Annotated in this window: 22 protein-coding genes; 14 read left to right on the top strand and 8 right to left on the bottom strand. The window is 40.0% G+C overall.

The genetic code is table 11. The features are described 5' to 3' along the window. Positions 1–547 precede the first annotated feature (547 nt). Complete coding sequence (locus K2X50_07080; protein ID MBX9587006.1) at positions 548–1,069, bottom strand: hypothetical protein; 522 nt, start codon at positions 1,067–1,069, stop codon at positions 548–550. An 801-nt stretch (positions 1,070–1,870) separates the two neighbouring features. Between K2X50_07080 and ispG the strand changes: the two genes are divergently transcribed. The 3 genes from ispG to K2X50_07095 all read left to right on the top strand — a co-directional run bounded on the left by ispG (position 1,871) and on the right by K2X50_07095 (position 9,995). Continuing rightward, positions 1,871–3,091 (top strand): flavodoxin-dependent (E)-4-hydroxy-3-methylbut-2-enyl-diphosphate synthase, encoded by a 1,221-nt coding sequence (gene ispG, locus K2X50_07085; GenBank protein ID MBX9587007.1) that lies wholly within the window; start codon positions 1,871–1,873, stop codon positions 3,089–3,091. A 27-nt stretch (positions 3,092–3,118) separates the two neighbouring features. Beyond that, a complete protein-coding gene (locus K2X50_07090; GenBank protein ID MBX9587008.1) occupies positions 3,119–4,543 on the top strand; it encodes a bifunctional 2-methylcitrate dehydratase/aconitate hydratase in 1,425 nt (474 codons plus the stop codon). A gap of 88 nt (positions 4,544–4,631) precedes the next feature. Next, a complete protein-coding gene (locus K2X50_07095; GenBank protein MBX9587009.1) occupies positions 4,632–9,995 on the top strand; it encodes an FG-GAP-like repeat-containing protein in 5,364 nt (1,787 codons plus the stop codon). Here the strand turns inward: K2X50_07095 and tsaD are convergent. The 3 genes from tsaD to K2X50_07110 all read right to left on the bottom strand — a co-directional run bounded on the left by tsaD (position 9,984) and on the right by K2X50_07110 (position 13,915). Next, positions 9,984–11,003: a tRNA (adenosine(37)-N6)-threonylcarbamoyltransferase complex transferase subunit TsaD gene (gene tsaD, locus K2X50_07100; protein MBX9587010.1), complete on the bottom strand. Its 1,020-nt coding sequence runs from the start codon at positions 11,001–11,003 to the stop codon at positions 9,984–9,986. The genes K2X50_07095 and tsaD overlap by 12 nt on opposite strands. A 69-nt stretch (positions 11,004–11,072) precedes the next feature. Further along, positions 11,073–13,022, bottom strand: coding sequence for an acetoacetate--CoA ligase (locus tag K2X50_07105; protein MBX9587011.1), 1,950 nt, complete (start codon positions 13,020–13,022; stop codon positions 11,073–11,075). Then, a complete protein-coding gene (locus K2X50_07110; GenBank protein ID MBX9587012.1) occupies positions 13,022–13,915 on the bottom strand; it encodes a hydroxymethylglutaryl-CoA lyase in 894 nt (297 codons plus the stop codon). The genes K2X50_07105 and K2X50_07110 overlap by 1 nt, the downstream gene beginning before the upstream one ends. A gap of 77 nt (positions 13,916–13,992) precedes the next feature. Here K2X50_07110 and K2X50_07115 point away from each other — a divergent pair, with 77 nt between their 5' ends. Beyond that, positions 13,993–16,959 carry a hypothetical protein gene (locus K2X50_07115; protein ID MBX9587013.1) on the top strand — a complete coding sequence of 989 codons (2,967 nt, stop codon included), beginning with the start codon at positions 13,993–13,995 and terminating at the stop codon, positions 16,957–16,959. A gap of 96 nt (positions 16,960–17,055) precedes the next feature. On the opposite strand, the gene K2X50_07120 is transcribed toward K2X50_07115, so the two are convergent. The 3 genes from K2X50_07120 to K2X50_07130 all read right to left on the bottom strand — a co-directional run bounded on the left by K2X50_07120 (position 17,056) and on the right by K2X50_07130 (position 24,350). Next, positions 17,056–18,702 carry a hypothetical protein gene (locus K2X50_07120; protein ID MBX9587014.1) on the bottom strand — a complete coding sequence of 549 codons (1,647 nt, stop codon included), beginning with the start codon at positions 18,700–18,702 and terminating at the stop codon, positions 17,056–17,058. Between the two features lie 92 nt (positions 18,703–18,794). Then, positions 18,795–20,120, bottom strand: a complete 1,326-nt coding sequence (locus K2X50_07125; GenBank protein ID MBX9587015.1) for a TRZ/ATZ family hydrolase — start codon at positions 20,118–20,120, stop codon at positions 18,795–18,797. A gap of 78 nt (positions 20,121–20,198) precedes the next feature. Next, the gene (locus K2X50_07130; GenBank protein ID MBX9587016.1) at positions 20,199–24,350 is read right to left on the bottom strand and encodes a hypothetical protein; all 4,152 of its coding nucleotides are present in this window, start codon (positions 24,348–24,350) and stop codon (positions 20,199–20,201) included. Positions 24,351–24,651: 301 nt separating this feature from the next. On the opposite strand from K2X50_07130, the gene gyrA reads away from it, so the two are divergent. The 7 genes from gyrA to lapB all read left to right on the top strand — a co-directional run bounded on the left by gyrA (position 24,652) and on the right by lapB (position 35,894). After that, positions 24,652–27,216 carry a DNA gyrase subunit A gene (gene gyrA / locus K2X50_07135; protein ID MBX9587017.1) on the top strand — a complete coding sequence of 855 codons (2,565 nt, stop codon included), beginning with the start codon at positions 24,652–24,654 and terminating at the stop codon, positions 27,214–27,216. A 15-nt stretch (positions 27,217–27,231) separates the two neighbouring features. Beyond that, complete coding sequence (gene serC / locus K2X50_07140; GenBank protein MBX9587018.1) at positions 27,232–28,311, top strand: 3-phosphoserine/phosphohydroxythreonine transaminase; 1,080 nt, start codon at positions 27,232–27,234, stop codon at positions 28,309–28,311. Positions 28,312–28,446: 135 nt separating this feature from the next. Continuing rightward, on the top strand, positions 28,447–31,734 hold the full coding sequence (locus K2X50_07145; GenBank protein MBX9587019.1) for a hypothetical protein: 3,288 nt from the start codon (positions 28,447–28,449) through the stop codon (positions 31,732–31,734). A 75-nt stretch (positions 31,735–31,809) separates the two neighbouring features. Next, the gene (gene cmk / locus K2X50_07150; protein ID MBX9587020.1) at positions 31,810–32,511 is read left to right on the top strand and encodes a (d)CMP kinase; all 702 of its coding nucleotides are present in this window, start codon (positions 31,810–31,812) and stop codon (positions 32,509–32,511) included. Between the two features lie 74 nt (positions 32,512–32,585). Then, complete coding sequence (rpsA, locus tag K2X50_07155; GenBank protein MBX9587021.1) at positions 32,586–34,259, top strand: 30S ribosomal protein S1; 1,674 nt, start codon at positions 32,586–32,588, stop codon at positions 34,257–34,259. 163 nt (positions 34,260–34,422) lie between these two features. After that, on the top strand, positions 34,423–34,713 hold the full coding sequence (locus tag K2X50_07160) for a LapA family protein (protein ID MBX9587022.1): 291 nt from the start codon (positions 34,423–34,425) through the stop codon (positions 34,711–34,713). Positions 34,714–34,724: 11 nt separating this feature from the next. Next, entirely contained in the window at positions 34,725–35,894 is a 1,170-nt protein-coding gene (lapB, locus tag K2X50_07165; protein MBX9587023.1) for a lipopolysaccharide assembly protein LapB, read from the top strand. A 499-nt stretch (positions 35,895–36,393) separates the two neighbouring features. Here the strand turns inward: lapB and K2X50_07170 are convergent, their stop codons facing one another. Continuing rightward, on the bottom strand, positions 36,394–38,082 hold the full coding sequence (locus tag K2X50_07170; GenBank protein ID MBX9587024.1) for a hypothetical protein: 1,689 nt from the start codon (positions 38,080–38,082) through the stop codon (positions 36,394–36,396). 154 nt (positions 38,083–38,236) lie between these two features. On the opposite strand from K2X50_07170, the gene galU reads away from it, so the two are divergent. The 3 genes from galU to ccmB form a co-directional block, all read left to right on the top strand. Then, positions 38,237–39,130 carry a UTP--glucose-1-phosphate uridylyltransferase GalU gene (galU, locus tag K2X50_07175; protein ID MBX9587025.1) on the top strand — a complete coding sequence of 298 codons (894 nt, stop codon included), beginning with the start codon at positions 38,237–38,239 and terminating at the stop codon, positions 39,128–39,130. A gap of 3 nt (positions 39,131–39,133) precedes the next feature. Then, positions 39,134–39,781 carry a cytochrome c biogenesis heme-transporting ATPase CcmA gene (ccmA, locus tag K2X50_07180; GenBank protein ID MBX9587026.1) on the top strand — a complete coding sequence of 216 codons (648 nt, stop codon included), beginning with the start codon at positions 39,134–39,136 and terminating at the stop codon, positions 39,779–39,781. A 38-nt stretch (positions 39,782–39,819) separates the two neighbouring features. Then, positions 39,820–40,473, top strand: a 654-nt coding sequence (gene ccmB, locus K2X50_07185) for a heme exporter protein CcmB (protein MBX9587027.1), incomplete at its 3' end; no start/stop codon positions are given.

Consider the following 40,473-nt stretch of genomic DNA (forward strand, 5'->3'; position numbering starts at 1 on the left):
ATTGCAGAAACCATTATTAAACTTGCGATTAACTTACTCATATCAATACTCCTTTTGATTTGATTAATTACCGTAAACTCATCTCAGTCAAATGACCTAAGATGTTATTTACATATCCCTTTAGCACTTATTAATCGTAGTAGAGCATCAGAAATCTGTCAAAATGGGGTACGGATAGGCTCAAGCTCAGTGTTTCAGCGTATAGCAGGCTAGTGGAGGAGCTTAAGCGGCTTTAGCCAGTGGCTTTATGTGAAGTTTATTGCCGTGTTGCTGGACAGTCCAAATGTCGTAATCACGTTGTAGATTCAGCCAAAACTGGATATCAGTATTGAGCAATAATTTCGATAAAAGTTTTCTCTTACTAAGCTCGTTTGCACAGTGGGTCAAATGACAAACAGGGATAATCTGACGGTGACTAACATAGCTGACAATACCGTACTGGGAAAAATAATTGGCTGGAAGGATTAAGTAAAAGCCAACTGGAATTTTGGAGAGGAGAAGGGATCAAGTCTATGATTTTTGCTCCCTTCCTCTTGATCATTCTTTTCTAATCATTCATGGCTTGAGCAGGTAATGCGGGTAATACGTTTTGAGAAAAATAGCCAGGTGCAATCATATTGCCTGGCGGGCTATATTCGCAAACTAAGTATTGACCAGGTGTGCCGCGCGATCCGTTACACGGAACTAAAGCACAACCTACTTTTGTGGTGGATTTCCAAACGAGCTGTGTGAAGTGGCCAGTGGTCATCGAAAAATGAGGATTGTTGTAAGAAAAATATTGTTGCTCGTTGTACCACGCAGTTATAGCGTCTTCTGGAGAAGCGTAACCCGCCGCTAAATTTTCACCGTGAGGTCCGTGAGTATGCACAAAGTTGCACTGACTTGCGTGACGATATGCATAATTAGCGAGTTCATTGTCCCACTGCAAAGCAGGTGCGTGATGTTTTGCTCGGAATTCATTATGAGTTTCGAGGATTTCTTGTTTGAAATCTTCTGAGAAATCAAATGCAAAACTTACAATCGGAAGCAGGGAAAAACTGATGACAGAAATAATGAGACTTTTTTTCATGTTAAATTTCCTTAAGTATTTTAATTTATATTCCGCATCAAACTAACATTCTAAATTAACCGGGTCAAGCGTGAAATTCGATATTAAAAACGGTGCAATATTCCGGCTGACTTTCCGCCGAAGAAAAAAACGCGGATTTTAAGAAATCGCTAGGAGTTGGACTGGGCAAGACGACCTTTTCAAGATCGCCGCATACGAATAGATTTTTTCACGCTCTCAAAGTCGGCGTTACAATCCGACTGTCTTTCCGGGAATGGCTCGCTCGGGTCCCCCTCGCTGCGCTTTATTTCCCTCCAAGAAAGTCGGATTCTTCGCCTACGCGACTCAGGGTAATTTAATTTTATTGCCACGCGCTAAACCGATGTACTCTGTTCGCTTTTTTAAGGAAACTTTCCAGAGTCAGCGAAATAAGAATTTAGCACGGATTTGAGAAGACTGGGCAAGATCTACCTTTTCAAGATCGTTGAGGACATGGATGTCCGAACGAAGACTACATGGATGTATTTACGGCGGTCTTGAAAAGGTTGTCTTGCACAGTCCAACACCTAAGTTTTCTTTTTGATTACAGTCGGATTGTAACGCCGATTTTGAGAGCTCGAAAAAGATTATTCGTGTGCGGCGGTCTTGAAAAGGTCGTCTTGCCCAGTCACACTCATGAGGATTTCTTGAAAATCCCTGTTTTATATTAGGCGAAAAGACAATTGGATTCTCGCGACGACGACAGCGGAGAATCCGCGTAATTTGACCCTCTTAACGTGAATCTGGTAAGCTCAAACATCTTAAATTACTGAGTAGAACATCATGATCAAACGACGCCCAACAATCCCTGTAAAAATTGCACATATCACCGTTGGCGGTGATGCACCGGTAGTCGTTCAGTCCATGACAGATACTGACACCGCTGATCGAGCTCGTACAGTCACACAGATCAAAGCACTCGCCGATACAGGATCAGAACTAGTACGAATTACCGTGAATAACGAAGAAGCTGCTGCTCAAGTCCCTTATATTTGTGAAGAACTTGAAGCTGCTGGATACCATGTACCCATCATCGGCGATTTCCACTACAACGGTCATACCTTACTCACTCAATACCCTGATTGTGCAAAAGCTCTCGCAAAATATCGCATAAATCCCGGCAACGTTGGTTTTGGTGCGAAAAAAGACAAGCAATTTGCACAGATGATCGAAGTGGCATTAATCAACGACAAACCCGTTCGCATTGGCGTCAATTGGGGAAGCTTAGACAAAGCCATTTTAGCAAAATTGATGGACGAAAACGGAAAATCTGCTGAACCGAAATCAGCTCAAGAAGTCATGCATGAAGCCATTGTCCAATCTGCTGTTGGCAGCGCGCAAATGGCAGAAGAATTAGGATTACCTGCCAATAAAATCGTTTTATCGACTAAAGTTAGCCAAGTGCAAGATTTAATCGCTGTTTATCGCATGCTAGCGGACCGATGCTCGTACGCTTTACATTTAGGCTTAACTGAGGCCGGAATGGGTAGCAAAAGTATCGTTGCCTCAAGCATTGGAATGGGGGTATTACTTCAAGAAGGAATCGGAGACACGATCCGAACCTCACTAACTCCAGAACCTGGTGCAGAACGTACGAGAGAAGTCCGCGTCAGTCAAGAAATCCTCCAAACCATGGGCATTCGAAGCTTTATGCCAATGGTAACCGCTTGTCCAGGCTGTGGACGAACAACGAGTGCCTATTTCCGAGAGCTGGCTCAAGATATACAAAACCATTTATGCGCTAAAATGCCTTACTGGAAGCAACTTTATCCTGGCGTCGAAACGATGTCGGTGGCCGTGATGGGATGTATTGTAAATGGTCCAGGCGAAAGTAAACATGCGAATATTGGAATTAGTTTGCCAGGCACTGGAGAAGAACCCGTCGCTCCCGTTTTTGTTGATGGTGAAAAAGCAGCTACATTAAGAGGATCAAATATCGCTGCGGAATTCACCCAAATGGTTGATAATTATGTTATGAATCATTACGGAAAGCAGCAAGCGTAATTTTACATTTTTCATGCTGGAGCAATTATGAAATTGGAATTCGACGCATTAATTATGCAGATCGCTGAATACGTAGCAAATACTGTTATTAAATCTAAAGAAGCATACAGTACCGCGCGACTCAGTTTATATGATGCCTTAGCATGTGCTTGTCAGGCCACAATTTTTCCAGAATGCCAACGTATCATGGGGCCTGTTGTGGGCAGTGAATTTATGGATGATGGTGTTCGTGTTCCTGCAACAAAATTTGAATTAAATCCTGTAGAAGCGGCGTTTAATATTGGTCTTTTAATTCGTTGGTTGGATTTTAATGACACCTGGTTAGCAAAAGAATGGGGGCATCCTTCCGATAATTTAGGCGCAATATTATCTGTCGGTGACTATGTTAGCCGAGTACGTCGAGATAAAGGTCAGCCCGAATTATTAATGGTCGATATTCTCACTGCGATGATAAAAGCCTACGAAATCCAGGGTATTTTAGCGCTGGAAAATAGTTTTAATAGTGTGGGTCTCGATCACGTTATCTTAGTTAAAATTGCATCCACTGCAGTAGTGACAGCCATGGCGGGCGGTAATAAAGAGACTATTGCCAATGCAATTTCTCATGCTTTTGTGGATGGTCAAGCGCTTCGAACTTACAGACATGGTCACAATACAACCAGTCGGAAATCATGGGCGGCTGGTGATGCAACAAGTCGTGCTGTGTGGTTAGCACAATTAGCATTACGCGGAGAAGTGGGAATTCCAACTGTGCTTACAGCAGAGCGCTGGGGATTTTATGATGTTTATTTTGATGGAAAGCCTCTCGTAGTTAATCGCGAATTTTCCAGCTACGTGATTGAAAATATTTTATTCAAAGTACAATTTCCTGCTGAATTTCACGCGCAAACTGCGATCGAAGCCGCATTAAAATTATTCGAAAAAGTGAAACTTAAATGGGATACCATTGAACGAATTGAAATTCGTACTCAAGAACCTGCCGTGAGAATTATCAGTAAAACAGAAGAATTGCACAGTCGTTCAGATCGAGATCATTGTTTACAATATATGATTGCTGTTGCTTTAGTGTTTGGTGAAGTCAGTGCTGAACATTATGATGACCATTTTGCGTGCGATCCACGTATCGACGCCCTTCGTAAAAAAATGCAAGTCACTGAAGATAAAAACTTTACAAAAGATTATTACGATCCTGAAAAACGATCTATAGCAAATGGGGTCAAAATTATTTTTAATGATGGCACAACAACCGATGAAGTTGTCGTAGAATATCCACTAGGACATCCACGTCGACGAAAAGAATGTTTGCCATTACTAGAATCTAAATATCATCGACAATTTATGACGCATTTTACTCCAGAACAATATACTCAGTTGATTGCTTTATATGAAGATCAACAAGCGTTGGAGTCAACCCCAGTATCTGAGTTTATGTCTTTGTTGGTTAAACCCTAGCCCATTTGGGGTGGCTGCCAGGCAGATTCCCCCTTTATGAGCTATACTATCTATATAGAGAAGTAGTTTAGCGCGGGGGAGGGGTAGTATGAATTTGCTTTATGTCATACGTAACCATGGAGAAGGAGGGCCAAAGGCAGAGCTAGAGCCTGTCTTGCCGGGTGAGAGCATAGTGGTTAAACCGGGCGATGGAATACAATGTGATGTTCCTTTCACGGAGGTTTCTTCGGTTTCGCGAATAGATGAAGATTTACAGCTTATTGTCAGCGGTTCTTTACCCATAACATTCAAACACTATTTCAGTACCACATCAAATCAAAATAGCTCAATTATTCAGTTTCAAGATCAACAATTTCAAGTCAACGAATTACAAAAAATGATGACCATTCAATTTTCGGTGACGGATCAAAATAATACTGAACATTCACTCTTTTTAACACCAGGTAGTTCGGTCATTGTTTCTGCTGGAGAGGTTTTTCATTTAAATGCTCAAGATTTTGAAGTGAAAGATTTGCATCGTCATGGTGAAGATTTAATGATTCAATCACACGATAAAGATGAAAATCTAATAGCAGTGTTGAGCGGGTTTTTTAAAGCAACAGAAGAGAGTTCTTTAACACCACAATTAAAGATTACTGATCTAAAATCAGATGCAACCAAAGATATTATTGTGCATCCACACTCTGCAATATTTCAATGGGAAGGAGAACCTTTGCCAATCGCAGTGGTGGGAAGTTTATATGGATATTATTTCCAACTTAAAGGGCCAGATAGGGATAATTTTATCCTGACTGCTAAAACACTCGAAGGATCATTACCCGCATGGTTAACATTTTCACATTTGGCTGGTGGAAGTTATTTCTTATCGGGTACACCAACTTCAGCAAACGTTGGCATACATGAAATTTTTATCATAGCGCACGGCACTCAACATGAAATTGGATTACATACTGAACAATCATTTGAATTACACATTCGAAACAGGGACGAAGTTAGTACTCGTTCTGCTGTAGATGATGTAGCTGCCGCCGAATTTCGAAAAGCAGGAGAAATGATCAATGCGGATTTATTCGCTGGTAGTATATTATCAGTCGAACAAATGAGTTATTTGACGATGCCTGAAATTGCGGTAATGACTGCCTTAGCTTCGATTAACACTCAATCGATGGGGCAGCAATTCAGTAGTTTTTCTACACCGTACGAGTTAGTTGAAAACAAAGGATCCATTGATCAGTTGATTTTTAATGCAACGTCAAAAATAGAATTGGAAGAATCAAAAACACCTATAGAAACAGGCGTAGAAAATAACATTACTAACCCTGAACTCAATCAATTATTCAAAGTTGAACCCATTATTCTGAATCAAGAAACCACTCAGGAAACGACAACGACTGCACAAACACCAGAAGGTCAAACAGCGAATATTGAAACAACACCGAGCACAAGTGAATTTAAGATAATGCAAAACGACATTATTGCGCCTACAAATGATAATACGGTGCAGCATAATTTACTTACGTTGAATTTAGCACCAACACTACCACCAGCAACATTTCCGCTCTTCGTAGGCGTTGTTGATTTGCCAATTTATATGGACGGTATTCATGGATTTGCGCTATCCAATACAGGTAATTTTAATGCGCTCAATGCAACGATAGTTCCAAATAGTGATGGGTATGATAGCTTACTGATTGCAAACGACGGCGCCCTCAGCCCTTATAGCAGAGGATTTTTGATTTCGGGTCAAGCCTTATTTCCTGCTGATGTACCTTTTACAGATCCTTCTCAAACGATGACCAGTTTTAACAACAACACAATTTCATCTCCAGTAAGCGCTTCGGGTTCAGCTGTTCATGCAGTCAGTGATTTGAATGGCGACAGCATTAACGATTTTTTGATTACATCGGTTAATGGTTCTCCAACTTATGTTGTTTACGGTGATGCTGGTGGTTTCCCGACTAATGTGAGCCTTGCTTCATTGGGTTATGGATCTCCAAATACAGCGCTTAAAATTTTCGGCGCTAATTTCGTTAATGCCGCCGGCTTGGGTGATGTGAACGGTGATCATTTAGGTGATGTCATTCTTAGCGATCCGAATGGTGGATTAGCTTATGTGATTTTCAGCAACGTGGTTTTTCCTAATGGATTTGCAAATTTTGATATTAATTATCTCAATACTTTCCCATTTTTAAAAGGTGGTTTTACAATAACGGGACTGGGAGCGGGAAATGATGCTTATCAAAATGTCACAGGTGTTAATTTCACAGGTGATGGGGTGAACGATATTTTCGTCGGTTACTATGATTCTTCAACACAAATTTCGAGCATCGGAGTTATTTTAGGTAGCACGCCTAGTTTCGCTACTACTGTCAATGTTTCATCTTCAGGGATAGTCGGAGCCAATGGATTTCTCATCACAAATTCAGCCGCTTCCGCAGGTGATGTGTTAATTAATCCTACAGCTATTGGCAATTTTATTGGGAACGGTTTTGATGATGTTGCTTTATCTTCAAATAACACAGTGTATGTTATTTTTGGTAGTAGCTCATTTTTATTAGCAACCTCTTTCGATGTGGTTTCTCTTAATGGCTCTAATGGTTTTGCTTTAATATCACCTAATCCCTCCAATATTACGAGCATTTCGTACGTCGCTGATGTAAATGGTGATGGGTTGGGGGATTTTGCTTTTGTTGATAGTCTAGCTTATGGAGGGCAAGGTGCTGTCTATGTTATTTTTGGCAGTATATCTTCGTTTGCTCCCACAATTGATTATACGCAACTAACGTCTTCAGAAGGATTTGTCATCCAAGCTGCAAGTGGAATTTTATCAACATCGGTGGTGGGTGGTGGCGGTGATTTAAACGGTGATGGTTTAGGAGATATAGTCATTACGAGCGGTGGAAAAGAATACATCGTTTTTGGTTCTGACTTTTTCAATACAATTACAATTTTAGGAACTCAAGGCAACGATATTATAACAGGAACCACAGATGATATTATTTACGGTGGTGCAGGTAGTGATAATATTACGGCGCTTAATGGTAATAATTTCATCGATGGTGGACTCGGTGCCAATACAATACTCACTGGTGCAGGTAATGATACGATTGTCTATCGTGTTTCGGATATTTCAGTCGATGCGGGTACCGGAAATGATACACTTTGGTTCAAAAACGATAATACTCATGCTGATTTACGCGGTACAACGGTTTTTCGAGAAATTGACACTATCGATTTAAGACCGATGCTCACGCTCACAGGCAATACTGTTATGTTAGATGCGGCAACAATATTGTTAATGACTGATGCGAATAGTTTGATCGTCAATGGTGATGGGCATGATAAAGTGACAATATTTGCTGTGGAGAATTGGAATCCTACCAATGTTATCTTAGGTTACACAACATACACTTCTCATACTGGATCAGTAATCAACGTTGAAAATAATGTCGAAGTATTTATTCAGCCTCGTCATCTCAGTGATTATATTGATGGTGTTCATGGATTTGCGTTAGATAGTGCTCCAATTAATGCCAACTTCTTAGGTCGAGGAGTCACCATTGCTTCTGATATTAATGGCGATGGTTATGACGATTTACTGGTAGCAGTGCAAAATGTTCATTCATACATGGCAACCCCAGTTGCAGAAGCTGCATTATTATTAGGTCAAACTACATTTCCAAGCGCGCATTTTGAAATTACAGATTCGGGTGTTATGGGTACGCAATTTTTCCCGATTACTGGTGATGGTTTCTTAGGACGATTTGTTTCTGGTGTTGGCGATTTTAATGGGGATGGCTATCATGATATGTTAATTGCACCGTATTATAACAAACATGCATATATTGTTTTTGGTGATCCCGGTGGATTAGCCTCATCGGTAAGTTTACCTGCTCTTGGAAGTGCTGGCCTTGATATTTTTACTTCTGGACCCTCATTTTCAACAGGAACAGCAGTAGGTGATGTTAATGGTGATGGACTTGGCGATGTTCTCGTAGCAAATGGTAACACCGGATTTGGATACGTAGTACTAGGGAGTTTGTCACCACCCACATCAATTGATGTGAGTACATTAAATGGTACGAATGGATTTAAAACAATGACGACAGGTTGGTCTGGTGTAGCTAATCAACTAGTATTTACAGGAGTCGATATTAATGGTGATGGGTACTCCGATATTATTTCTAAGACAAATTCAAGTATTTTAGGGAAAGCTTATGTTTCAGTTATTTTAGGACATGCAACACCGTTTACTGCTACTGTAGATACGTCGACGTTGGTTCCAGGAACCGGTTTTCACATTTATAATTCTTCAGTATCTGGATATAATAGTACAGGTAAACAAATGGCAAGCATCGGCGATATTAATGGTGATGGTTATGATGATCTTGCGATTTCAGGCAAAGCTTCTTTTGGACAAGCAACAAATATTAACAACGCTGCACTTTATGTGATTTTTGGTGATCCAGCCTTTTCGGTCAGTGGTAATTTAGATGTTACTTCGCTGAATGGTGGGAATGGTTTTGGTTTGATTGCACCAACACAAAATTTCGCCTACATCTCCTCTATTTCATTTGCGGGTGATGTTAATGGAGATGGAATAGCTGATTTTGCCTTTATAGATTCGCAAGCATTTGGAACAGGAGCAGTCTTTGTAATCTTCGGAACTCAAGATCCTTTTACCCAAGTTGTTGATTATCTTCATTTGACACCCTCTGAAGGATTCGCTTTACAATTTGGGAATGGAATAGGTGGAAATTTCTTGGGAGACGGCGGCGATCTCAATGGTGATGGTTTGAGTGATATTGTGCTGGGTAATCCGGGCAATTCTATTGGCGGTCAAAGTCAGGCTGGCTCAGCATACGTTGTCTTTGGTGATAATTCTTTTACAAATTCCATTTCTATCTTTGGCACACAGGGTGATGATACCCTTATTGCGAATACCAATAATGAAGTCATTTACGGTGGTGCAGGTAATGACACAATCACAACATTTGGCGGAACTAATTTTATCAGTGGAGGAGCGGGTGCAGATATTATCAATGGAGGAACGGGTAATGATAGAATCGTCTACGATAGTCACGATTTATCAGTCAATGGTGGCACGGGCACTGATACGTTGTGGTTAAGAGATGATTCAACGCTTGCTGATTTACGCGGAACAACTATTTTCACAGGTATAGATGCAATAGATCTTAGACCATTAAGATCATTGACAGGTAATGAAGCGGAGCTCGACCCTTCTACGGTCAATACAATGTCGGATGCAAATTCATTAATCGTGAGTGGTGGGGCGCATGATAGTTTGATATTACATAATGATGGTGCTGATATTTGGAGTGCAGGTCCTGTGGTATTAATCAGTGGAAATTTATATACCACCTATACGTCTGCACTGACAAGCTCAGTTGTTTATGGGGAAAATACTTTACACCAAGTCTCAATCGTTTGATAAGGGAATTGCAGATAATCGCCATTGTGGATTGATAGTAATTTTCAAATCTGATTTCTTTTCATATTTAAACTGTTGAAGTCCTGCATAGGCTACCATCGCACCATTATCTGTGCAAAATTCTAAGCGAGGGAAATGCAATTGAATATTAAGTTCGTGAGCCATGAGTGCGAGTTCTTCTCGAAGCAATTGATTGGCGCTGACGCCACCAGAAACGACTAGCGCTGATAATCCTGTCTGTTGAATTGCGCGACGTGATTTAATGACGAGTGTGTCGATGATCGCTTTTTGAAAACTGGCGGCAATATCAGGAAAAGTCGAAGGGTTAGTGCCTTCTTGATGAATTAAATTCGCAGCAAAAGTTTTAATTCCGCTAAAACTAAAATCTAATCCAGGTCTATCTGTCATAGGACGTGGAAAACGATAGCGTTGAGGATCTCCTGTTAAAGCGAGTGCTGCAATTTTTGGGCCACCAGGATAGGGCATACCGAGAATCCTTGCTGTTTTATCGAAAGCTTCGCCAACGGCATCATCTTGAGTTTCGCCTATAATAGAATATTTGCCCAGTTTTTCGACATGAATTAATGCACAATGACCACCAGAAACTAAAAGCGCTAAGTGAGGAAAAGTAGGGGGATTTTCTTCAAGCATTGGCGCTAATAGATGAGCTTCTAAATGATTCACTGGAATAGCAGGAATATTTAATGCATATGCTAAGCTGCGACCTACACAAGCGCCTACCATCAGTGCTCCTGCTAATCCAGGTCCAGCCGTATAAGCAATTCCTGACAGATCTGATAAGGCAATTTCTTCATCGCTTAGAAGTTGAAGAATTAATGGCAATAATTTTTGGATTTGATCGCGGGAAGCCAGTTCAGGCACTACACCGCCAAATTCTTCATGCAATGCAATTTGACTGTAAATTCGGTGTGCGATGAGCCCCGCAGCTTCGCTATACAGCGCTACGCCCGTTTCGTCACACGATGTTTCAATGCCTAAGATAATCATAATCAAATAGTACACTATTTCTCAAAAATTTAAGAGATTTTGCGTCACAATCGGTCGACTAAGTCATATTCAGTCTTGGAGTTCCCGGCGATCACGGAAATAGTCTAATGCTTCCGGATTAGCCAGGGCGTCGATATTTTTCACGGCTTTACCAGCTACCACATTCTGAACCGCCAGTTCAACAATTTTGCCGCTGACGGTGCGAGGGATATCGGGAACACTGAGAATCTTCGCGGGTACATGATGAGGTGAGAGTTGCAGTTTGATTGTTTGACGAATATTTGCGATCAGATCTTCAGTTAAGAGACAATTCTCGCGCATTTTTACAAATAAAATGATGCGAACGTCATTTTTGTAGGGTTGTCCAATCGCGATACTTTCCATAATTTCGGGAAATTGTTCAACCTCTCTGTAGATCTCTGCCGTACCGATGCGAATTCCACCGGGTTTCAACAAAGTATCAGAGCGACCGTAAATAATTAATCCTCCGTGTTTAGTGATTTGAGCATAATCCCCATGCGTCCACACGTTGGGAAATTGTTCAAAATAAGCCCGATGAAATAATTGCCCGTCCTTATCATTCCAAAAATAAATGGGCATTGCAGGAAAAGGTTTTGTGCAAACAAGTTCACCTTTTTGATCGATAAGAGAATGACCGTCATCGTCAAATATTTCTACAGCCAAACCTAATCCTATACATTGAAGTTCGCCGTGGTAAACAGGTAAATTGGGATTTCCGAGTGCAAAGCAGGAGATAATATCAGTGCCGCCAGAAATAGAAGACAAACGCACATCGGATTTAATTTTTTCATAAACAAAATCATAATTGGATGAAACTAAAGGGGATCCGGTAGACAAAATAGTGCGCAGTGAAGTCAGCGAATGAGAGAGGTGAGGTTGTAGTCCGACTTTTTCTACAGAAGTTAAAAATTTTGCACTCGTGCCAAAGATGCTAATTTTTTCTGCATCAATCAAATCAAATAATCGAGAGGGTCTTGGGTGTAACGGTGAACCATCGTAAAGCACAACGGTTGCTCCTACCGCCAAACTAGAGACTAACCAATTCCACATCATCCAGCCGCAGGTGGTGTAGTAGGTAATAGTATCTTCTTCGCGTAAATCTGTGTGTAAAATGAGTTCTTTGAGATGTTGAAGCAGCGTTCCTCCAGCGCCATGCGTAATACATTTTGGTACACCTGTGGTACCTGATGAAAATAAAATATAAAGGGGATGATCAAAAGGCAATTCTTCAAAAGAGTCTATTTCATACGATGTATTCACTAAGTTTTCAAATAATACTGACTTTTTTATGTTGCTAATGTCGGGATCAGTGTTAAGGCTTGGCACAATAATAATGTGTTCAAGTGAGGGTAAATTTTCTTGAAGTGCGATAATATTTGAAAGCGTAGAGTGTTGTTTACCATTATACAATTGACCATCGCAGGCAAACAATATTTTAGGTGTTATTTGTTGAAATCGATCATAAACGCCGTGGTATCCAAAATCTGGCGAGCAAGAAGACCAAATCGCACCTAAACTCGTTGTCGCAAGCATGGCAATAATGGTTTCAGGTCGGTTGGGTAAATAGCCCGCTACACGATCGCCGATTTTCACTCCCCTTTTTTTTAATTGATAGGCTAAGCGACGAACGTGTTGATTTAATTCAGCATAAGTGAGTGTTGTGCGTACACTCTTTTCATTTTGAAAAATGAGTGCTGTTTTATTTGATTGATGTCGTAATAAATGACGCGCAAAATTAAGTCGTGCACCCTCAAACCATTTTGCACCTGGCATTCGTTCAGAATTAATTAAAACGTGTGTCCACGGTGTGGAAAATTCAACTCCGGTAAATTTAACGAGTTCAACCCAGAAATCTTGAGAATGTGTGATCGACCACTGATGCAAAGATTGATAATCAGAAAAATGCTGCCCACAATTTCTGTTCACCTGTGACATAAAAGCCGTCATTTGAGACTGTGCGATGGTCTCAGCGGAAGGTCTCCAAATCGGGTCAGTCATCATTCACCCATAGCCTGAGCCACCTTGGAACGAGGTAAGCGATTAAGCAACGCTGCGACACTGTGGCTGATGCGCACGAGTGCCTTTAAATCAGTCCCATGTTCGATGTTTAAGCCATCCAGCAAATACACCACATCTTCAGTAGCCACATTCCCCGAAGCGCCAGGAGCATAGGGACAACCTCCTAGCCCACCGATGGAACTATCGATGGTACTGATACCTAATGATAAACACGCATAAATATTTGCCAACGCTTGTCCGTAGGTATCATGAAAATGAACTGCTAAATGTTCGAGTGGTAGGTTTTCAGCGACAGTACTCACCAGTTGCTTGGCTTTTTCGGGTGTTCCCACCCCAATAGTATCCCCCAAAGAAACCTCATAACAGCCCATTTGATAAAGAGCTGTTGCAACGCGAGTGACTGCTGAAGGGGCAATTTCACCCTCAAAAGGACAGCCTAGAACACAGGAAACATAGCCTCGAACGCGTATTTTTGAGCTTAAAGCCCCTTTGATAACGCTTTCATAGCGTTCCAAGCTCTCAGCGATGGTGCAGTTGATATTTTTTTGAGAGAAAGTTTCGGAAGCGGCGGCAAAGACCGCGATATCTTGGCAACCCGCTTCAAGTGCCTCCTCTAGGCCACGTAGATTGGGTACCAAAACGGGAAAGTGGTGAGACCCAGTTTTATCAAGAGATTGCAATACCTCGCCGGAGTTGGCCATTTGGGGCACCCACTTCGGTGAGACAAAGCTACCAGCCTCAATGTTCCGTAGCCCAGCTTGGGCCAAATCCCGTATTAATTGAATTTTCTGGGCGGCAGTCAGCACGGTAGGCTCGTTTTGCAGGCCATCCCGGGGTCCTACTTCTATTATGGTCACCTGTTTAGGGAACATCCGTTTATCCTTTCTTAAGAATCTGTTAAGATCATGATGATAACATGATAATTTATGCAACGAATGAGGAAAAGTCCATGGCTTTAGAGAAAATTAAACATCACCCAGATTATAAAGATTCAGAACAAGTAATCAATTTTCTACTCAAAGAACTAGAGGGCCTTTTAGGGTCACCTGATGTTTTAATAGAGGGGCAAAAACCTCAGCCCTATGCCGAAATGTTTTTAGATGCATTTCAGGCCAATATCACGTACCCAGCTCAAGTTGCCCGATTACTCGTTCGTTTGAGGTCAGTGCATTCCCAATACGCTGATGAAGAATTCGTGACAGCAGCAGCAATTTTGGGAAAAGCAGATGATGGTTTAACAAGTTCTGACCATAAGATTTATACTATGCCTTTAGTTTTTATTAGAGATCATGTGTACTCATGCCAAACACTCATCAATAAGTTTGGTTTTTGTTCCTTTGTTGGGATCTCAGAAATTGCTGCGATGGATAAGAAAGCATTTGAAGGCTTCGAACAAACATTGACTAAAAATAAAGGGCTTCAGGAAAATGTCAAAGCTTGTTTACAACTCAATAAAGACCCCAATACTAATCTTAATCAATTGCGCCGTTTTTTCCAATTACCAACACTTTTGCCTAAAGATATTCTCTATCCTGGTACAGATTCTGTTGAAAATCTCTCTCCCGAAGATTTCTATACGCCTCAACAAGACGACATATATTTAGGGCTGCAACTACTTCATGAGAACGCAAGCTTTAAAGGTAGCTGGAATTTTGAAAGAAATGGCATTCTATACTGTTTGTTGCCTACGGTATTTACAGTTACTTTTAGGGATAATGAACCTGATTTTACTGAGCAATTTGTTGCTATGGGAAAAACACTGTGTTCTTTACTTAAAGATCAATCGTGTGGAGATAAAGTACGACCATTAATAGCGGGAATGTTGTTAGTTGATAATAATCATTGCATTAACTTCTTCTTATCACCTAATCACAAGAAAGGCACTGTCGATGTATTTCTCCTTGATCCCAGTGCAGAAAATAAACAGGGTACAAAAAATCAGAAAGAGTTATTTTATTCTCGAGTCTTTCTACATTTACTCAGTGGTCTATATAAAGAGAATCAGATACTACGACATTCGTGTTTAGTGAGCCAACAACTACAAGAGCGAGATTGTGTATTTTTGAGTCTACAAAATTTAGAAGATGTTTCTCAAAGACCGGGAATATTTTTTATCGATGACCATGAGAATTTGAGATTTAATGCTTCGAAATTAACGGTTAATGGAAATGCAAGCCAAGGTTGTGACCAAAATAATGATTGCTACTATGCCTCATCTCTTAAATCAGATACCCATAGAGTAAGGGAAGAGTGGGCGACACGGTTTCGTGATAAAGCAGAAGTCACTATTTACGAATTAAATGGAGAACCAACATTACAGAAATTGGTGATAGATTCTTTCAAGCAAAATCCATATAGCTATGTTCGTAATATACAAGAATTTTACAAAGAATATTTCCAACAGAAACTACGAGATGCATTATATATAGCCATTAGCAACTTAAGCATTGGTAACTATATGGAAAAATGTGCATCAGCATTTTCAGATAGCTTACAAGTACCGACCCTCGAGAGTTTTAGAGAATCTTCAAATCACTTAAGGGCCCCAGTATTGTTAGGCAATACAACTTTTACAAACAGAAATCTTACACTTGCTCAGATCGAAAAAGAAATGGGAAGACCGCTAGAAGACTTGGTTTGTGACTTTGTTACAGATGCATTAAATGTAGAATGTCTTGAGGCCATAGCCACACATTTTCTAGTTTTTAAAGCCAACTATGAATGGCCTGCTGATGCAGAGACTCATGAGCGAATCTATGAAGATTTTCTAAATCAAAAACTTTCGGCCTTTTTTGCGTTACCAGGCGCTAAGCCAAGAAAAGAAGTGCTCGCTGATCTTAAGAGTCGATTTGATAAACAAGCCAAAGAAGATCTCCTAAATAACTTTAAGGGCTTAGACGCGATATTAGCCAATATAAGTCAATCTAAATCATTAGATGAGTTACTATTATGGTTAGATAATCCTCATCTGCTAATTCAAGCTCCTCATAATGGAAAATTAATAGCATCTTTATTGAAAAATCTATTAGAAAAGGCCACGTTAAGGCAAATTAATATTTTAGTAAGGGATGCGCTAAATCTAACATTCGACAATTTGAGTCAAAAGAGGTCATTAAGGGATTTTATAGAGTTTGGGCCAAATCAGTGGCGAGCAGCAGTATTAAGTGCAGAGGCATTAAGGGTGGTGCGTAAAATTGTCCCAGAAGATAAACTCTTGGCTAAGGTCGATGTTTTTTATAATGCACGAGTTGAACGTTTAATGTGCGATGCAGTTGATGATTTGGTTCACACTGAGAAATTTAATTTAGCCAGGTTTCACAAAGTAAATAATAAGTCCACGACTAGAATTTTAGCTCTTTTTGACTCAGCAGTATTAAAATTAAAGAAAGGTGAAAAATCGAATTATGACGAACAATATTTTCAGAAATTCATGAGTAAATTTCATGAGAAATTAAATGTTCCTTGCAGATTGTTTGAAGATGTTAGCGTAGATTTTACAGAGTTATTTGAATTTGTTAATTTTTTGAGAACAAAAGTGGGCTCCGAATCTCAGTCTGTTAACTGCTTTATGGATCAATTAAGGCAACATGGCGAGCATATCGATTTGTTGCGAAAAAAATCTACCTTCAAGCTAGATGATTTTGTAAGTAAATTCTCTGGTTCTCGAGCTTTGGCTATTGAAGAGTTCAAGATGATGTTAATAGGTTTGAAACTAACCTTCAATAAAGGAAGTCAAGCTTTTCAAGATTTAATGAGAGAGCTAGTTTTAAGCGATGAGTTCAAGCGATTCAATAAAGATGGAAAATCAAAGTTGCAATTGAAAGAAATCATAGAGAAAACACTTGGTAACGTTGCTGAAGCGGGCCAAAAAGACCATAAGGATCCTGAAGAATCTTCTGGCTGTGTAATATTCTAATCTGCAAAGTAAAGGGGTCGAATCTGACCCCTTTCCCTATTCAATTTCTCCAAACTAAGCTGATAAGTTATTAAACGAGCAAAACATCTAAAATCCTTAAGCGGGAGATGATGAGCTTGCGCGAGGGCCGGGTTTGTTATTTCTAATTTCCACGAGTTTTTGATGCACCTCAGGATTTTCTCGAATTATTTTTAGGCATCTTCTAATTTGAGACTTATGATAACTTTTCATTGGTGATTTTGAGAGACAATCTTGAATCCTCTCTATTGAAATTATAAGCTTTCGAGTTGCTTTATCAGGTTTTTCAGGTGCTGAGGTATTTGGCTTTAACCTACGTTCATAGGTATAAAATTGTTTCACTTTTGAATACATATCGTTATATAGATCGTTTTTTCTAAATTCAGCAACCGCGTTTTCAAGTTCTTGGCTTTGTATCAAATCTTTAACTTGATCCTCTTTTTTAAATTCTGTAGCGATAGTCAGTATATCACGAGATTGATTAGTAGCAACGTGAGTTGCAGCTGAATCAGCCTTTTTAAATCTATCTTTTAATCGTTTTTTTGTGACCTTGACTTTTTCAGGTTCGGGTCTAGTCAAGGGTTTTCTATTAAATGTATTATCTAGTTGTTTCAATAAAGTTTCAGCGTGTTCGTATCCTGGTCGGCTAACAAACACTTTTTTATTTTCAGGATTTTTTTCCCAGTCCGCTAAAGTCTGTTTAATAAGGCTGGCTAAATGTTTCCAATCTTCCTCTGGGATACCTTGAATTCGAGATTCTTTAATGTGGGCAAGTAATAATTCTAATGAATACTCAGGTTTCACACTCAAGGATCCTTTTTTATAAGCATTTTCTAGTGCTTCTTTATATTTTGAACACAGTATCAAGAGTGGCTCAATGTAAAGTTGGGTGGCGTCACTGGGTTTAAGGCTTGCATCTAAATTTTTTATAAAATTTTCAAAGAAATTTTCCATCAAGATATATTCTTTATAGACTTCGTTAAGCTTAAACGCTTCAAGAGCGAGTTCATGTTCACTTAAACCGGTGTTGTTAATAAATCCTGGAGTTTGTATTGTGGTTTTAGGTATATCCTCTGATTTGACTTCTGTAATTGGTTTTTTAATAGGTGACCTAACGTCTGCTTTTTTAAAAATACTGACTTTCTTTTGAGGTTTTGCGTTCATTTTTTCAATGGCTTCAGCTTCTTTCACTGCAGCATCAAAGGCTTCTAACACTAGAGAGGTATCAATTTTTTCCTGAATAGTGGAGTCAACATAATCACTGACTCTGATTATCACTTCATTGCCCTTCGTAATTTCTTTAAATTCTTTTAAGGATTTCATTAACAATGCCAATTTATTGACAGGGGTATCATGTTCTAAATTCCACAGAATTTCCCCACCAATTTTACTTCTCATTTTTGAAAGATCTTGGAATAAGGCATGATATTTTTCATCGTCTGGTAATTCATCTCTTAGGGTTTCTATGTTGTCTAAGTAGACTGCTAAGACAGCAATTAAATGTTGGAAATTTTTGGGTAGAGTCGATTGATTAGATTTTTCATGGCTCTGTATTTGGCTAAGCTCTTTATCTTCTGTCACGCTCTGTTTTTGTTGGGTCTGTTCAAATATTGCGCTTGCAGTATCTTTTGGCTTTTGCTTGACCTGAATCTGGATTGGTTTTATTAATTCTTTAATGTTGAATTTTTTTCCCAGATCAGTGAAAAATTGATTTAACCGTTTCATGATTCGCTCCTATCTACCATACCTACTTACAATTATAGTCTATTCTTGCGGGTCTATACGGGAGCGATCATCTAATTTGGAACTAGTACTGACTAAGGCTGTTTGTGTATTTGCAGTCTTGACTGCCAAGAATGAGCAATACCAAGGCATTCAGCTTGGCTCAGGGTTTGGAGCTGCTGGCTTTTGAGGAGTTGTTGGCCTGCAACCCAAACATCCGTCACTTGGTTGCTGTGGCAAGCATAGACGAGCTGAGAGATGGGGTTATAGAGGGGCTGGGTATTGATATGGTTAAGGTCGACTGCGATAAAATCGGCTGATTTCCCGGCTTCTAGAGAGCCTATTTCTTGGTCCAAGTGAAGGGCTTTAGCTCCCCCCAAAGTAGCCATTTCCAGGACATCTGCGGCGCTAGAGGCTGTAGGATCATTAGCAACAATTTTTCCTAAAAATGCGGCTGTTCGCATTTCTCCAAACATATCAAGATCGTTATTGCTGGCGGCTCCGTCGGTTCCAAGGGCAAGATTTATTCCAGCTTCTCGCAATTTTTGAACGGGACAATATCCACTGGCGAGTTTCAGATTGCTTTCGGGGCAGTGAATCACATGCGCGCCCGTTTGCTGCAGGAGTTTAATCTCCTCATCATTCGTTTGAGTCATGTGCACGGCTTGCATTAAAGGAGACAATAAACCGAGATCAGCTAATCGTTGCAAGGGGCGTTTACCGAATTCTTGCAGTCCCATATTGATTTCACTGGCCGTCTCATGGACGTGCATATGAATAGGCAGGTTCATCTCATCCGATAATGCTTTGATTTTTAATAATATTTTGTCATCGGTGGCGTATGGTGAATGAGGACCAAGGCTAAACTGAATCAGAGAATTCGGTGCTCCTAAACCTAAACATTGTTCAGCTTTTTGAAAGGCTTCTTCAGAGGTTTGAGAGTACGGAGTAGGGACTGACATAATGAGCATTCCGACGCGGGCCCGCATCCCAACTTCAGCAATCGACTTAGCTATAATTTCAGGGTAAAAATAGTGCTCATTAAAACAGGTTGTTCCGCCTAACAGCATTTCTGCCATCGCAAGTTTCATGCCGTCACGAATATAATCGGCATTTATACAAGCTTTTTCTGCCGGCCAAATATGATTTTCTAGCCAATCCATCAGTTTTAAATCGTCGGCTAATCCCCTGAAGAGTGTCATTGGGCTATGCGTGTGAGCATTAACGAATCCAGGCAAAACAACGTGGTCAAGCAGTTCGTGAATTTTGTCGGCATGATATTGTTTTTTTGCTTCATATGTTGGCAAGATCGCAACTATTTGGCCCTTATCAACCGCAATGCTGTAATTTTCATGATAACGATTTTTAGGTACTACAGGAACTACCCAACGAGCATGAATAAGCATTTCTACGGTCTGCATAACGATGTCCTTGGTTGAATGTACTCTGCAAACAATATCAGAAGAAAAGAATCTAGGTAAGTAGGTAAGGGGTCAGATCTAAGTTTTGTTGTGTACAATAGAGAGCATTTCGTCATTAACGTTGTATTCAAATGGCGGTTCATCAGGTGTGTCGCTATTCTTTAGAGCCTGTGCGACATCCCTCAGAGCGTTATAAATTTCAGTATTATAATCACGTTGGTTAAGCGGTCTAATCTTGAAGAAACTACCAGAAAAAGAACTATTATAGAGTGTATTGAAAGTCTCTTGCATCTTTTTAAAGGCGCTAATAATGATGGCGTCTTCTGGCAAGGTACCAATGCGAGCAAAATAGTCGTTGAGTAGGGCTAATATTTCTTTATGTGTGTTGCTATCTTTTGGATTGTATTTGAGATTATGTTTTTTCGCGAAACTTGAGAAGTTAAGTATCGCTGATTTAACCTTATCCAATACTTGATCTAAATTGAACCAACTTGACCGAGAATTGGCTTCAATATACTTTGAAGACAATACAACTAACACATTAATTAAAGTAAAATGCATAACCATTGAGGGCCCTAATAAGCGAGCGAGTGAATTACAGCTAGCTCGTCTCCTGTCATCGGTGAGAGAGGTGTATGCCCAAATAGAGTAAAGAGTCCAAAGATGATCTTGGGGAAAAGTGTAGCTCCATTTAGAGTAGCAAGCCCAATTGTGGACATTTTTGGAAACTTTTATTGTGTCACTGTTTTTTTTGAGTAATGATAGTAGTACTAAAAACAGATCGCGTTTAACGGCGGTTAATAAAAGTTCTATAGTTACAGTAAAATTAATGTTTTTTATCAGAAATAGAATATAGGGTGTATTGCTTTTCTCAATAGCAGTAATAAGTGAACGTTCTTTGACTGCCACTCCAACTAAAGGGCCATTTAACAACATTATGCTCAGTTCTTCATCGCGGGTAGCCACTGCGTATTCAAAAGCTTGAAAATAAGCGTGAGAGGATAACGCAATGCCGAGTTTATAGAGTGATTTAACGACTGGATCAGGAGTATGAGACTGTGATTTTGGAGAGATTCTTTTTGAAAATTCATCCTCGGTAACTGATCTCCACTTACAAGAATGAAAACCTTTTGTTGATTCATGACGACGAATAATGCTGTCGACAGTATTAACATTATCACTGGTAAGATATTTCACAATGGTACTATAAATTGTTATTCTTACTTGCTGTTGCGAGTCATCTGAGTAATCACAATCTAATAAGTTAAGTGATGAGGTAAGTAATTCGGATTTTAAATCCGACATTATTATTTCAAATAATAGTGTTAAAGTTTTGAGGATTTCTTTAAGGGAAAGCGATTTAAGGGAATCGAGAATGTGATTTTTAATGATATCTAGTCCATCAACAACACGACGGTTTTCTTTACTCATCAAATTGTAGGCATGGCAATATCTCAGTAAACGCAGTTCTCCTACTTGCTTATTTCCTACAGAAAAAGCTTCGAGTACATGAGCGCATATGCTTTTAATAATATTTGATGTGTCAATTAATGCAGCTTGAACATTATTTTGTTCTAATAAGTTAATGGTTTTTCGGTTGCTGCGCACATAAGCAAGATCTAGGGCTAGTCTCAATCTTGTTTGAGTACGATCGTCCGGATTACTTTTTTCAAGCTCAATTAGCTGTGGGAGGAGTTCATGATAATTGTAGTTAACTGCGTGCAGTAGCGGCGACACAAGCGGGTGGTCGTCGTCTGTCTTCCAATTTCCCCAGGTTGCTTTAGCGCCCGCCTGCAATAATAATTTAGCTAACTTTGGTAGTTGATGTTCAAGAGCTTTGAGCAATGCGTAACCATAGCCGAGTGTATCTTCAGTATCCGTTGGGTATCGCGTGAAGAATTCTACTATGCTCCATTTTTCAGATTTAACCTGTTTGTGGAGTTCACGTCGGACATCTTCTGCGGTCATCGTCAACTTAAATAATAAATTTGCTTCACGATATCGTTTTTCAATAACTGCGTGTCTAAATGAAGTATTTTCAGTAGGCAGAAATAAAAACCCTTCGAATTCATCATCATGGTCACAAGATTTTCTAGGCTTCGGCTGCATAATTATTTCAGTCAGAATAACTGCAACTTCTGTGACTACAATCGCAGATAGGTGCGCTTGTAGAATTTCTAGCCCATCTAAAATGTTAGTGTTATTTTCTGGCAGTAAATTGTATTGGTGACAATATCGTATTAATCGGAATTCTGCGATTTCTCTATTTCCAACAATTAAGGCCTCATTTATTAGTTTGCAGATACTGACCTCGATGTTTTTAGGGTCTAATGAGACCGGGCTGCAAATTTTCTCGAGTAATGCTATTGCTGTATTGTTTTTTCTACAGTACGCAAGATCCAGTGCTAGCCAAAGTCGAGCCTGATAAAATTCATTTTGACACTCTTTTTCATGTTCTATCAGATCAGGAAGTAATTCGTTTAAATCAAAGTTCACCGCATAATATAAAGTTGATAAAAGCTGATGGTTGATATCAGTCTGCTGATTGCGCCAGGTTGATTTGGCGCCGGCTTGTAAGAAAAATGTGGCCAGTTTTAGCTGCTGATCTTCAAGGGCCTTGAACAATAAATAACCGTTGCCGTATGTATCGAGTGATTCAGAAGTCTCCTTGAGATGGCCGAATTCTTTTATGCAAAGTGCAATTGAAATCCATGAGCGATTTTTGGCTGCATGCACTAACATCTGATTAAGGTTCATATATTGGAGATGGCGAGGGTTTCCATTACTTACTAAATGATCGATTAATAATTTACCATCGAATTTTAATTCGGTTTTTAGAGAATTTGTTGCGTTGATGATTTTGTCTGCAATATCAAAAGATTCGGCCATAATGAGTTTAGCTATGATAGGATCATTCTGTGCGATCATGCCTTCAGCTAAGAGCGAATCAAATACTCTATCGCGCAGGTTGGCTTGAGTTGAGGTTCGCATTACGCGCATTAACATGCGCACTTTACCACTTCTCATCATGGCAAGTGCTAGTGGGGCATTATCAATGCGCTCTAACAATATCTCAGGAGTAATTACCTCTAATCCTAGTAGAAATTCATAATCATAGTTTCGATAACATTCTATTCGACGGTTTTCATTGTTGTAAATTCTTGCAGCCTCAGCCCGATCTTCTTGAAGCATAGCGGGAGTGTAGAATTTCAATGCATGACCATGGGGTTCTCGGTAGCCTCTAGTTTCATGTGATTTTTTTGGCACGTAAAAAATAATAGGTAATTTGAAACGAGGATTCAATATCATACCGTGGCTCTTTGCATAAACCACAAAGTGATGCAACAATTCTTGCGCAAAATCCTGTGCTAATAACCGAGCCTCTAAAGTATCTGTACAAATTGTGACGACGGATCGATAAGGATTAAAGCGCAACCTAGCTAAGACTTCATTGGTGCCACCTTTATTTTGTCTAATTCCTAAATTTTTATTTTTAAAAGAGTTGAATTGAGTAGGAGGGAAAATAAAGCCATTTGAATAATTTTTATAGCTACTACTTGATTTTGCAGTTTCAGTGCATGAGAAATCGAATATTCTAGTAACAGTCCCAGAATCGCTGAGGAGCAGACGACTAATTAATATATCATCAATATGGGTCATTAAGCCAAATAGTTTGCTATGCCTATCTTTACCAAAACCAAACGCATTACTTAGCGTTTCCTCATCGATGTGAGTACATGACTGATTTTGTGAAAACCCCTCTTTTTCTTTGGTAGTGTACGTGGGTTGTTTTTCAAGTCTAGCTGCGATTTTGCCTTCTGGAGTAATCGTGACAGGTTGCCGATTTCTTGGGCGCAAATTTTGATGGCGTCTCGTATTATTCTCACCCGGAATGATGCCTAATATAAATGCATGGCTAAAATCAAATTCATCAGTGCGCAGAGTTTTCAGAAAACAATCGCCTAAATACGCTGAAGTGAGTTTTCCTTTTTCGGCCATTATGCAACGCTGGTAGAAAAAATATTGCTCTTGGGTTAACAGTATTACTTTGTCGCTGATTTGTGGATATTCTGTGTTTAAAAAAGGAAGCAAGTGGGCAAAAACCTCGAAGAAAACACGCGCATTCTGTTGTTCTTTGAATATTAATTTAGCCAAGTTATCGGCCGAAGAATTTTCAACCGTGAACGACCCATTAAATGCTGCTAGATTTTCTGCTGTTGGTTCTATCATGGCTACTGCCTATTTATTTGCTCGTTACCGCATCAGATTTATATCATAATTGAGCAGAAATTACAACGTATTTCAGGCTATTTAGGGAAGTGCGTGAGGGCCAAAGTAAAGGGGGCAGGTCTAACATTGAAACAAACTCAACAGAGGTCAGATACTCGGTTCCTATGTATGAAAGCTAGTTTCAATGTTAGACCTGCCCCCTTTCTTCTTTCTTAAATCTGACTCCTCCTAGTAATAGCCAATAGATTGGGAAAGTGTTACAATTCCGCTTTTGTAACTGCAGCTATTGATAGGGTTATTTATGCTTGATCACGCTAAGGAAATTGTGGCCGTCAATATTGAAGACGAGCTTCAGCAATCGTATTTAGATTACGCCATGAGTGTCATTGTTGGGCGGGCTTTGCCGGACGTGCGCGATGGTCTGAAACCTGTGCATAGGCGCGTTTTGTTCGCGATGAGTGAGCTCAAGAACGATTTTAATAAACCCTACAAGAAATCTGCGCGTATCGTCGGTGATGTGATCGGTAAATACCATCCGCACGGTGATACGGCCGTTTACGACACGATCGTTCGAATGGCACAGCCGTTTTCATTGCGCTATATGCTCGTTGATGGGCAAGGAAACTTCGGTTCTGTGGATGGCGATGCGCCTGCAGCGATGCGATATACCGAAATCCGCATGTCAAAAATTGCGCATTCTTTATTGGCCGATCTAGAAAAAGAAACTGTCGATTTTGTTCCCAATTATGATGGCTCAGAACACATGCCTTCTGTGTTGCCCACGCAAGTGCCCAATCTTTTAGTGAACGGCTCATCGGGTATCGCGGTCGGGATGGCGACAAATATTCCTCCTCATAATTTGAATGAAGTAATCGATGGGTGCATAGCAATTATTGATAATCCGAATTGCGAGCTTTCCGATTTGATGCAACTCATACCGGGCCCTGATTTTCCGACCTTTGGAATTATTAATGGTCGTGCAGGTATTGTTGAAGCCTATAAAACAGGCCGCGGCCGTGTATTGATTCGAGGCAAAACCAATTTTGAAGATGTAGGTGAGAAACAAGCGATCATCATTACAGAATTACCGTATCAAGTGAATAAAGCACGCCTGATTGAAAAAGTTGCCGAATTGGTGAAAGAAAAACGCCTAGAAGGCATCACCGCATTGCGCGATGAATCCGATAAAGATGGTATGCGTATTTATATTGAATTACGACGCGGTGAAAATGCCGAAGTCGTATTAAATAATCTGTATAGTCAAACTCAACTGCAAGTAGTGTTTGGCATTAATATGGTGGCGTTGGATCAAGGTCGTCCCCGTTGCATGGGATTAAAGCATCTTCTGGAAGCTTTTATTCGCCATCGACGTGAAGTCGTGACACGTCGAACCATTTTTGATTTGCGAAAAGCGCGAGAACGTGCTCATGTTTTAGAAGGTTTGGGCATTGCTCTGGCAAATATTGATGAAGTCATTGCCATGATTAAATCCTCAAAAACCCCACTAGAAGCAAAAGAGCGTTTAGTGGCTTCTGTATGGCGGCCAGGAGCAGTCTTAGACATGCTTGAACGTGCAGGTAGCGATGCTTCTAGACCTGAAGATTTGCCAGAAGAATATGGGCTAAAACCCGAAGGCTATCATTTATCGCCCGATCAAGCTCAAGCCATTTTGGACTTAAGACTCCATCGTTTAACGGGCCTCGAAAAAGATAAAATTCTCAATGAATACAAGCAGTTACTTGATCTTATCAAAGATTTGCTGGAAATATTGTCAGATGCCGATCGGTTGATGCAAGTGATTAGAGATGAGCTATTAGAAATTAAAGGCCAATTCGGTGACGAACGCCGCACAGTCATTATTGATAATGAAGAAGAACTGTCGATGGAAGATTTGATTCCTAATGACACCCTAGTTGTCACAATTTCGAGTGAAGGGTATGCCAAAACTCAGCCACTTGAAATGTATCAAGCTCAACATCGCGGTGGTAAAGGCAAATCCTCAACGTCAATGAAAGAAGAAGATTACATCGAGCATTTATTGGTTGCGAATGCGCATGACACGCTGCTGTGTTTCTCCAATAAAGGTAAATTATTTTGGTTAAAAGCCTACAAGATCCCGCAGGCTAGTCGTGCCGCCAAAGGTCGTCCGCTGGTTAATTTACTGCCCTTGGGTGAAGGCGAGTGTATCAGTGCTATCTTGCCAATTAGCGAATTCGATGAAGGGCATTTTGTGTTTATGGCGACGGCTAAAGGTACCGTGAAAAAAGTATCGTTGTCACAATTTTCACGGCCTCGTAATAGTGGATTGATTGCGCTGGATATTCGTGAGGGCGATGATTTAGTCGGTGTGATCATTACCGATGGCAAACAAGACATTATGTTGGTCGCTAACACCGGAAAAGTAATTCGATTTGAAGAATCTTTAGTTCGTCCGATGGGTCGAACCGCGGCAGGTGTGCGAGGTATTAGACTCAAAGAAGGTCAACGGCTTATTTCGTTGTTGGCTGCTAAAGATAATGAAGCCATTCTATTGGCGACTGCCAATGGCTACGGAAAACGCACTGAAATGAGTGAATTCCGTCGGATTGGACGTGGTGGACAGGGTGTGATTGGTATTATTGTGAATGAACGCAACGGTGAAGTGGTTGGTGCGGAGGCTGTTACGGATCAGCATGAGATTCTACTCATTACCGATCAGGGCACTATCGTGCGAACGCGCGTCGAAGAAATTTCATTGGTGGGTCGTAATACCCAAGGTGTTCGACTAATCAATGTGAGCGAAGGCGAGCAGTTGGTTGGGATGCGCCGTGTGGAAGAAGTCATTGATGTTGCTCCAGCTCAGGTTGAGGGACAACCAGAGGCTTGAGAAAGAAGGGGTCAAATCATGCGAGGCTATAATTTTAGCGCTGGTCCAGCGATGCTCCCTCTTGAGGTATTAAATCATGTTAAAGAAGAGCTTCTTGAGTGGCATGGTGTTGGCGCTTCAGTGATGGAAATTAGTCATCGCGGTGAAGCATTTCAAAAGATGGCTGCAGAGTCCGAACGCGATTTTAGAGATTTATTATCCATTCCCGATGATTACCATGTGCTCTTTGTTCAAGGTGGTGGGCGAGGGCAGTTTTCCATGGTGCCTTTGAATTTATTACGAGGTAAGACCACGGCAGATTATGTGTATACGGGTGTTTGGTCAGTCATGGCCGCTAAAGAAGCTTCAAAATATTGTCATGTTAATCAATGTGCTAGCTCTGAAAATTCAGGTTTTACAACAATACCAAATCAATCTGGCTGGACACTGAATTCTGAAGCAGCGTATGTTCATATCGTTGATAACGAAACCGTTAACGGAGTCGAATACCCAGCTATTCCCGAAACCGGAGACATACCTTTAGTGTCAGATATGTCATCGAATATTTTGTCAAAACCCATTGATATTAGTCGTTACGGATTAATTTATGCCGGAGTCCAAAAAAACATCGGTCCTGCAGCTCTTGCTGTCGTTGTTGTGCGCAAAGATCTTGTCGGGCAAGCATTACCAATTACTCCATGCCTCTATGATTATCAAAATCATGTAGACCAAAAATCACTCTATAATACACCGCCGACATTCTCCTGGTACGTCTGTAGTTTAGTGTTTAGGTGGCTCAAAAAGCAGGGTGGGATCGCAGCAATGGGCGAAATCAATGCTCGAAAAGCCGCTAAATTGTACGACTACATCGACCACAGTGATTTTTATTACAACAATGTCGATAAGCCTTATCGATCTCGCATGAATGTCGTTTTCCGTATCCGTGATGAATCTTTATATCCTGACTTTTTATCCCAGGCTACAGCAAAAGGATTGCTTTTTCTCAAAGGCCATAAGCTAGTAGGTGGGCTGCGAGCCAGTATCTACAATGCTATGCCTGAAGCGGGAGTAGATGCATTGTTGAATTTTATGGAAGACTTTAAAAAGAAGCGGTAGGTTAGGCTGGAGATTCAGCGCTCTTCTTGTTTTAGCCATGTTTGTTTATGTAATATTCAAGTTGTTGTTTTTAAATTGATAAATCTTACCAATTATGATATAAATGGTATAATTAACTAATCAATATTAAAGTGTATGTCAGATAATATTTTTCAGATACTTGATGAAACTGTAGAATTATTTGAGCTGAACCCAGTCGCTATCGCGGCACCTAAACACAAAGTTTTAACTGAAATATTGAGTCTTTATTCTGGATCGATCGTCGATTCTCGACTTAAACTCAAAGTTTTGATTGAGATAGTGATTCGTTACTGTGGAAAATCCGTACTTATTGATGGTGTTGAAGTTTTTTTATCTTGGAGCCATGTACAATCTTACCTTGAAAAATATACTCCTTTAAACGAGCATCTTTATTCCCATATTGTTGCGGTTTTTGCCGAAAAGTATAAACGCTCTTTTAATGGCGAAAATACAACCTGGAAACTCGATTTTGCAGAAGACACTCAAAGTGCATTATCATTCAAATTATTTCTTCAGCACATTCTCCCACATGAAAAAGAGGATCTATTAAAAGAGTCTGATGGTGTTTTATATTTACCTGAAGATCTCACATTTTTCTATAGTCGTTACTTCACAGACGAAGAAGGCAAGCTATTTCCACACTATTTACACGATACACTGTTGAAAACTTTGCGTGCTGATAAATTTGATTTTAGTACTCAATTTATTTTGGGTATTATTCCTGGTGAAAATAACCAAAGACGCTTGACAAATTTACGTCCTAAAAATCGGAAACCTTATATTGTGACTCCTGATGGGAAGGCAATGTTGCGACTTGATAAAAAGCCAATGCTGACCCCTGAACAAAAACAAGGATACACCCAAGCTCAGTCTTGCACATTGATTGGTGATATACAAAGTCCACCGTTTGGTTTTAGAAAAGACCGTAATGATACGCTGTATGGATTGATCACTGACATTCAAGATGCACATATTCAGCGTTTGCTTATGGATGATGGTGGGACAGTGGGGCGAAAATTCGAATATGAAGACCTTGAAGCGGCTCAAATGAAACTGAGAATTTATTATTCTCATGATAGGCTATTTTTTTCACCTAAAGAAATTCGAACCTTTAAAAACAATAACACTCTTAGGGATAAGTGGAAGAATGTTACCAATGAACTATTGGCTCGTTTGCGTTTTAATCCTTACCGAAGTGTAGTGTGTATTTGTGCAGATAGTTTAGAAGCTCGATTGTTAGCCTATGATTTCGCTGAGGAGCTATGGGAGCATTATTGTGCTTATGCGAAAAAACAAGGTGTAGTGATCAATAATAATTACAGAATACCCGTTGTTTTTTATTTCCCTAAACAGTTTGATCCTGAGAAGAGACATCTAAGATTTTATACTGAAGCGATGTATCGAGAAGATCAAAAAGAAGCTTATGAAATGTATCAATATCATACTGGTGATAGGAGGCAAGCACTTTATGTCTTCAGGTGCTATGAATTTTTGCTTGGTTTAAAAGAAATTACGCTCGATATCTTAAAAGAAGACGTTGAAAAAGTGCCATTGGCTCTACACATGATTAAGAATGGATATATTCGTCATCTAATGCGTCTGCTACGTCCACCACGCTGTTCACCCAGCTTAAAAATAGACATTATCGAATATTTACTATCTCAAAAATTAATTAAGAAAAATGATCCAGTGATCGGCGAATTTATTCTGGTAGAAGAATTCGAATTAGCTGATCACCTCATTCGTGAAACGGGTTCCGAGAAAAAAGACTTGCAAAAAGAAGATGGTTTGTTAGTCAGCAAGATTATTGAAAAAGGTAATGCTCGCCAAATACATTATTTTGGCGAAGATTTTATGTTAAGAATCGCAGCTAACTTCCTTTGTTGTTCTAGTATAAAGCTTTATTTGAAAGAATTCAGAGTAGAGAATCAAGACACCTTAGATAACTTGTTGTTCGCAGCTGCTAGAAGTGGGGAACATACACTTGCTCGAAATCTGCTTCAGATGGGGGCAAAACCAAGAAGTGGTCGTCTCAGTCCGATAAGGGTTGCCAGTGAGTTTCAAGATTGGGAAATGGCCAAGTTGCTGGCTCTAGACTCAAGAGAAAAAGGCGATGAGGCCGAATTCGGTATTGTAGTATTGAACGCCTTAAAATTTAACAATTTAGTAATAACAATGATGTTCTTAGGCTATGCTGCAAACCCTTCGTGGCGCCACTATTATTCTTCAAGCTATACAACAGAATCGACTGTTTTCTACGCTATTTTACATGGTCATAATTCTTTTGAATTTTTAATTCAATTGATAAATTATGAGCTTCAGTTTCGCGATGAGAATACACTTAAGCGAATCTGTTTTGAGATTGTAGCAACCTATGAAGTCGATGATTCGATATCAAGGGAATTTCTACTAAAGCAATATAAATCACGGATGAATATATCTTTTGAATCAGATGAATGGGGAAAATTATTTAAAGAAAGCCTGCAAACTCGATTCGAAGAAGTTGTTAATTTTCGTAAGTCCCCAAGTTTTAATAGACTGTACAAGCTAAACCCGAAAATTTCGGCAGAAACGGCTAAAAAGATGATTGAATCACTTCTCGTGGCCAAAGATAAATTAATTTTAGATTCAATGATGAGTAATCCGGAGTGCTCTGATGGGACTAGAGGACATATTATTCAAGAGATGATGCGTGGTGATGAGTTTTCTGAGAAGGAGATATTGGAATATATAACAAAGCATAATATTACTGTAAGATCTGAACATATTAGGCGAGCTTCACGCCACCATACTGAAAAATTTGTTTCATTCATGTTGGAGAATTATCGACCTAAGGAAATAATGCCTCAAGATGAGTATTGGGACCTGTACCAAGCCTTCCAATATTATCAATCATCAAAGTCAAAATTATTAATTAATTTTCTCCGTGCTTTGGGTACATGGATAATTAGAGATTTTGTTCTACTTTCAGTTGTCAGCTTCTTTCATAAATCCTACATTTGGCCTAGATCAGATTGGAAAACATTGCTAGAATATCAAAACACGTTTGATCATTTTGAATATGTTCAGCCGATGCCAATTTCTCTTTCAAAAGAATATCATCCTGAAATTATGGCTGAATTATGTGAGTATTTTTCTCACCGACCAATTCCCTGTAAAGAAGTAGGGGAAAGAACTTTTAAGAAAATTTTTGATTTGTTTGAGAAGACGGTTAAGCCAACTCCTCGATTTCAATTTCGAGACGAAAAATCACATAATACTACATTTAATCGTGAGGCATATGATTTTATGGTGGTTTGGAAAAAGCGTATTTTCCAATATGAGAAAGAATGCCAAGAAAAAATAGTCGATAGTTCACTGATCGATTCTAGGCCTAATCCAGAATTTCCGGTATTGTTCTAAAATAGTCTATTTGATTGCGTACCCTCAATAAGATAAACTCGAGCCAATGTAATATGAGTGATAAGGCCAATGAATATGCCCAGTGAAAACATCGATAAAACGCCATCTTCCAACATTTCTGTCATTACCATTGATGGCCCTAGCGGAACAGGTAAAGGAACTTTGGGGCGACAAGTTGCACGTTATTTAAACTGGCATTTTCTGGATAGCGGTGCGTTATACCGCATATTGGCTTTAGCCGTTTTAGATAGGAAAATTCCTCAGGATGATCTTCACACCATCGAGGCCTTAGCTGAAAAGTTGCCTGTGGAGTTTGAGTTCGGCAACGATCATTGGCAGGTACTGTTCGAAGGCCGAGATGTGGTGTCTGAACTGCACACAGAAGCTATAGGGCATTTAGCTTCCCAATTGGCCGCGAATAAAGAAGTCCGCAGAGCCTTACTGGCTCGCCAACGGGCATTCAGAGAGGCACCTGGATTGGTTACTGATGGCCGAGATATGGGGACTATTATTTTCCCCGACGCCACCTTGAAAATTTATCTCCATGCTTCCCCGGAGGTCAGAGCACAACGACGTTATAAGCAGTTGAAGGGCAGCGGGTTAGATGTTAAACTTTCACAGATTTTACAGGAGCTTGCAGCTCGAGATGCTCGAGATAGTCAACGTCAAATTGCTCCGATGGTAGCCGCTGCAGATGCGGTCATTATCGATACCAGCGATTTGACAGCCGATGAGGTTTTGACAAAAGTGCTCGAGTTGGTCAAAGAGCGACTGTAATTGGGGTTCCCGCCGCTGTTTCACGCAGTGTCTGGGGATGAAGTTAACTAACCGAAAATGTGTAGGAATTTTTAATGACAACTTTTGCAGAACTTTTAGCGGAGAGTTTGGAACAGAATAATCTTCGTGTAGGCTCTATCATTAGAGCGAGTATTGTGGCGATTGGACAAGATGCAGTGCTTGTTAACGCTGGATTAAAGTCAGACGCGGTGATCGATCTTGATGAATTCAAAAACACTCGAGGCGAGATCGAAGTAAAACCCGGCGATCAAATTGATGTGATGATCGAAGCTATTGAAGATGGTTTCGGCGCAACGCGTCTATCTCGTGAAAAAGCGAAACGAATTGAAGCGTGGACAGAACTAGAAAAAGCCTACAAAAATCATGAAACCATTACAGGTATCATCATCGAACGTGTTAAAGGCGGGTTTACAGTCGCGATTAATAATATTCGTGCATTCTTACCAGGCTCACTCGTTGATGTACGTCCCGTTCGTGATCCAGGGTATTTAGAAGGTAAAGAACTGGAATTTAAACTGATTAAAATGGACCAAAAACGCAGCAATATCGTTGTTTCAAGACGTGCTGTGGTCGAAGCAGAATCTGGCGCAGAACGCGAAGCGTTGCTCGATAAGATAGAAGAAGGCCAAGAAATTCTGGGTGTTGTTAAAAATATCACTGATTATGGTGCTTTCGTTGATTTGGGTGGTATCGACGGTCTATTACATATCACGGATATGTCATGGAAACGCGTTAAACATCCGAGCGAGATTCTCAATGTAGGCGATGAAATTTCTGTGAAAGTCTTGAAATTCGACAAAGATAAAAAACGTGTTTCTCTTGGGCTCAAACAAATGGGCGAAGATCCGTGGGAAAATATTGCACGACGTTACCCAGTTAACACACGTTTATTCGGTTCTGTTACCAACATTGCTGATTACGGTTGCTTTGTTCAATTGGAAGAAGGTATTGAAGGATTGGTTCACATGTCTGAAATGGACTGGACCAACAAAAATATTCATCCTTCAAAAGTAGTTCAATTGGGTGATGAAGTTGAAGTGATCGTGTTGGATATAGACGAAGACCGTCGTCGTATTTCACTCGGTATTAAACAATGCCAAACCAATCCTTGGGAAGCGTATTCTCAAAACCACAAAAAAGACGAGATCATTAAAGGTAGTATTAAATCCATTACTGATTTTGGTATTTTCATCGGTCTTGAAGGTGGAATTGATGGTTTAGTGCACCTATCGGATATTTCTTGGACAGAACCTGGCGAATCTGCAGTTCGTTTATACACTAAAGGTCAAGAAGTCGAAGCAATTATTCTTGCTATTGATCCAGACCGTGAACGTATTTCACTTGGTGTTAAACAATTACAACCTGATCCACTCGGAAACTTTTTTGACAAAAACGAGAAAGGTTCTAAAGTTTCAGCAAAAGTAATTGAAGTTGATGCCAAACGAGCTATCGTGGATTTAGGTAATGATATCCAAGGTGTTATTCGTGCGGGTGAAATTAGCAACGAGCGTGTGAATGATGTCCGTGATTTCCTCAAAGTTGACGAAGAAGTGGAAGCACGTATATTAGGACCCGATCGCAAAGGCAGAATGGTTTCTTTATCAATGAAAGATCCTTCAGCTCAAGGCAGTCAACGTGAAGCTCAAGAAGGTTCTGCACCTCCTCCGAGCGCGACCTTAGGTGACATCTTGAAAGAAAAAATGGGTGGTGGAAAAAGCGAGTCTTAATCGTTTTTTACCGTAAACTCAGTGTTTGTGAATAAGAGAAGCGTTCTAGCGAGCGCTTCTCTTTGATTCAAAGAGCAAGAAGTTAGAGGGAATTTAGAATCTTGTTAACCTAGGATATAAAGTTTTTTTGGTATATCCCAGTTAAATATAAAGGAAGGTGGCCATGAAACTTATTAAAACTCTTTTCATGCTTTTAGTAGTTGCAGTCGGTATCTCGTTTGCCATTTTAAATGCTAAGTCAGTCCCATTAAACTATTATTTTGATGCGAAAGAAATTTCGTTGGCATTGTTGATCGCAATTACGTTGGCTGCAGGGGCATTGATCGGTTTATTATTATCAATTCCCTCGCTTTTTCGTTTGAAGCGTAGTAATAGACAAATGAAAAATCGCATTAAATTTTTCGAAAAAGAAATAGAACATTTACGCACGTTGCCTTCTAAGCCATCTGAGTAGGTGCTTTCACAATGATATGGCAATATTTTTTTTTATTATTACCAGTTGCCGCTTTTACAGGATGGTATATGGGAAGACGAGGTGAAAAACTCGCATTGCCCAATTTAAAAAACGCCATACCTTCTGATTATTTTTTAGGTCTTACCTATCTCATCAATGAAGAACCCGATCGCGCAGTAGATGTTTTTATCAAATTACTTGAAGTGAATGGAGATACTGCAGAAACACATTTAGCATTGGGTGCATTGTTTAGGCAGCGTGGCGAAGTCGATCGCGCAATACGTATTCATCAGAATTTAATTGCGCGGCCAAATTTAGATAAAACACTTCGTATTCATGTGATGTTGGAATTAGGTCAGGATTATTTAAAAGCGGGTGTATTGGATCGTGCGGAGAAATTATTTTTAGAATTAGTCTCAATTGGCGGTGAAGTTAAACGGAGTTTGCAGTATTTGCTGACAATTTATGAGCAAGAAAAAGAGTGGTTTAAAGCGGTTCAAACGGCAGAAAAATTACAATTAATGACAAGAATTCCAATGCAATCGACGATAGCACATTATTATTGTGAGTTAGCGGCAAAAGAATTGTTAGAGAATCGAGTTGATGAAGCACAAACGCATTTGAAGTTGGCCTTAAGAACAGATAAGCATTGTGTGAGAGCGTGTTTGGCGTTGGCGGATTTAGCGATTCAGGAAGGGGAATATAAAACGGCTTTAAAGCAGCTGAAATTGGTCAAGTCTAATGATCCCGATTATATTACAGAGACGATTGAACCTATTCGACAGTGTTTTCATCATTTAGATCAAGAGCAGTCGTTGTTTGACTATTTGTGGGAATGTTTGGAAGAGCACCCAAGAATTTCAGTGATTCTTGCGTTGTCTGACTTAATTCGTCATCGCGAGGGTGATCGGCCGGCGATTGATTTTGTAGCAGAGCAGATACGGCATCATCCGTCGTTGCGAGGTTTGAATCGATTGATTCATTTGTATTTGGGTAATACAGTGGGTGATACGAAGGATAAGTTGGAGTTGTTGAATAATCTTGTGACTCAATTGCTTACGCTTAAGCCTGTTTATCGGTGTGTTCAGTGCGGTTTTTCGGGTACTCAATTATATTGGCAGTGTCCAAGTTGCCATCAGTGGAGTACTGTGCGCGCCATTCAAGGCATCGAGGGCGATTAATTCGCATTTTTAGAGTTCCCAAAGTCGGCGCGAGAATTCGACATCCTTTTCGCTTAACCAAAAAAAATCGAAGAATTAAAAAATTCTAAGGGAGTTGGACTGGGCAAGACGACCTTTTCAAGACCGCCGCGTAAGAATAAATTTTTTAGAGCTCCCAAAGTCGGCGTTACAATCCGACTGTCTTTCCGAAAATGGCTCACTCGGGTCCCCCTCGCTGCGCTTTATTTTTCTCCAAGAAAGTCGGATTCTTCGCCTACGCGACTCAGGATAATTAAATTTTACTGCCACAAGCAAAGTCAATGGGGCTTCTCGCTTTTTTTAATGAAGCTTTCCAGAGCCACAGAAATAAAAACTTAGCACGGAGTTGAAAAGACTGGGCAAGATCTACCTTTTCAAGATCGTGAGAAACAGGATGTTTCGACCGAAGCCTACACGGATGTATTTACGGCGGTCTTGAAAAGGTCGTCTTGCCCAGTCCCACTCATGAGATCCACAAGATTTATTTCTTCGTATCGAGAGAAATTACCGATTCTTTTTTCGTATCGCTTGTGTTCATCGGTGTGAGAGGTTTGTTTAACAAACTTGATGCGTGTAATTTAAGTCGAAACTGTTGAGAGTTAGCGGCTTTTTGTAAACTCGATGTGACTGAAAAACTTTCAAGATGTGCACGGATTTGTCTTAATAAAGCTTCATCGCCTTCGATCCAAAAATTTTGCTGTGTATCCATTTTCCAGCCTTTTTCAATCGTATTTTGTTTCAGCACTGAGTAAAGTACCTTCATGGTAAGTTCGTCTAGCCGAGCTGCTGTTGGTTGTTGTGGTATAGTATGAGTAGCCGCTAATGTAGTTTTTTGATTTGACTCTAACAATTGACGATGGCCTTTATAAAAGTTTAATTGTATCGATAATTCTAGAATTAAAGGTTCAAGGTGTTTATGAGATACTTTGAGTTTATTTTTAAACGCTTCTAGTTCTTCAAAAACTTGATTAGGATTGTAGTGAGAGCATATGGTCTGAATTTTCATAATGACGGCCAAATCATTTTTCTCGTAATAACTTTTACCATCCAATTTTTTTCGATTGAGATGAAAATTTGCGATGAAACGAGTATTATTAATAAAGATTATAGCGCAGTCTTGATTTACTTTTGTTGATTCTTTCAGAAAATAGTATACTTTATCATTCGCCTCTGAATTACAGTGTGGAGTAGGTCTTTTTCCTTGGGGATTATACTTCGGATTAACTGTAAATCGATTTTGAAGATTTACCGTTCCGATGATATCTCCGTCTATATCAAATAAGGCAAAACTTCCATCACCAGCTTTGCTCTCATCCATATCTTTCCAATAATTGCCGTACGGATAACACAACGGCTCTCCATCTTGAATTTCTCGTCTAGAGATAAAACTAACTGTTGGGACAGGAGAATTGACTCCCCCATTTGGAACAAGATTTGCTGTAAGGACTAATTTTTTGAGATGTTCTGGCATATCGATTTTTTCAAGGTCTTCTTCAAGAGGGGCATGTTGAAACAGTGTTGTAATGTTTTGAACGTTTTGAGCATCGTATATTGCGCGTCCGTAGAGTTGCCAGAAAGTATTCGTTTGAGATTTATCTCTCCCTGCGAGAAATCCATTCGGATAAAATTTTCCGTCACCTTGCGAGACAATCACACCGGAGTAGTTTCCAACGCAGACACCTGCCGGTAAAGGCTTCTTCTTTTTTGAATGATAAAAAGCACATTTTCCTACGGATTTGTATTGTGAATCTTGATTCGCGCTCATATCAGCAATAACAAAATGATTAGCTCCGTGATTCCAAGTTTGGAAAGTGTGAACTTCTAAACTAACGGCGGCTACTTTTTGAAATAAATTTTGTCGACGTTTTTGATGAATTAGAGGAGCATCTGACCACTGAATATTATCTTGTTCACAAAAGTCTTTTACTGAAATTGATTTTACTACGCCGCCTAGTGCTGGAGGTTTATCAGCAATTAGTAACGTCTCAGTAGGTTTAGCATAAAAAACAGGCTCGAGTGGACCTTCTAAATCAGCGTTCGTGGATCGTTGTAGTAGCTGTGGGAATAATCCCTGCACGCTAGGATCATTGGAATCGACAAATTGGACATTGGGGTTGCCTTGTAATTTCGAAAATAGTTTAGATAATTCTTCTGCTGATGTTAGTTTCATAATTGGCCTCGATTTCGGAGTAATTTTATATAAGCGCTTTAAAACGCAGCATCATACCATGTAATATTAACAATTGATAGTGAGAATCGTTGTTGTGATAGCCGCTAAATTGTCTTAACATTGCTCTGAGTTATCAACTGTAGAAGGCGTCATCATGCTGAAAAAAGTGACTAAAGCGGTATTTCCCGTGGCAGGAATGGGGACACGTTTCTTACCTGCAACCAAGGCCAGCCCTAAAGAGATGCTTCCGATTGTCGATATCCCACTGATTCAATATGCCGTTGAAGAGGCTGTGGCGGCTGGGATCACACAGTTAATTTTTGTGACAAGCTCCAGTAAGCGCGCCATTGAAGACCACTTCGACTCTAATTATGAATTAGAATCTAAATTGGAAGAGCGCGGTAAGCTCGATATGTTGTCTATCGTTAAGGATATTTTACCTCCAGGCGTTAGCTGTGCGTATGTGCGTCAAGCTAATCAGCTAGGGTTGGGGCACGCTGTATTGTGTGCACAATCTATTGTGGGCGATGAACCCTTTGCTGTTTTACTCGCAGACGATTTAATTGATTGCGAAGATCATTATTGCTTAGAACGCATGATCGATATGTATCAGAGTACAGCGAGTAGTGTGATTGCTGCACAACGCGTTTCGCCAGATGAAACTCAAAAATATGGTATTATGGCCTTAGATGAACGTGATCCGAGCACAGGCTGCTTAAGGGATATTGTTGAAAAACCAAAACCTTCTGAGGCGCCTTCGAATTTAGCCGCGGTCGGACGTTATATTTTAACGCCGAAAATTTTTGAGCATCTTGCTTTAATTGGTCGCGGAGCGGGTGGTGAAATTCAATTAACCGATGCCATTTCCAGATTGTTAAAAGAAGAAGATGTATTTGCTTATCAATTTCAGGGTGTGCGTTACGATTGCGGTAGTAAATTAGGCTATTTACAAGCGACGGTGAGTTATGCACTGCGTCATCCTGAAGTGGGTGAAGAATTTAAAGCCTATTTGGGAAGCTTACCATTGCAAGAATTGTGTGAGATTTAAAGGGTGATTTCTTCTTTTGATTCAAATTCTCAGGGATTGATCGTCAAAAATTTAACCTGTCTTCGTAATCATCGACTGCTTTTTCGAGGAATTAATTTTACACTTAATCCCGGTGAAGTATTGCATGTTCACGGGGAAAATGGCGTTGGAAAATCCAGTTTGTTACGAATATTGTGCGGATTATTGGAGCCTGCTGAAGGAGAGATTCGTTGGCGGGGCGAATTAAATTCTGCAGATCCATTTCAGTATAAAAGAGACATTGGGTATTTAGGACATAAGCTGGGATTAAAAGATCGACTCACAGTCGCTGAAAATATAAAAATATTTATTGATTCAAAAAATAAAGAGGAGTGTCAAAAATTAATTGATACAGTTTTAAACCGCATGGGAATATTTAATTTAAAAAATCATTTATGTGAAACACTTTCAGCAGGTCAAAAACAACGTACCGCGATAGCGAGATTACTGGCGAGAAAATGCACAGTATGGTTGTTGGATGAGCCTTTTACCTCTATAGATATAGCAGGAATCGATGTGTTAGAAACAGTTATTCAAGAGCATACAAAAGAAGGTGGAATGGTTGTGCTGACTTCTCATCAGCCTGTTGAGCTCAAGGAAATTTCACTACAGATGTTATATTTGAATGCGTGAATTAGTGAAAATGAAGTTTGATTCAAGTGGAAAATTTTATGCTTAGACAATTTTGGCTTCATGATCTTATTGCAAATTTTCGTAGCCGCGCAGAATTGCTGCTGCCTGTGTTGTTTTTTGTGATGGTGATTGCGTTATTTCCGATGGCGTTAAGTGTTGATCCAGGTTTAATTCAAGCCATGGCTCCTGCCGTCATGTGGGTGGCTGCACTGTTATCAGCATTAATGGCATTAAACGGTTTATTGCGACAAGATCATGCGGAAGGATTTTTAGAGCAGTGCATTTTAAGTCCTATTTCACTACCTGGATTAATTTTCGCCAAAGTTTGGGCTCACTGGTTGGTTACAGGGCTTCCACTTATTATTCTTTCACCTATTCTCGGAAAAATGCTTTTTCTTTCCTGGACTGGAATTGGTGCCCTTGTTATTAGTTTATTGTTAGGTACGCCAATTTTAAGCTTTATCGGGGCGGCTGGCGTAGGATTAACGCTTGGACTCCGTAACGCCAGTTTGCTGTTAACCTTATTAGTCCTTCCGTTGTATGTTCCGGTGCTCATTTTTGGTACCAGTAGTGTCATGACAGCCACCTTGGGCCAGCCTATACTTTCACCCTTGTTATTTCTTGCTGCCATGTTAGTTCTTGCAATCACCTTTATCCCCTGGGCAACCGCCGCGGCCGTACGGCTTGGCTTG

The organism is Gammaproteobacteria bacterium, from assembly GCA_019748175.1.
Classification (GTDB): domain Bacteria; phylum Pseudomonadota; class Gammaproteobacteria; order JAIEPX01; family JAIEPX01; genus JAIEPX01.

Coding starts and splice junctions, on each gene's coding strand:
- K2X50_07160 (MBX9587022.1), top strand. CDS start 34,423: ATGAAACTTATTAAAACTCTTTTCATGCTTTTAGTAGTTGCAGTCGGT.
- ispG (MBX9587007.1), top strand. CDS start 1,871: ATGATCAAACGACGCCCAACAATCCCTGTAAAAATTGCACATATCACC.
- rpsA (MBX9587021.1), top strand. CDS start 32,586: ATGACAACTTTTGCAGAACTTTTAGCGGAGAGTTTGGAACAGAATAAT.
- K2X50_07125 (MBX9587015.1), bottom strand. CDS start 20,120: ATGCAGACCGTAGAAATGCTTATTCATGCTCGTTGGGTAGTTCCTGTA.
- K2X50_07170 (MBX9587024.1), bottom strand. CDS start 38,082: ATGAAACTAACATCAGCAGAAGAATTATCTAAACTATTTTCGAAATTA.
- K2X50_07080 (MBX9587006.1), bottom strand. CDS start 1,069: ATGAAAAAAAGTCTCATTATTTCTGTCATCAGTTTTTCCCTGCTTCCG.
- K2X50_07105 (MBX9587011.1), bottom strand. CDS start 13,022: ATGACTGACCCGATTTGGAGACCTTCCGCTGAGACCATCGCACAGTCT.
- galU (MBX9587025.1), top strand. CDS start 38,237: ATGCTGAAAAAAGTGACTAAAGCGGTATTTCCCGTGGCAGGAATGGGG.
- tsaD (MBX9587010.1), bottom strand. CDS start 11,003: ATGATTATCTTAGGCATTGAAACATCGTGTGACGAAACGGGCGTAGCG.
- lapB (MBX9587023.1), top strand. CDS start 34,725: ATGATATGGCAATATTTTTTTTTATTATTACCAGTTGCCGCTTTTACA.
- cmk (MBX9587020.1), top strand. CDS start 31,810: ATGCCCAGTGAAAACATCGATAAAACGCCATCTTCCAACATTTCTGTC.
- K2X50_07130 (MBX9587016.1), bottom strand. CDS start 24,350: ATGATAGAACCAACAGCAGAAAATCTAGCAGCATTTAATGGGTCGTTC.
- K2X50_07115 (MBX9587013.1), top strand. CDS start 13,993: ATGGCTTTAGAGAAAATTAAACATCACCCAGATTATAAAGATTCAGAA.
- K2X50_07145 (MBX9587019.1), top strand. CDS start 28,447: ATGTCAGATAATATTTTTCAGATACTTGATGAAACTGTAGAATTATTT.
- K2X50_07090 (MBX9587008.1), top strand. CDS start 3,119: ATGAAATTGGAATTCGACGCATTAATTATGCAGATCGCTGAATACGTA.
- K2X50_07110 (MBX9587012.1), bottom strand. CDS start 13,915: ATGTTCCCTAAACAGGTGACCATAATAGAAGTAGGACCCCGGGATGGC.
- K2X50_07095 (MBX9587009.1), top strand. CDS start 4,632: ATGAATTTGCTTTATGTCATACGTAACCATGGAGAAGGAGGGCCAAAG.
- gyrA (MBX9587017.1), top strand. CDS start 24,652: ATGCTTGATCACGCTAAGGAAATTGTGGCCGTCAATATTGAAGACGAG.
- K2X50_07120 (MBX9587014.1), bottom strand. CDS start 18,702: ATGAAACGGTTAAATCAATTTTTCACTGATCTGGGAAAAAAATTCAAC.